Genomic DNA, 56,576 nt, shown 5'->3' with positions numbered 1-56,576 from the left:
CGCCGCGCGGCGTCGCTCGAGGCAGGCAGTCATGATGGCGCTCCGCATCCATACGTCAGGGCGTCCATCCTATCGACCGGCGGGGCGCGACGCGTCCCGATTCTTGCGCTGTATTTCCGCGCCGTCATGCACGGCGCCCGGCGTGCCGGATCAGAACAGCGAGTGGAACACCCAATACAGCAGGCCGGCCAGCGCGATCGAGGCCGGCAGCGTCAGCACCCAGGCCAGGATCAGGCTGCGCACGGTCGACCATTGCAGGCCCGAGCCGTTCGCCGCCATCGTGCCCGCCACGCCCGAGGACAGCACGTGGGTGGTCGACACCGGCAGCCCGTACATGTCGGCGGCGCCGATCGTGATCATCGCGACCGCCTCGGCCGAGGCGCCCTGGCCATAGGTCAGGTGCTGCTTGCCGATCTTCTCGCCGACCGTCACCACGATGCGCTTCCAGCCCACCATGGTGCCCAGGCCGAGCGCCAGCGCGACGGCCACCTTGACCCAGGTCGGGATGAACTTGGTGGCGTGATCGAGCTGCTGGCGATAGTTGTCGATCGCGGCGTGATCGTCGGCGGAGAAGGCCGGCTGCTTGGCCTTCTCCATCAGGCGGATTGCTTCCGAAACCAGGTACATGGTGTTGCGCAGGTTGTCGACATCGCCTTGCGGCACGCTCGCGATCGAGCCCGTCGAGCCGACCGCGGCCGCCAGCGAGTTCGACAGTTGCTGCACGGCCGGCAGCGTTTCCGGCTTCAGCTCGCGCGTCTGCACGTAGGTCTCGACTGCCTGGCGCGAGTTGGCCGGCGCCGCGATGCCGTTGCTGTACTTGCCGAAGGAGGCCGCGGCCTGGTGCGCGACGGCGATGAAGGTTTGCGACTCGGCCGGCGTGACGGCCTTGTTCAGCGCATAGGCGGTCGGCACGGTGCCGATCAGGATCAGCATGATCAGGCCCATGCCCTTCTGGCCGTCGTTCGAGCCGTGCGCGAAGGACACGCCGGTGCAGGTCAGGATCAGCAGGCAGCGGATCCAGAACGGCGGCGCCTGGTCCTTGGGGGGCTCCTGGTAGAGCGCCGGCACTTTCAGCACGGCCTTGAGGATCAGCAGCAGCAGGCCGGCGAACAGGAAGCCGACGATCGGCGAGAACAGCAGCGACTTGCCGACGCCGAGCGCCTGGCTCCAGTCCACGCCGCTGGTGCCCGAGGCGCCGTGCATCAGCTGGTTCATCAGGCCCACGCCGATGATCGAGCCGATCAGCGTGTGCGAGCTCGAGGAGGGCAGGCCGAAGTACCAGGTGGCGAGGTTCCAGACGATGGCCGCGATCAGCAGCGCGAACACCATCGCGAAGCCGGCGCCGCTGCCGACCTGCAGGATCAGCTCGACCGGCAGCAGTTGCAGGATGCCGAACGCGACCGCGCCGCTGGAGAGCAGCACCCCGGCGAAATTCCACAGCCCCGACCAGACCACGGCGACGTTCGGGGTCAGCGAATGCGTGTAGATCACGGTGGCGACCGCGTTGGCCGTGTCGTGGAAGCCGTTGACGAACTCGAAACCGAGCGCGATCAGCAGCGCCGTGCCGAGCAGCAGGTAGGGGAAGATCGAGTGTTCGCCGACCGGGGCGAGATCGGCGAGCAGGTGGCTGAGCACGTAGGCGCCACCGGCGACCAGCACGACGAAGAAGATCACCAGACCGAGATGCCGCGAGCGGCCGAGGTCGACTGAGGGCGACGCAGGTTGATTCATGGCGGGCAGGGGAGGTGGGTTGCGGGGATCGCCCGATCCTAGCGCCGCGACTTAGGCAGTTTGATGACATTGCAGGAAGCCGCCCGATGTCTTTCGTTTTGCTTTCGATTGCGGGCGGTGATCGCGCCGCGCACACCGCTTTCTGCCATGCCCCCTTGCCGCCTCGGGCGGCTTCGGCTTCAGCGCGCCGGCCGCGCCGCCGGTGCCCCCGCGAAGCGCCGCGCGCCGGCCACGCAGGCCACCACCACCGCCGTCACCCCCAGCATCGAGGCCGGCACCGCCTCGTGCAGCAGCCAGGCGGCCAGCAGGAAGCCGAAGAAGGGCTGCAGCAGCTGCAACTGGCCGACGCCGGCGATGCCGCCGAGCGCCAGCCCGCGATACCAGAACACGAAGCCGATCAGCATGCTGAACAGGGACACATAGGCCAGCCCCCACCAGGCCGGCGCCTCGATCGCGGCGAACGAGGCCGGCCGTATCGCGATCGCGATCGGCAGCATCAGCGGCAGCGACAGCACCAGTGCCCAGGAGATCACCTGCCAGCCGCCCAGCTTGCGCGACAGGCGCGCGCCTTCCGCGTAGCCGAGCCCGCAGACCAGGATCGCCGCCACCATCAGCAGGTCGCCCAGCGGCGAGGCGCCGATGCCGTCGCGCAGCGCGAACGCGACCACCGCCGCGCTGCCGATCGACGAAAACACCCAGAAGGCCGCGCGCGGACGCTCGCCGCCGCGCAGCACGCCGAAGATCGCGGTCGCCAGCGGCAGCAGCCCGACGAACACGATCGCGTGCGCCGAGGTGATGTGCTGCAGCGCCAGCGCGGTCAGCAGCGGAAAGCCGACCACCACGCCGAACGCGACGATCGCCAGCGGCAGCAGATCGACGCGCGCCGGCCGCGATTCACGGAAGGCGAGCAGCAGGGCGATCGCCAGCAGCCCGGCGATCGCCGCGCGCGCCACCGTCAGGAACAGCGGATCGAACCCGTGCACGGCGATCCGCGTGGCCGGCAGCGAGCCGCTGAAGATCAGGACACCGAGGAAACCGTTCAGCCAGCCTTGGGTGGAGTTCTGCATGGCGCATCCGTCGAATGAATGGAAGGAGGAGCGTTCCAGCATCCCATGCCGGTGCGCCCAGGTTAAGCTACGGATCAGCACAATCCAGGGAAACTGTACTGATCGGGGAGCCGGACAGATGGCGAGCGAAAAAGAGGTGAGTGCGGCGGAGCCCGCGGCCACGGGCAGCCGCGTCGCGCGGGTGATGGCCACGCTGCGGGCGCGGATCGCCAATCGCAGCCTGATGCCGGGCGCGCGCGTGCCTTCGGTGCGCTTGATGGCGGAGCTGCTCGGTGTATCGAAATCGACCGTGGTCGAGGCCTATGACCGGCTGGTGGCCGAGGGCGCGCTGTCGGCCCGGCGCGGCGCCGGTTTCTTCGTGGCCGGCCACGCGCCGCCGTTCGCGCTGGCCGACGTGGGCCCGAGCCTGGACCGCGAGCTCGACCCGCTGTGGCTGACGCGGCAATCGCTGGAAGCCGGCAGCGACGCGTTGAAGCCCGGCGCGGGCTGGCTGCCGGCTGCCTGGCTGCCCGACGAGGGCGTGCGCCGTGCGCTGCGGGCCGTGGCGCGCGACGCGCAGGTCGACCTGGCCGACTACGGCGCGCCGCGCGGGCTGCCGGCGCTGCGCCAGCAACTCGCGCTGCGGCTGGCGCAGCACGGCATCGAGGCGGCGGCCGACCAACTGCTGCTGACCGACGGCGGCACCCACGCGCTCGACCTGCTGTGCCGCTTCCTGCTCGAACCGGGCGACACCGTGGTGGTCGACGACCCCTGCTACTTCAATTTCCAGGCGCTGCTGCGTGCCCATCGCGTGCGGCTGGTCAGCGTGCCCTACACCGCCAACGGGCCCGATCCGGAAGCCTTCGCGCGGGTGCTGGCCGAGCATCGCCCGCGCCTCTACGTGACCAACTCGGCGATCCACAACCCGACCGGCGCGACGCTGGCGCCGGCCGTCGCGCATCGCGTGCTGATGCTGGCGGCCGAGCACGACCTGCTGATCGTCGAGGACGACATCTTCGCCGACTTCGAGATCGAGCCCGCGCCGCGGCTGGCGGCCTTCGACGGCCTGTCGCGCGTGATCGCGATCGGCAGCTTCTCGAAGACGCTGTCGGCGGCGGTGCGCTGCGGCTACATCGCCACGCGGCGCGACTGGATCGATCCGCTGATCGATCTCAAGCTCGCCACCACCTTCGGCAACGGCGGCCTCAGCTCGGCGGTGGTGCATCGCCTGCTGGTGGACGGCACCTACCGGCGCCATCTCGACGGCCTGCGCGCGCGGCTCGGCGACGCGCGCAGCGAGACCTTGCGGCAACTGACGGCGGCCGGCCTCGAGGTGCCGATCCGGCCGCGCGCGGGAATGTTCCTGTGGGCCGAGCTGCCCGAAGGGCTGGACGCGGCCGTGGTGGCGCGCCATGCGCTCGACGAGGGCGTGGTGCTGGCGCCGGGCAATGTCTTCAGCGTCTCGCGCAACGCGACGCGATACCTGCGTTTCAACGCCTCGCAGAGCAACCGGCCGGCCATCCATGCCGCGCTGCGTCGCGCGATGGCGCGCGCGGCGGGGTAGGGCGGATCATCGGATGAGAAGCGGCCGCGGCTGGCACGACCTCGATCGATACCGGCAGCTGTGGATGAGGCCGTGTTACCTGAGGCGGCCTTATCTCGCCGCCGCGGTCGTCGCGCGCAGCTCGCCCTTGCCGGCGTGCTCGTGCAGGCCACGATCGAGCCGCCCGGCATCGCCGCGCCGCACGATCTTCAGCACGCAGAAGCCCGACAACAGCGCCGCCGCCGTGTACTGCAGCGCGAGCGGCCACCATTGCGGGGCGCTGTTCTGCGCGATCACGGTGGCGACCAGCGGCGTCAGGCCGCCGGCCAGCGCGCCGCAGACCTGGTACGAGATCGAGATCGCCGTGTAGCGGATCCGCGCCGCGAACATGCCGCTGACGAAGCCCGCCACCACCGCGTAATAACCCGATTCGGCCAGCGTCGCGAGGCCGATGCCGAGCGTGATGCTCAGCGGCGTGCCGGCATGCACCAGCGGCAGCATGATGAAGGGCACCACGGCGGCCCAGGCGGCCGTGGCCAGCAGTACGCGATGGGTACCGAAGCGCTGCGCCACCCAGGCCGCGCCGAGCTGCACCACGAACTGCAGGCCCGCCACGATGGTCATGCAATGCAGCACCATCGAGCGATCCAGCGACAGGAACTGGGTCGCGTAGCTGATCATGAAGATGTTGCTGAAATAGACGCCGGCGATGCCGTAGACGTTCGCGCCGATCGCGAGCAACAGCAGCGGCCACTGGCGCAGCGCCTCGCGCACCGGGTTGGCCGCCATCTCGCCGCTCGCCTTGACCTCGACGAACTCGGGCGACTCCGACACGCTCGCGCGAATCGCGAAGCCCACCACCAGCAGCACCGCGCTGGCCAGGAAGGGCAGGCGCCAGCCCCAGCTCATCAGGTCTTCCTTCGGCAAGGTGCTGATCGCGCCGAAGGCCACCATCGACAGGATCAGGCCGCTGGCGCTGCCCAGTTGCGCGAACGAGGCGAAGAAGGTGCGCTTGCCTTTAGGCGCGTGCTCGCCGGCCAGCAGCACCGCGCCGCCCCATTCGCCGCCCACCGCGATGCCCTGCAGCACGCGCATCAGCACCAGCAGCACCGGCGCCAGCGCGCCGGCCTGCGCGTAGGTCGGCAGCAGGCCGATCGCCACCGTGGCGACGGCCATCAGCAGCAGGGTGGCCAGCAACGAGCGCTTGCGGCCGTAGCGATCGCCGAGATAGCCGAACAGCAGGCCGCCGAGCGGGCGCGCGAAGAAGCCCACCGCGAACGAGCCGAACGAGGCGAGCAGGCTGACGAGACGGCTTTCGCCGGGAAAGAACAGCGGGCCGAACACGATGGCGGCCGCCGTGGCGTAGCTGTAGAAGTCGTACCACTCGATGGTGGTGCCGACGAACGACGCGAGTGCCGCCCGCCGAGGTTGCCTGACCGGCGTTTGCGTGTGCATCTTGACATCTCCTCCTGGTTCTTCTGGTGCTCGCTGGTGCGGCGCTGGCCGGTCAGTCGCGATACTTGACGCCGGGGAACGCGCAGAGCAGTTCGTAGGCGATGTTCGCGCCGAGCAGCGCGGTGGTGCCGAACGGATCGTAGGGCGGGGCCACCTCCACCAGGTCGGCGCCGACGATGTTCAGGCCGTAGGTACCCCGAACGATCTCGAGCGCCTGCGGCACGGTCAGGCCGGCGATCTCGGGCGTGCCGGTGCCGGGCGCGTAGGCCGGGTCGATGCCGTCGATGTCGAAGCTGATGTAGACCGGCGTGTCGCCGATCTGCTCGCGCACCTCGCGCATCAGCGGCGCCAGCGACTGGTTCCAGCAGGCCTCGGCCTGCACCACCCGGAAGCCCTGCTGGCGGCACCAGTCGAAATCCTCGGCGGCGTAGCCGGTGCCGCGCAGGCCGATCTGCACCACCCGGTCGGTGGCCAGCAGGCCTTCCTCGACGGCGCGGCGGAACGGCGTGCCGTGCGCGATCTTCTCGCCCATCATGGTGTCGTTGACGTCGGCGTGCGCATCGACGTGGATCAATGCGACCTTGCCGTGCTTGCGGTGGATCGCGCGCAGGATCGGCAGCGCGATGGTGTGGTCGCCGCCGAGCGTGATCGGCTTGCAGTCGTGCGCGAGGATCGCGTCGTAGGCCGCCTCGATGCGGGCGATCGAGTCGTGCAGGTTGTAGGGGTTGATCGCCACGTCGCCGACGTCGGCGATGCGCAGCGAATCGAAGGGCGCCGCGCGCGTGGCCATGTTGTAGGGGCGCAGCAGCACCGATTCCGATCGGATCTGGCGCGGGCCGAAGCGCGCGCCGGTGCGGTTCGAGGTGCCCAGGTCGAAGGGCACGCCGACGAAGCAGACGTCGAGGCCGGCCGCGTCCTGCACGTGCGGCAGGCGCATCATGGTGGCGATGCCGCCGCTGCGCGGCATTTCGTTGCCGCCGAGCGGCTGGAAGTAGCGGGAATCGTTCATGGGGAGCTGTCTCGTTGATTCTGTTTCGTGTGGATCGATAGCCGCCGTATCATTCGACGCGGCGAGACGCACAGTTGTACGCGCTTTGCCGGGCTGGAAAAATGCCAAGGTTTCGACGTCAACATCGATCGGAATCGATGTAAACAAGGGGAGTCATTCGTGCTGGGGAATCTGTCGACGCTGGATCTGCGCCTGATCCGGGTGTTTCTCGCGGTGGCCGACGCGGGCGGCGTGACCGCCGCGCAGGCGGTGCTCAACGTCGGCCAGTCGACCATCAGCGCCCAGTTGTCGTCGCTCGAGACGCGCCTGGGCTACCGGCTCTGCGAGCGCGGCCGCAGCGGCTTCCGGCTCACGCCCAAGGGCGAGCGCTTCCAGGCCATGAGCCGCAAGCTGCTGGTGGCGCTCGACGAGTTCGGCGGCGCCGCGCGCCACATGGACAAGCAACTGGTGGGCACGCTCAACATCGGCCTGATCGGCCACACGCCGATCAGCCAGAACGCGCGGATCGCCGAGGCGATCGCCGCGTTCCGCACCCGCGACGAGGCCGTGAAGTTCTCGATCTCGGTGCGCCCGCCGGGCGACCTGGAGGAAAAGCTGCTCGGCGACGAGATCCAGATCGCGGTCGGCTATTTCTGGCACCGCGTGCCGGTGCTCGACTACACGCCGCTGTTCGTCGAGCGGCAGGTGGCCTATTGCGGGCGCGGGCACGCGCTGTTCGAGCAGGCGGGCGCCCTGGCCACCGCCGACGTGGCCGGTCACGAATGGGCCTGGCGGACCTACCCGCTGCCCGAGGCGCAGCTCTCGACCTCGCCGGACCGCGTGACCGGCACCGCCGACAACATGGAGGCGGTGGCGCTGCTGATCCTCTCGGGGCACCATCTCGGCTACCTGCCCGAGCATTTCGCGGCGCCCTATGTCGCCCAGGGGCTGCTGGCGCCGCTCAATCCCGAGTTGCTCAACTACGACGTGACCTTCCACATGGTGGTGGCACGCCGGGCAAAAAAGGACCCCATCGTGGCCGCCTTCCTCGAGGACCTGGCCAGCGCCCACCTGCGCGTGCCGGTTGCGCGCTGATTCTTCGCGGGCCGCGCGCCCAAGGGCGGCTCGTCTCCTTTCGCTGCCGCCGCGTCCGGCGCGGCCCGCTCAGCCGATCGGCAGGCCCTCGTCGGCCTTGACCTCGCGTAGCGACAGCACCGATTCCACCGAGGTGACGCCCGGCAGCACGCGCAGCGCGTCGCGCACGAAGCTGCCGTAATCGTCGAGGTCGCGCCCGATCACCTGCAGCAGGTAGTCGGCCGAGCCCGACACGTTGTGGCAGGAGAGGATGCGCGGCATCGCCATCACCTCGCGCTCGAAGCGGTCGGCGAGGCTGCGGTCGTGCACGGCGATGCGCAGCAGCACGAAGGCCACCACGCCGTAGCCGAGCCGCTTGCGCGATAGCTGGCCGCGATAGCGCTCCACGTAGCCTTCGGTTTCGAGCCGCTTCAGGCGGCGCGCGCAGGGCGTCTCGCTGAGGCCGACCGAATCGGCCAGGCGGGCGATCGGGATGCGGCCGTCGCGCTGCACCGCGGCGAGGATGGCGCGATCGGTTTTGTCGAGGTCGTTCATGGCTGGAGGGGATTCCTTCGTTCGATCTGGGGAATATAGAGGAATCACGCTCGGATATGGGTGGAGTCGTCCATAAATGGCTCAAAAACACTCCGGCGACACGGGCAAGATGGAAGCCGTTTCCCGCGTGGCCCGGCGCCGCGCGAGACCTGTCCAACCGTTTCCTGGCCGTCTTCCCGCACCATGATTTCGCTGCACCTGCTTGCCCTCTACGTCGCGGCGCTGGCCGCCATCTACGCCTTGCCCGGTCCCGACATGGCGCTGCTGCTGCAGACCGGCATCAATCGCGGGATGCGCCCCGGTTTCGCGGCCGCCGCCGGGCTCGGCATCGCGCGCGCCGTGCATGTGACGCTGTCGGCCTGCGGGGTGGCGGCCCTGCTGCGCACCGCGCCCTGGCTCTACGACCTGGTGCGTTACGGCGGCGCGGCCTACCTGGTCTATGTGGCCTGGCAGATCTTCCGCTCGCCGCCGTTCGCCATGAACGCGGCGGCGGCAGCCGGCACGGCGCGCAGCGGCGCGCTGCGACAGGCTTTCGTGAAAGGCTTGCTGACCAACCTGCTGAACCCCAAGGCCTTGCTGTTCTGCTCGGTGCTGCTGCCGCAGTTCGTGCGGCCCGAGGCGGGTTCGGTCGGCTTGCAGGTCAGCCTGCTCGGCGCGCTGCTGGTGGCTACCGGCATCGTCTTCGATTCGGCCTATGTGAGCGGCGCCTCGCGGATCGCGGCCTGGATGCGCGCGCATCCGCTGGCGCAGACGGTGCAGCGCTATACCTTCGCGCTCGCGCTGTTCGCGTTCGCGGCGCGGCTGTCGATGGATTGAGGACGGCCGGGCGCCGGCTTGTGCTTCGCCAGGCTCGCCGCCTCGAACTCACGTTCTGATTTCCCGGGTCGGCCAGCGGCTTGCCGCGCCGCCAGCCGCCCCGGCTATGCCCGCTCTCCCGCCTGTCGCTCCAGCACCCGGATCCGCGACAGCAACTCGTCCCGATCCACATAACACCCCTGCAAGTGCCGCGCGCCGCTGGCCGGATCGAAGGCATCGCGCGCGTGCAGCACGCGCCGGTTGTCGAAGCACCAGGCGCGGCCGGCCTCGAGCCGCGTTCGGAAGCAGAAACGCGGCTCGCGCGTCATCGCCAGGAAGCGCCGATAAGCACGGTAATAATCCTCCATCCGCTCGGCCTCGACATCGAAGGCACCGCGCAGGAAGTTCGCGCAGCGGACCTCGGCGATCTCGCCGAGCGCATCGAGCGCGATCACCGGCGCGATGCATCGATAGTCGCTGCGCCGATCCTTGTTGCGAAACTCGACCGGCACCTCGCAGAGCAGCCGATACGGATCCGGCGCTTCCTCGCGCATCGCCTCGGCGATCGCGAAGCCGTCGACGAAGCGGCTGTCGCCGCCGCGCGCCTCGTTGACCAGCGCATGCAGGAACTGCAGCCCCGGCTGCAGCTCGCGCGTCGGCAGATCGGTGTGCAGCGGCAGGTTGAACGCGGTATAGGCATTGCTATCGGCATCGACCTTGGAGCGCACGTCGAACAGCGTGCCGAAGTTGGTTTCGCGCACGAAGGCGAAGCGCGCGACCAGGCGCGCCAGCGTGCCCGGCTCGGTCGGCATGCCGCGCAACTGCGTGAGCCCGACATCGCGCGCCGCGCTCAGCCAGGCCAGCAGCGTCGCGTCGTCCTCCATCACCGCGTCATGCTCGAACACCGGCAGCGCCAGCCCGGCGCGCCAGCGTTGCGGCCGGGCGCGCGCCCGGCGGCGCTCGTCGCGCGAGGCCGCGTCGTAGGCATGCGCGCGCAGCCAGCCCGGGTCGAAGCGGCTCGCGTGGCCGTCGGTCCAGCGCACCGCGAGCGCGCCGCCTTCGTCCACCCAGGCTTCCGATGGGCGCAGGTCCTCGGGCGCGTCGACGATCTCGAATACCTGCTCACGCGTCACGGCATACACGCAGTCGGGGCAGGGGCAGTTGTCGCGCAGCCAGGGATGGTGGAACGGGCTGAGGCGCCCGTCGCCCCAGGTCACGGCCAGGTGGCCGGCTTCCATTCGAACGGCTTGCAGGGGGCTGACCAGGGGATAGATGCGGTAATCGGCGATCGTGTTCATCGTGAAAGGCTTCCGGAAGCGGGCGGGGATCGGCAGACCCGTGAGGCGCGGCGAAGGCGGGCTCACGCGTCGCCGATCTTCAGGCCGCCGCCGGCTGTGCTACAAACGATGTTTTCGTCGCCAGGTATTACCTGAAATCATGAATAAGCTCGGCAAGTCGCTGCCCCCGCTGGCCAGCCTGCTGCCCTTCGAGGCGGCCGCCCGCCTGGGCAGCTTCTCGCGCGCGGCCGACGAGCTGCATTTGACCCAGGCCGCGGTCAGCCGGCAGATCCTCGCGCTCGAGCAGGACCTCGGCGTGCGGCTGTTCGAGCGCCGCAACCGCGGGGTCTTCCTGAGCGCCGCCGGGCAGGAATTTCATATGACCCTGGGTAATGCATTGCGCAGCATCGCGGCCGATGCCGACCGCCTGCGCGGGGTGGCCGCCGACAACGAGGTGGTGCTGCTCTGCCAGCTCAGCGAGGCGTTCCACTGGCTGATGCCGCGGCTGTCGAGTTTTCACCAGCGCTGCCCCGAGGTCGCCCTGAAGCTGGCCACCACCACGCGCCCGCTGGTCGAATTCGAAGGCCATTTCGATCTCGCCCTGCAGAGCAGCAATCGCGACAGCGGCCTGCATCCGCTGCTGTTTACCGCCTCGGACGAGGTATTCCCGGTCTGCAGCCCCGCCTACCTGAAACGTCACGGCGGCCGTGTCGAGCCGGGCCGGCTCGGCGGCCACGTGCTGCTGCACCATCACGCGAGGCCCCCTTACCAGCTCGAATGGGATACCTGGCTGGCCGCCGCCGGCCATGCGTTGCCGGCCGACGCGCGCGGCCTGGTGTTCGACAGTTACGCGCTGATGCTGCAGGCCGCCGTCGAGGGACATGGCCTGGCGATCGGCTGGCGGCGCACCTCGGGACGCATGATCGAAAACGGCGCGCTGGTCGCGCCGTGCAACGAATCGATCCGGCTGCCCGAGGCCATCGCGGTGCATCGGCGCCACGGCCTGATCGAGCGCCCCGAGCTCGCGCGCTTCGTCGAATGGCTGCGCGAGGAACTGGCCGGACCCGATTGAGCGGGCGGCAACGGTTTGTTGCATTTGTTGCTTTCCACAAGGCTCCGGCGCTCCGAAACGCGCGCGCGAGTTTGCCGCCACTGCTTTACACTCGTCTGGCCGTTCCTATCCAGATCGATCGATTTCGGCGTCGCTGAGAGGACGCCGTCAACCTGCCGGAACCGAGTCGGGCAGGGCAGGTCGGATTTTCCGTAGTCCGTGCAACACGGTATCCAGGAGGGTCACAACATGGCAAGGCATCTTCACGCCGGCAGCGAACCTAAGGTCATCACGGAATCGAAGTGCATCGGCGCATGCGATCCCGCCGAGCGGATCCACGTGACGGTGATGCTGCGACGCGAGGGAGAACAGGCGCTCGACGCGCTGGTCGACAAGCTCGCCAGCGGCGACCCGGCCGCCAAGCCGGTATCGCGCGAGGATTTCGCCAAGCGTTTCGGCGCCAGGGCGGACGACATCCAGCACACCGAGGCGTTCGCCAAGCGCCACCAACTGACGGTGGAGCGCGTCGATCCGGTGCAGAGCGTGGTGGAGCTGGCCGGCACCATCGCCCAGTTCGAGAATGCGTTCGGCGTCAAGCTCGAGAAGTACGAACATCATGCGATCGGCTCGTTCCGCGCACGCACCGGCGCGATCGCGCTGCCCGACGAGTTGCACGACGCGGTCACCGCCGTGCTCGGCCTCGACACGCGCCCGCAGGCGCATCCCCACTTCCGCTTCCGTCCGCCGTTCCAGCCCGCGCGCAGCGGCGCCGGCACCTCGTATACGCCGCTGCAACTGGCCTCGATCTACAACTTCCCCGAAGGCGACGGCGCGGGCCAGTGCATCGCGCTGGTCGAGCTCGGCGGCGGTTATCGCGCGGCCGATATCCGGCAGTATTTCGAGCAGCTCGGCGTCAAGCCGCCGAAGCTGGTCGACGTCAGCGTCAACGGCGGGCGCAACGCGCCGACCGACGATCCGAACGGTCCCGACGGCGAGGTCGCGCTCGACATCGAGGTGGCCGGCGCGATCGCGCCGGGCGCGACCATCGCCGTCTATTTCGCGGGCAACAGCGACGCGGGCTTCATCCAGTCGGTCAACCAGGCGATCCACGACAGCACCAACCGCCCCTCGGTGGTGTCGATCAGCTGGGGCGGCCCGGAAGCCTCGTGGACGCAACAATCGATCACCGCGTTCAACAACGTGCTGAAGACGGCCGCCTCGCTCGGCGTGACGGTTTGCGCGGCCTCGGGCGACAGCGGCTCGAGCGACGGGCTGCAGGACGGCTCGAACCATGTCGACTTCCCGGCCTCGAGCCCCTACGTGCTGGCCTGCGGCGGCACCACGCTGGACGCGCAGGCCGGGCAGGGGATCCGTCGCGAGGTGGTATGGAACGACGAGGCGGCCAGCGGCGGCGCGGGCGGCGGCGGCGTCAGCGCGGTGTTCCCGGCGCCCTCGTACCAGAAGGGGCTGTCGGCCAAGGCGACCGGCGGCGGCAGCACGCCGTTGAGCCAGCGCGGCGTGCCCGACGTGGCGGGCGACGCCTCGCCGACCACCGGCTACATCATCTCGATCGCGGGCACCACCGCCGTGCTGGGCGGCACCAGCGCGGTGGCGCCGCTGTGGGCGGCGCTGATCGCGCGCATCAATGCGAACGGCAAGAGCCCGGTGGGCTGGGCCAATCCCAGGCTCTACGCGCAGCCGGGCGCGTTCCACGACATCACGCAGGGCAATAACGGCGCGTTCGCGGCGTCCGAGGGCTGGGACGCCTGCACCGGGCTCGGCAGCCCCGACGGCGCGAAGGTGGCGGCCGCGCTGCAAGGCGCCTCGGGCGGCTCGCAGCAGGGCCGCGCGACAGGCGGATAGGCAGGACAGGCAGGAGCGAGCCGCGGGCGAGCCGGCGCATGGGTGCCGGCCTGCTCGCGGCGAGTGGTTTCGCCGCGCAGGCGGCAGGAAGAAGGCAACACGAGGGCAGGACCGTCGAGATCGGCGGCATGGCAAGGATCACCAGCACCACAGGACCAGCACAGGACCAGCACCCCAAGATCAAGCGCGGTTCATTCAAGCACGTTCGATAAAACCAGAAGGAGCGGCACGATGAGCAACCAATCGGGATCTTCGTCAAGCGGCGGCACCTACCCGCTGCATCATGGCGCGCACAATTCGCACGGCGTGCCGCCGACCGTCAATCCGGTCGCGCTCGCGCACGGCCGCGACCAACCCTTCTTCGATCCGGTCGCCTACGGCAACGGTCCCGATGATTCGGTCACCGACACCACCGAGGGCGAGGCCGTCACGCATCACACCATGACGCTCGACGGCAAGCGGATCGCCTACACGGCCACCGCCGGGCACCTGGTGACGGTCGACCCGAGCAGCTCGCAGCCCAACGCGAAGCTGTTCTACGTGGCTTTCACGCAGGATGGGCAGAAGGAGGAGGCGCGCCCGGTCACCTTCTTCTACAACGGCGGACCGGGTTCGTCGTCGGTGTTCGTGCTGCTCGGCTCGTTCGCGCCGCGCCGCATCCGCACCTCGATGCCGAGCTTCACGCCGCCGGCGCCGTACCAGATGGAGGACAACCCGGACAGCCTGCTCGACAAGAGCGACCTGGTGTTCGTGAACCCGGTCGGCACCGGTTATTCGGCGGCCGTGGCGCCGTTCAAGAATCGCAACTTCTGGGGCGTCGACGAGGATGCCGATTCGCTCAAGCAGTTCATCAAGCGCTACCTGACGAAGAACAATCGCTGGAATTCGCCGAAGTACCTGTACGGCGAGTCCTACGGCACCGCGCGCAGCTGCGTGCTGGCCTACAAGCTGCACGAGGACGGCGTCGACCTGAACGGCATCACGCTGCAATCCTCGATCCTCGACTATCGCCAGGCCGGCAACCCGGTGGGCGCGCTGCCGACCGCCGCCGCCGATGCCTGGTACCACAAGCGGCTCGGCGTGACGCCCACGCCCACCGATCTCGGCGCCTTCGTCGAGGAGGTCGCGCAGTTCGCGCGCACCGACTACCTGGAGGCGCTGCGCAAGTTCCCGCAGACCGAGGCGGCGGTGGTGCAGAAGCTGTCCGAATACACCGGCATCGACACCGCCACGCTGCTGTCCTGGAGCCTCGACGTGGCCGGCTACGACGCGCGCGGCAACTCGGTGTTCCTGACCACGCTGTTGCGCGCGCAAGGGCTTTCGCTGGGTTCCTACGACGGGCGCGTGACGGCGATCTCCTCGGGCATCGCCGGCAATATCGATCCGAACTCGGGCGGCAACGACCCGACCATGACGGCCGTGACCGGCGTCTACACGGCGATGTGGAATTCGTATCTGAACGAGCAGTTGAAGTACACCTCGAACTCCGCGTTCACCGACCTCAACGACCAGGCCTTCGCGAACTGGGACTTCAAGCACACCGATCCGACCGGCGCGCAGGTGGGCCTGGACGACAAGGGCAACGTGGTGCTCTACACGGCCGGCGACCTGGCCGCGGTGATGGCGCTCAACGTCGACCTGAAGGTGCTGTCGGCGAACGGGCTCTACGACTTCGTCACGCCCTTCTACCAGACCGTGCTCGACCTGCAGCAGATGCCGCTCGAGGATGCCGGCGTGCGCAAGAACCTGTCGGCGCGTTTTTATCCCTCCGGGCACATGGTCTACCTGGACGGCGGCTCGCGCACCGCGCTCAAGCGCGACGTCGCGGCGATGTACGAGCACACCGTGGCGGATACCGGCGCGGTGATGCGGATTCGCGCCCTGCAGGCGAAGAAACGCGGCGGCTGAGCATCGCGTCCGCGTGGATGACGGGACGTGGATGAAGGCCGGGCCTCGCATCGCGCGAGGCCCGGTTTTTTTGTTATTGATCGGGGCCGATGGCGTGCGCGAGGCCGGCGCCGCCGGCCGCGCTCAGATCGATTCGCCGAGCGGCGGCTCGCTCGAATGCGCGCGGAACGAAGGATCGCGGCGCCATTGCGTGGCCTGCTCGAAGGCGTAGCCGTAGGCGAGCAGCCTTGCCTCGCTCCAGGCCGGCCCGACGAAGGACAGCCCCACCGGCAGGCCGCGCACGAAGCCGGCCGGCACCGTCAGGTGCGGATAACCGGCCACCGCGGCGGGCTGCGAGAAGCCGTCGCCGGCGCTGTCGCCGTTGACGAAGTCGGTCAGCCAGGCGGTGCCGCCGGTGGGCGCGATGATCGCGTCGAGTCGATGCTGGCGGAACGCGTGGTCGAGGCCGTCCTCGCGCGCCTGTTTCGCGCAGCTCGCGAGCGCCTTGCGATAGACCTCGCTGTCGAGCCCGTCCAGCGCCTGCGCCTGGACGAACAACTCCTGGCCGAACCAGGGCATCTCCCGCGCGCGATGCGCCTCGTTCCAGGCGATCAGCCCGGCGAGGTCCTTCACCGGCGCCGCGGGCGCGAACTGCGCCAGCCACAGCGGCAGCGCGTGCTTGAACTCGTGCAGCAGCACGCTCATTTCCTCGTCGCCGACATGCAGCTTGGGCAGCTCGATCGGATCGACGAGGGTGGCGCCCAGCTCGATCAGTTGCGCGATCGCGCGTTCGATCTCGCCGTCGATCTCGTCGTGCGAGGTGAAGTACTCGCGCGCCACGCCGATCCGCGCGCCGCGCAGCGCCCGGCTATCGAGCGCGGCGAGGTAATCGTCGGGCGGCGGCGCGTCGTGGGTGGCCGCGTCGCGCGGGTCGGTGCCGGCGATCGCGGCCAGCAGCCGGGCCGCGTCGGCCACCGTGCGCGTCATCGGGCCGGGCGTGTCCTGCGTGAAGGAGATTGGGACGATGCCGTCGCGGCTCACGCGGCCGACCGTCGGCTTCAGGCCGACGATGCCGTTGATCGAGGCCGGCGAGGTGATCGAGCCGTCGGTCTCGGTGCCGATCGCCATCGCGGCGAGGCCGGCCGCCACCGCCGCGGCCGAGCCGGAGCTCGAGCCGCTGGTATTGCGGTCCAGCGCGTGCGGGTTGCGCGTGAGGCCGCCGCGTCCGCTCCAGCCGCTGGTCGAGCGTGTCGAGCGGATGTTGGCCCATTCGCTGAGATTGGTCTTGCCGAGGATCACGGCGCCGGCCTCGCGCAGGCGCGCGACCAGGAAGGCGTCGCGCGTGGCGCGCACGCCGTCGAGCGCGAGCGAGCCCGCCGTGGTGCTCATCCGGTCGCCGGTCGCGAGGTTGTCCTTGATGACCAGCGCCGTGCCGTGCAGCGGACCGCGCAAGCGCCCGGCGCGGCGCTCGGCGTCGAGCGTGGCCGCGATCGCTCGCGCGTCCGGGTTCAGTTCGATCAGGCTGTTGAGCCGCGGGCCGCGCCGGTCGATTGCGTCGATCCGGTGCAGGTAGTGCGCCAGCGCCGCGCTCGCGTCGAGCCGTGCCGGCGCATCGGCGTCGGCGCCGACGGGCAGGGCCGCGGCGGTCGCGCCCGGTTTCGCGGCGAGGCCGGCGCCGAGGGAGGCCAGGGAAGCGAGGAAGCGGCGTCGTTGCATGATGGGGATCGGTCAACGCGGAAAGCGCAAGCCTACCCGAAGCGCGGCGACGATCAAAAATCCTCGCTTCATGAACAGGAACGCCCGGCCGATCGGCCGGGCGGCTGGAAGGCGCGGGCCCGGCGGATGACCGGGCCGCGCACGCGAGGCGGGGAGCGCCGCGCTGCCGGCTTAGAAGCGATGCAGCATGCCGACGCGCACCACCGTCTGGTTCACGCCCGAGGAGGCCCCGGCCGAGGCGTCGATGATCTGCGCATCGTCGAAGCTGGTGCCGGTATGCGCGCTCACCGCGTGCTGGTAAGCGCCCTGCACGTAGAGCGAGGTGCGCTTGCTGAGGTCGTAGTCGAGCATCAGCGCGAGCTGGTGGTACTTCGGCGTGAAGTCGCCGTCCTGCGCGTGCAGGTGGGCGATCGTGAAGGTGTACGACGCGCCGAGCCAGAACGCCGAATTGAAGTAGTACTGCGAATTGACTTCGATGTTGTCGAACTTCCAGGCGTTCCAGGCCGCGCCGTTCGGCAGCGCGCTGTTGCTGAGCCAGACGTTGCTGGTCGGGTTGTAGACGTCGACGTGCGAATACGAGGCCGCCACCAGCACCTTGGTGAAGCGATAGGACACGGCCGCGCCGATGTTCTGTTCCGAGGAGCCGTTGAACAGGTCGCCCGAGCTGACCGCGCCGGTGCTCGTCGAGCCTTGGTTGTTCATGCGCAGGTAGGAGGCCGCCGCTGTCAGGCCGCCGTTCTGGTAGTTGAGCGTCGCGCCCCACAGCCGGTTGTTCGAGAAGCCGGTGGTGTTGCTGAAGCCGTACATGGCCTCGAAGGTCAGCCCGTTCCAGGTCGGGCTCACGTACTTGACCGAGTTGTTGACGCGGAAATCCCAGTCTTCGTTGTTGTTGTCGAAGGGTACCGTGGCCACGTCGCCGGCCCAGTTGCCGGCGGCCGTCAGCGAGGTATAGCCGAGCGGGTCGATGGTGATGTCGTACTGGCGGCCCAGCGTGAGCGTGCCGTAGTGGTCCGACGACAGGCCCACGTAAGCCTGGCGACCGAATTCGCTGCTGTCCTGGCCGAGCTTGCCGGTGTTCACGTTGAAGCCGTTCTCGAGCAGGAACACCGCGTGGTTGCCGCCGCCCAGGTCCTCGTTGCCCTTCAGGCCCCAGCGGCTGCCGCCGGTGTCGCCGCTGGCGAGCTGGTAGGCCGAGTGGCCGCCGGCATTGCTGGTGAAGTTGAGGCCTTCGTCGATCAGGCCGTACAGCGTCACGCTCGATTGGGCGTGGGCCGTCACGGCGAACAGCGTGGTGACGGCGGCCGCGATGCCGAGGGCGGTGTGCCGGAGCGTAGTGGTTGTCATGAGCTTCCCCTTCCTGATTGGTGGTCGTATCCGGGCTGTCTTGCGACGGATGACGGAGTGTAGGTAGAGGGAAAAACGGGTCGGGCGGGAACCCTGAAACTCAGACTTGCGTTGCCCGCAAGAGCGCGCCGGAGGCCTGACGGTGAAGGGATTTCATGAAATCGATGCGGGCGCGGCCGGGATGTTTCGTTGTATTTACGTTTTCGAACCCTTGACGGCCAATTGTTTCCTGTTCGTCGACGCCCGGAGATGCGATGTGATGCGCAAATGATGCCGCCCGCCGGCGCCGCGACGGGCGCCGGCGGGCGGGCCCGGCGGATCAGCGGATCAACTGGCGCAGGCCGAGCGCGACGATCACGCCGCCGCAGATGCGATCGGCCCAGGCCTTGCCGCGCCGGTAGGCGCTGGCCACTTCCGGGTGCGAGAGCACCACGGCGACGAAGCCGTACCACGAGGAGGCGACCACCAGCACCATCGACAGCATCGCGCCAAAGGTCGGCCAGGTGACGTGGGCGGGCGTGGCCGAGGCGAACACGGCGGCGAAGAAGGCGATCGACTTGGGGTTCGCGATATTGGTGGCGACGCCCTGCACGAAGGCGCGGCGATGATCGACCGGGCCGGCCGCCTCGGCGGCGGCGGAGGCCGGCGAGGGCGCCGCCTTCGCGTTCAGCACCAGCCGCGAGCCGAACCAGATCAGGTAGCCGGCACCGAGCAGCTTGACGGCGATCGCGATCCACGGGAAGGCGGTGAACACGATGCCGACGCCGAGGATCGCGCAGCTCGCCCAGAACAGATTGACCGAGACGATGCCGCCCACCATCGCGAGCGCGGCCGCGCGCGTCGAGGAGGCCGCCTTGTGGGCGACCGCGACGAAGTTCGGGCCGGGGATCACCACCCCGACCACGTAGACGGACAGCACCGTCAGCACCGCATGCCAGTCGATCAGCATCTTTCCAGGCTCCCAGCCATCGAGTCGAAGCAACGGCGCGGCGCTCAGGCGGCGGCGCCGGGCCAGTCGTGCAGCGTGTACGGCAGCGCGCGCTTGTGGCGCGTCGCATCGTAGAAGCGCAGCACGGTCTCGTAGACGTGGTCGTCCACCGGCTTGCCTTCCAGGAAATCGTCGATCTGGTCGTAGGTCACGCCGTAGGCGGTCTCGTCCGGCAGCAGCGGGCGCAGCGCCTCGAGGTCGGCGGTCGGCACCTTCATCACCAGCGCGTCGGCGCCGCCCAGGTGGCGCGCCACCGCGCGCACGCGGCGCTTGGTCAGGCCGGCCAGCGGCAGGATGTCCGCGCCGCCGTCGCCGAACTTGGTGAAGAAGCCCATTACCGATTCGGCCGCGTGATCGGTGCCGATCACGATGCCGCGCCGCGCGCCGGCCACCGCGTACTGCGCGATCATGCGCTCGCGCGCCTTGATGTTGCCGTGCACGAAGTCCTGTTGCGCCTCGTCACGGAACACCAGGCCGCTGGCGGCGGTGGCGGCCAGCATGCCGTCGGCGGCCGGCCGGACGTCGACCGTCAGGTTCTCGTCGGCGGCCACGAAGGCCAGCGCGCGCTGGGCGTCTTCCTCGTCGCGCTGCACGCCGTAGGGCAGGCGCATCGCGATGAAGCGCGCGTCGTAGCCGCTCGCGCGCAGGCGCTCGACGGCCAGTTGGGCGAGACGGCCGGCCGTCGACGAGTCGACGCCGCCGCTGATCCCGAGCACGTAGGTGGACAGGCCGGTCGAGCGCAGGTAGTCGGCCAGGAAGCCGATGCGGCGCTCGGCCTCCTCGGCGGCGTCGAAGCTCGGCGCCACCAGCAGTTCGGCGGCAATCGCGCGCTGCCGCGCGGCGTAATCGGGACGGGTCATCACGGTGTAGCTCTCCGGAACGGGGATCGGTCAGACGCGCATCATAAGCGCAATTGCGCGAGGCCGGCGCGATCCCGGGGCTGGCGTCGGGGGCAAGCGGGCCACGGGGTGGCCCCGTTCAGCGCGACCAGCGCGCCAGCGCCACGCCCGCCAGCGCTACCGCGAAGCCGGCCAGCTGCAGCGCGCCGAGCGTCTCGCCGAACAGCCAGTAGCCCTGCAGGGCGGCCAGCGGCGGCGCCAGGAACATCAGCGAGGTGGCGCGCGCGGCGCCGCCGTGGCGCAGCAGCCAGACGAACAGCACGATCGCGCCGCCCGAGAGCATCGCGATGCCCCAGGCCAGGCCGAGCCAGAGCGTCGGCGCGGGCTGCCAGTGCGTTTCGCCGAACGCCAGCGCGAAGGCGGCCGCCACCAGCGCCGCGCCGGCGTTCTGGATCGCCACCGCGGTGCGCAGGTCGGTCTGTGCCACGGCGCTCTTCTGGTACAGCGAGCCGGCCGTGATCGAGGCGATCGACAGCACGGCCACCAGCACCGTGAAGGCCGAGGCGCCGGCGGCGCCATGTGCGGTGGCCGTCGAGCCTGCCGCGGCCAGCTTCGGCGCCAGCACCAGCGCGACGCCCGCCACGCCGAGCGCCATCCCGGCCCAGCCGCGCGCGGGCAGGCGCTCGCCGAACAGCGGCACGGCCAGCACCGCGGTGGCGAGCGGCTGCAGCGCGCCCAGCAGGGCCATCACGCCGGCCGGCAGCCCTTGCGCCACGGCCCAGTAGCTGGCGCCGAGGTAGACACCCTGCAGCAGCGCGCCGGCCAGCAACTGGCGGCCCCATTCGCGCCGCGCCGGCCAGCGCGCCCGGCTGGTCAGCGCGATCAAGGCGAACAGCAGCGCGGTGCCGCCGAAGCGGGCCAGCAGGTAGAGATTCGGGTCGGCGTAAGGGTGGATCGCGCGGGCGACGATGAAACCGGTGGACCAGAGCGCGACGAACGCGGCGGCGGCGAGCAAGGCGGACATGCGGGGAAAGCCGGGTGGGGCGCAGCGGAGGAAAGCGCGCAGTATCGGCGCGATGGCGCCGGGCGTCTTGTCAAAAACTGCAGCGAGGCAGAGGGATGCGAGGCGGGAATGAAGCGGGAATGAAGCGGGAATGAAGCGGGAATGAAGCGGGAATGAAGCGGGAATGAAGCGGGGCCAAACCGGGGAGGGATCGAGGCGGCGCCGCGGCGAACGCGGAGCGCTCGCGCGCGCGGCAGTGGTTTGCGCCTTACCCGCGCCATGACGGCGCGGTTCGCCTCCCGGCTCGCTCAGCCGAGCGCGAAGACCTGGTCGCCCTCGGCCGGCGCCAGGCCCAGGCGGCCGGCCAGTTGCGCGTGCAGGCGTCGCGCTTCCTCCAGCGTCAGGTCGATCCAGTAGGGATCGCCGGCGCCGTCGTTGAGGCGTTCTACGGGGAAGCGGATTTCGAGGGCGGCGGGCGATTCGGACATCGGGAACTCCATGGACAAGCCTGATCAACAAGCCCGGAGTGTAGCAACGCCATCGCGCCCGATTCACGCGGCGTCGGCAATACACCGTTTCAGATGGCGCAGGGGCCGGGGGACGGCTTGCGGAATGCTCACAGTCCTGTCAAGTTCACGTACTACAATAGGCCGCCCCTGGTTTTCGGTGCGTTCCCGGACCGTTTCATGCTTGCAGAACAACGTCATCAATACATCCTGTCGGAACTCTCCCGTTCGGGCGCCCTGTCGGTCGCCGAACTGGTGCGCACGCTCGGCGTCTCGCGCGAGACCATCCGTCGCGACCTGAACGCGCTCGCCACGCGCGGGCTGGTGGTCACCACGCACGGCGGCGCGCTGGCGGCGGACCGCCGCGAGCCCAGCCTGTCGGAGCGCGAGGCCGCCAATGCCAACGCCAAGCAGGCGATCGGCCGCCGCGCCGCCGACTTCGTGCCCGACGGTGCCTCGCTGCTGCTCGACTCGGGCAGCACCACGCACGCGGTGGCGCTGGCGCTGACCGACCGGCATCGCCTGACGGTCTATACCAACGACTGGCGCATCGCCTTCGCGCTGGCGCGCCGCAACGAGAACCGCGTGACCCTGCTGGGCGGCGAGCTGTCCGACGACGAGGACGCCACCTTCGGCCTCGACACGATCCAGCAACTGGCCCAGTACCACGTCGATTTCGCCTTCGTCGGCGCCGGCGGCGTGACACCCGACGGCGACCTGACCGACTATTCGCGGATCGCCGCCGAGGTGCGCAGCCGGATGCTCGCCTCGGCGGCCACGGCGGTGGTGGTGGCCGACCATTCGAAGTTCGGCCGCGTCACGCCGGTGCGCATCAACGGCATCGAGAACACGCGCTACCTCGTCACCGATCGCGCGCCCGAGAAGACGCTGCGCCGCGCCTTCGCCGCGCGCGGTATCGAGTTGATCGTGTGTGATGCGTGAGGTGCGGTGGGCGGGCGCCTGAAGGCGTGCCGGGTGCAGCACCGCGTGGATTACCCACCACCCACCGCCCGATCGAGCGCTTCCTCCCGCGACCCCGCCTTCACGCGATCGACACGAAAACGTCATCGCATCGTCATTGCGCTGGCAAGCTGCCCCGCGACACTGGCCTCTCCACCGAGCCGAGGAGCGAGCCGATGTCCGTCACCGTGCGCAGTTACCTGTCCCCGACCCTGGTCCTGCTGGCCTTCGACTGGCCGCAAGCCGCGAGCCGCGACGATTTCCTGGGTTTCGCGATCCGTCGCACGCCGGGCTTTCGCAGCACCGACGGCCAGACGCGCGCGGCCAGCAGCTGGTTGCCCAACCGGCTGACCTTCGACGGCCCGGTGGCCGACACGCAGCGCGACGCGCCCACCGACCAGGCGCCGATCCAGAAGTTCATGTGGTGGGACGCGCGCATCGATCCGCCCGATCGCGGCCAGTCGTTCCGTTACGACGTCTACCCCGTGGTCGGCCATCCCGACCAGTTGCAGGTGCTCGACGCCGAGGCCGGCCATTGCGCGATCACGCTGCCCGAGCACGTGGTGGACGGCATCGGCACCTGGTTCAACCGTGCCGTGGTCAGCTCGCAGGCCTTCTCGCGGCAGGTGGCGGCGCTCGGCCTGGGCCAGCACGACAAGCCCAGCGACGCCCAGGCGCTGGCGCTGCGCACCTGGCTGGCGAACGACCTTCAGCAGGTGTTCGAGCTGATGCTCGAGCCGGCCACGCGCGCGGCTTCGGCCGTCTATCACCTGACCGACACGCTGTGGGCGATCCCGGCCTTCGAGGCCTTCGGCAAGCAGCATGGCAAGCAGGCGCTGGCGATCGTCTACGACGCCCACCTCACCCGGCGCCCGGGCGGCAAGCCGCCGCTGCCCTCGCCGAACCAGCCGGCGGTCGACCTGCTGAAGGACCTCGCGAGCCTCGCGCCGCGCGATCGCACGCGCATCATGCACGACAAGTTCATCGTGACCGATGCCGCGAACGGCGATCCGCAGCCGGCTCGCCTGCTGACCGGCTCGGCCAACTTCACCACCGAGGGCATCACCGAGCAGGCCAACGTGCTGCACAGCTTCGACTCGGCGATCCTGGCCGGGCTCTACAGCGATCGCGCGCGCTCGCTGGCCGCCAATCCCTCGATCGCTGACACGGCGAAGCTGAGCCACGGCTGGTCCGAGCCGGCCCGGGTCGGCAGCGCGAGCGTGCGCGTGGCCTTCTCGCCCGAGCCCGGCAAGCAGCGCACCGAGATCGACACGATCGTGGCGGCGATCCAGGCCGCCCGGCATTCGGTGGTGTTCTGCCTGTTCATGCCGACCGACGCGCCGCTGCGCGATGCCTGCTTCGCGGCCGGCGACGCGGGGCGGATGATGTTCGGCCTGGTCAACAGCATCAGCGTGAAGGGCGCGCAGGCCGCCGAGGCGAACCAGCAGGACGGCAAGACGCTGAACGGCTCGCAGCTCGCGAACCTCTCGCTCTACCATCGCAGCCGCGAGCAGCGCGACGTGATCGACGCCGAGTATTTCTCGCCGGCCACCGTGCCCAAGGGCTTCGAGCCCGAGATGCGCGTATTCCCGGGCGAGGCCGCGCCGCCTTATCCGCCGGTGGTGATCCACCACAAGTTCATCGTGATCGATGCCGAGGGCGAGAATCCGATCGTCTACACGGGCTCGGCCAACATGAGCTCGAACTCGGAGCACTACAACGACGAGAACCTGCTCGAGATCCGTGATCGCCGCATCGCCGGCACCTATCTGGCCGAATTCCTGCGGCTCTACGAGCACTACCGCGCACGGGCGCTGGCGATCGAGGCCAAGCGCAGCGGCGGCGCCACGCACGCCGACGCGCACCCGAGGCTGAACCTGCAGCCCGATTCACGCTGGGCGAGGAAGTATTTCGTCGAGGGCAGCCCGGAGGCGAAGGCGCGGATCGCGCTGGCGACGCCGGTGCGGGACGTCTGAGGCGGGGAGCGGGATGGGGCGACGGCGCCGCGCCGCGAGGCGCGCGCCGTCCAGGCACGGCTCAGCGCGCGATATGGCCGAGCACGCAGTCGGCGATCATGGTGCGATGCCGCACGCGCAGGCGCGGTGCCGACGGATCGCGGCCGAACGCGGCGCCGAAAGTGTAGCGGTTCGCGACGCGATGGAAGCAGAACGAGCTGATCATCAGATGCAGGTCGAAAGCGTCGACGTCGGCGCGGAAATCGCCGGACTCGACGCCGCGCGCCAGCAGTTCCTCGATGGTCTTGATGATGCTGACATTGCGGTTCTTGAAGGACTTGAGCTGCTCGATATACTTCGCGCCGTGGATGTTCTCGATCGACACTAGGCGGACGAAATCGCGATGCCGGTCGTGGTAGTCGAAGGTGAACTCGATGAGCCGGCGCATGCCCTCGACGGGGGGCAGTTCGCCCACGTTCAGCTCGAGCTCGAGCGCGCGGATGTCGCCGTAGACCTTCTCCAGCACCGCCTCGTACAGCCCTTCCTTGCTGTCGAAGTAGTAGTAGAGCATCCGCTTGGTGGTGTTGGTGCGTTCCGCGATCGCGTCGACACGCGCACCCGTGAGGCCCATCGCCGAGAACTCCTGGGTCGCGACCTCGAGGATGTTGCGCTTGGTCTGCTCCGGGTCGTACTTGCGACGGGATTCGTCGCGGCGCGTACCGCGGGCCGGCTGCGCGCCCTGGTCGGGCGCGTCGGTGTTGCTACCTTGTTTCATGTGATTGTGTCGGCGGCTGGATCCGGCGCATTCTAGCACGCGGGTTCCGGCGCTCCGGCACGGTTCCGGGGTGCGTTTCGCGTGCGTCGCAGCCCGCATCGAGAGCGGTTTCTCCGCTCAGGAAGGGCTCGAATCGTGCTGCGGCACCACGCGTGCGAGCTTCGCCTGCCGCCGCGATTTCTCGTTGATGACCTGATGACGGCGGTGGTCCGTCATCTTGTTCCAGCCCCGGATTTCCTCGCGCGTGCGCAGGCAGCCGATGCAGAGCCCGGTCTTGCCGTCGAACCTGCAGATCTCGACGCAAGGCGATTTGACCGCCATCGCTCAGGCTCCGGCGGGTGCCGCGTTGACCTCGATCGTCAGGTGCGACAGATCCTGGAAGCGCGCGAGCGCCGAGCGATAGAAGCCCGGGTCGCGCCGCGCCTCGCGGGTGGCCACCGAGACGATCGCGCTCATGTGCCCGGGACCGACGCGCCAGACATGCAGGTCGAGCACGGTATCGCCCTGGTCCTCGATCACGTGGCGCACGTTCTCGGCCATGCGCTGGCCGGGATCCATGTCGAGCAGGATGCCGCCCGTGTCGCGTATCAGGCCCCACGACCAGTTGGCGATCACCAGCGCGCCGATCACGCCGGCAAGCGGGTCCATCCACAGCCAGCCGAAGGCGCGCGCCAGCAGCAGGCCGACGATGGCCAGCACCGACACCGCCGCGTCGGCGATCACGTGGAAGTAGGCGGCGCGCAGGTTGTGATCGCGATGCGTGGCGGCCGGAGCCTGGTGGTGATCGTGCCGGTCGTGAACGTGGTGATCGTGATGTCCGCCGTGAGGCTCGTGAGCATGACCGTGAGCGTGGCCATGGTCGTGGCCGTGATGCCCGCCGCTCAGCAGCCAGACGCTGGCGAGGTTGACCAGCAGCCCCAGCACGGCGATCGGGATCGCCTCGCCGAAGTGGATCGGTACCGGCGCGAAGAAGCGTGCGACGGCCTCGTAGCCGATCAGCAGCGCGATCATGGCGAGCACGATCGCGCTGGTGAAGCCCGCCAGGTCGCCCAGCTTGCCGGTGCCGAACACGAAGCGCCGGTCGGTGGCGTGGCGGCGCGCGTAGGTGTAGGCCAGCGCCGCGATCAGCATGGCGCCGGCATGGGTGGACATGTGCAGGCCGTCGGCGACCAGCGCCAGCGAGCCGAACAGGCTGCCGCCGACGATCTCCGCCACCATCATCGCGCCGCACAGCGCGATCACCATCCATGTCCTGCGTTCGTTGTCCCGGTGGGACTCGCCGAGGAATACATGCTCGTGCCGCGCGCCGGCGGCCGCCTGATTGGTCCTGCCCATGCTCGCCCCTTACTTGAAATAGCTGTGGATGATCTCGACCAACTGCTCGGTGCCGCCGCCGTGCCCGTGGTCGGGCTGCGCGTCGACCAGGTGCGTGCGGATGTGATCCTCGAGCACCACGGCCAGCAGGCCGTTCATCGCGCCGCGGGTGCTGGTGACGAGCTGGAGCACGTCCATGCAGCCGCGCTCCTCCACGAGCGCGCGCTCGATCGCCTCGACCTGCCCCTTGATGCGGCGGATCCGGTTCAGCAGCTTCTGTTTTTCGCGAATCGTGTGGCTCACGGCCGATACTCCCTGAATACGTCAGGGCGCCATCTTACTCCAGATAGGGTAGGGGGGTATACCTCTCAGGGCAAAGCCAGTCGACGCGTTGTCATCGGTATCGCGTCCGGGATGAGGCTTGCCGCGCTTGTTCGCGTCGCCGGCCGGCAATCGCGGCCGGCGCCTCGTCCCTCTCCAGACGCCGCCGACCTGGATCGCGCGGCACCGGCGGCGCCTGCCGCTCAGCGCCGCCGTGCCGCCAGCGCGTCGCGCGCCTGCCACGCGCTGTAGGTCAGTTGCGCGGCCGCCAGCCCGGCCAGCCCATGGGCCGGCACCAGCCCGAAATGCGCGAACGCGGCGGGTACCGGCGCGGCCCCCGCGATCGCATCGGCCAGCACCTCGCCGGCCACCGTGGTCGGCGCCATGCCGTGGCCGCCGAAGCCGACCGCGTGCCAGATGCCGTCGGCGTCGCGCCCGATCTGGGGCATCTTGTGCCGCGCGTAGCTCATCAGGCCGCCCCAGGCGAACTGCACCTCGACGTCGCGCAACTGCGGATAGACCAGCATCAGGTCGCGCTTGAGCAGCCGCGCGATCGCCTCGGGGCCGCGCTCGAGTATCGAGATGCGGCCGCCCCACACAATGCGCGTGTCGGCCATCGGGCGGTAGTAGTCGAAGGCGAAGCGCGTGTCGTAGACGGCCGAGCGGCAGGCGATCGCATCGGCGAGCCGCGCGCCCAGCGGTTCGGTGGCGATCACGTAGGTGGCGATCGGCAGCACCGCGCGCTCGACACGGCGATGCACGCCGCGCGCGTAACCGCCGCCGGCGAACACCACGTCCTGCGCATGCACCTCGCCATAGGCGGTGGACACCACCATTCCGGCGCCGCGCCGCCGGATCGACAGCGCCGGCGTGCGTTCGGCGATGCGCGCGCCGCCTTGCCGGAGCGCCTGCGCGATGCCGAGCACGTACTTGAGCGGATGGAAGTGGAAGGCGTTGCGCTCGAACAGGCCGCCGTGATAGCGCGAGGTCTTCAGGCGCTGCTGCAGCTCGGCGGCGGCGAGCGGCTCCCAGTCGACCCCGAAGGCCTGCTTCATCAGCCGGCGCGGCGCGTCGAGCCGCGCCGGATCGGCGAACCAGTTGGCGAGGATCACGCCCTCGTCGACCAGCTCGCAATCGATGCCATGGCGCGCCACGCGCGCACGGATCCGTTCGACCGCATCGAGGGTGAGGCCATAGAGGCGGCGCGCCTCGACCGGGCCGAGGCGGGCCAGCAGCTCGGCGTTGTCGAGGCTGTAGCCGCCGAACACGAAACCGCCGTTGCGGCCCGAGGCGCCATGGCCGACTTGCTGCGCATCGAGCACGAGGACGTCCGTGATGCCGCGCTCGACCAGCCCGAGCGCCGTGGAAAGGCCGGCCAGGCCACCGCCGACCACGCAAACGCGCGCCTCGGCGCGGCCCGACAGCGGCGCGTCGGCGGCGGGGCGGGTGACGCTGGCTTCGTAGTAGTTCTGCATCGTGACGCGACTCCGCGGGAACGGGACGTGCCGGCATCCTAACCCGCGAGCGGCGGCCCGGCGAGATCGGGCAAACACGCGCGGGTCGGGATGTCGGCGCGAGCCGATCCTCGCGCGCGGGCTCTGGTATCTTCTGCCGATCGGCATCGTCACCGGGCGGCGCCGCGCGTCGCCTATCCGGAGCGCGCCGCCGCCCGGTCCGCCCCGTGCCCGGCGCCGGCATGCACCGCGCCGCCGCACGGATCCACGCGAACCCTCATACATGGCCAACCCATCATGACCGCCACGACGACTCCCTCCCTGTCCATCCAGCCCCTGCTCGCCGAACTCGGCGTCGAGCTTGCCGCCTGGCGCGGCGACGCGCTGACGGCGCGCTCGCCGCTCGACGGCAGCGTGCTGGCCACCCTCGCCACCGACAGCGCCGCCGACGTGACGCGCAAGATCGACGCCGCGCATGCCGCCTTCACGCGCTGGCGCACGGTGCCCGCGCCCTTGCGCGGCGAGCTGGTGCGCCGCTTCGGCAACGTGCTGCGCGAGCACAAGGCCGCGCTCGGCCGCCTGGTCACGCTCGAGGCCGGCAAGATCGCCTCGGAAGGGCTGGGCGAGGTGCAGGAGATGATCGATATCTGCGATTTCGCGGTCGGCCTGTCGCGCCAGCTCTATGGCCTGACCATCGCCTCGGAGCGCCCCGGCCATCGCATGATGGAAACCTGGCATCCGCTCGGCGTGTGCGGCGTGATCTCGGCCTTCAATTTCCCGGTCGCGGTGTGGTCCTGGAACACGGCGCTGGCGCTGGTGTGCGGCGATCCGGTGGTCTGGAAGCCCTCGGAGAAGACGCCGCTGACGGCGATCGCCTGCGATGCGCTGTTCGCGCGCGCGGTGCGCGAGTTCGAGGCCGAGCATCCCGGCGTGGCGCCCGAGGGCCTGAGCCAGCTGGTGATCGGCGGGCGGGAGGTGGGCGAAGTGCTGACCGCCTCGCCGAAGGTGCCGGTGGTCAGCGCGACCGGCAGCGTGCGGATGGGGATCGAGGTCGCCAAGGTGCTCGGCGCGCGGCTCGCGCGCAGCATCCTCGAGCTGGGCGGCAACAACGGCATGATCGTCGCGCCGAGCGCCGATCTCGACCTGGTGGTGCGCGCCGTGACCTTCGCGGCGGTCGGCACGGCCGGGCAGCGCTGTACCACGCTGCGCCGGCTGATCGTGCATCGCGAGGTGGCCGCCGCGTTGCTGCCGCGCCTGGAGAAGGCCTTCGCCTCGGTGAAGGTGGGCGATCCGCTCGACGCGGGCACCCTGGTGGGCCCGCTGATCGACCGCGCGGCCTTCGACGCGATGCAGGCGGCGCTGGCCGATGCGCGCGAGCAGGGCGGGGTGGTGACGGGCGGCGAGCGGGTCGAGGTGGCCGGCGCCGAGGCGTTCTACGTGCGTCCCGCGATCGTGCGGATGCCGAAGCAATCGGCGGTGGTCGAGCGCGAGACCTTCGCGCCGATCCTCTACGTGCTCGAATACGATGCGCTCGACGAGGCGGTGGCGCTGCACAACGGCGTGCCGCAGGGACTGTCCTCGTCGATCTTCACCAACGACATCCGCGAGGCCGAGCAGTTCATGTCGGCCGCCGGCAGCGATTGCGGCATCGTCAACGTCAATATCGGCACCAGCGGCGCCGAGATCGGCGGCGCCTTCGGCGGCGAGAAGGAAACCGGCGGCGGCCGCGAATCGGGCTCGGATGCGTGGAAGGCCTATATGCGCCGCGCCACCAACACCATCAACTACAGCCGCGAGCTGCCGCTCGCGCAGGGCGTGAAGTTCGACGTCTGAGCGCGGCCGGGGCTCCCGTCGGCGCGCGTCGCGAGCGGCGCGCGCCTTCCATCCATCTTGCGCATCCCGCGCGGTGGAACGGCGCCGGCGGCATCAGGCGCCGCCGCGCGCCGCCGTCGAGCCCCGCACGATCAATTCCCCCGGCAGCACCAGGGTGCGCGCCGACATCGCCGGCTCCGCCAGCCGTTGCGTGAGCAACTGCATGGCGTTCTTGCCGATCTCGTAGACGGGCTGCGCGATCACGGTCACGCCGGGCGTGACCAGGTCGGTCCAGGCGTCGTTGTCGAAGCCGGCCAGCGCGAGGTCCTCGGGCACGCGCGCGCCGGCCTCGCGCAGCGCGCGGTAGGCGCCGAGCAGCAGCAGGCCGTTGCTGGCCACGATCGCCTCGGGCCGTCCCGCCGCGGCGGCCTCGCCCAGCCAGGCGCCCACGCGCTGGCGCGCGGTTTCCGCGTTCGGCTCGACGAATTCGGCGCGCCCTTCCAGGCCGTGGCGGGCCAGCGCGTCGAGGAAGGCCGCGTGCCGTTCGCGGCCGGTGGTGCTGGCATTGCCGAACAGCCCCGCCACTCGGCGATGGCCGCGCGCGATCAGGTGCTCGACCAGCCTGCCGGCCGCGTCGCGGTTGTCGAGCGTGACCGCGTCGGCGGTGCCGGGCGGCCCGGCGCGATCGATCATCACCACCGGGAAGGCGTAGGCGCTCGCGTCGAACCGCTGCGCGGCCGCGTGGGTCGGCGAATAGATCACGCCCGTGACGCGCTCGCCGGCCATCAGGCGCAGGTACATCGCCTCCTTCTCGGGGTTCTCGTCGGTGTTGCAGAGGATCACGCGCATGCCCTGCGCGTAGGCGGCATCCTCCACGGCGCGGCTGACCTCGGTGAAGAAGGGGTTGCGCACGTCGGAGACGATCAGGCCGATGGTGGCCGTGTCGCCCGAGCGCAGCCGGCGCGCGGCCGCGTTGGGCCGGTAGTCGAGCCGCTCGATCACCTCGAGCACGCGCCGGCGCACGCTATCGCGCACCGGGCCGTTGTTGGACAGCACGCGCGAGACGGTGGTGACCGACACGCCGGCCGCCTCGGCGACATCCTTGATGCGTAGTGCCATATCGACTGGTATCGATTTCAGTGTCTGGATCGGGAGATACCCTGATTCAGCGGAATCTCGGTGGCGGTCCTGAACCGTCGCCGAGGCCCGGAAACAGGCGTGCCCGCGCATTCTAGCGGGGCTTGCCGCGAATTTCAGCCGATTTTCAATTCTCCGGCCCGGCTTGACGGCAAAAGTGGTATCGATTCCAATACGCCCATTCCAACGAATCGTCAGGAGACGCGATGTCGTCCTTGCTTACCGCGGGGCAGGTCCGGCTCGCCGCCCGGGCCGCCTCCCGCCACGATGCGATCGACCAGGCCGGCGCGCTGCTGGTCGAGGCCGGCGTGATCGAGCCGGCCTACGTGGCCAGCCTGCACGGCCGCGAGCAGGTGTCGAACACCTATCTCGGCCATGGCGTGGCGATCCCGCATGGCCTGCAGGAGGACCGTCACCTGATCCGCCGCACCGGCGTGGCCGTGCTGCAACTGCCCGATGGCGTCGAGTGGCGCGACGGCGAGCGCGCCCGCCTGGTGGTCGCGATCGCCGCGCAATCGGACCAGCACATCGTGCTGCTGCAGCGGTTGACGCGCCTGATCGGCGATCCGGCACGCCTGGCGCAACTGCTCGCGACGCGCGATCCGCTGGCGATCGTGAACGTGCTCGACGGCGATGCCGGCGCGGCGCCCGCCGCCGGCTCGGCCGCGATCGTCCATGCCACGCCGGCCGACTACGCCGAGCGCGTCGAGCTGGTGCTCGACTATCCGCATGGCCTGCATGCTCGCCCCGCCAGCGCCTGGGTGGCCAGCGCGAAACGCTTCCAGGCCGCGTTGCGCGTGCGTCATGGCAATAGCGCCGCCGATCCGAAGAACCTCGTCAGCCTGCTGCAACTGGGCGCCACCGCGAATGCGGAGTTGGTGCTGTCGGCGCAGGGCGTCGACGCGGCCGAGGCGCTGGCCGCGCTGAAGCGAACCATCGAGGCCCTGTCGGCCGAGGAGCACGCGCGCGCCGACGCGGCGACGCTGCGCCGCCAGCAGGCGCAGCCGGCACTGTGGACGCCGCGCGATCCGGCCACGGTGATCGAGGGCGTCGGCGCCGGGCCCGGTTTCGTGGCCGGGCCGGTGCGCCTGATGCGCTCGCGCACGCTCCAGATCGAGGACCGCGCCGACGACCCGCTCGACGCCGCCACTCGCCTCGAGGCGGCGCTGGCGAGCACCGCCCGCGAACTCGAGGCCCTGGCGCGCGAGACCGGTGCGCGGCTCGGCGAGGCCGAGGGCGCGATCTTCGCGGCGCAGCGCGAATTGCTCGACGACGCGGCGCTGCTCGACGAGACGGCGCGGCTGGTGGTCGACGGGCACGGGCTGGCCTGGTCCTGGCATCGCGCCACCGAGCAGCAGGCGGCGAAGCTGGCGGCGCTGCCCGATCCGCTGCTGGCGGCGCGCGCCGCCGACCTGCGCGATGTCGCGCGCCGCGTGCTCGGCCATCTCGGCGATGCCGACGTCGCGGGTTCGGCCGATGTGTCGGGCGACGGCGCCGGGCAGGGCGCGCCGGCGATCCTGATCGCCGAGGACCTCACGCCTTCCGACACGGCCCAGCTCGACCCGGCCGTCACGCTCGGCTTCTGCACCGTGGCCGGCGGCCCGACCTCGCACACGGCGATCCTGGCGCGCACGATGGGCGTGCCGGCGGCCGTGGCCTGCGGTGGCGCGCTGCTGGCGCTGCGCGACGGCGAGCACGTGGTGCTCGACGGCAACGCGGGGCGGCTCTATGCCGGCGTGTCGGTGGCCGATCGCGAGCGCGCGGCCGAGGCGCAGCGCCGCTTCGTCGAGGCGCAGCACCGCGCGGCCGCCAATCGCGCGCTGCCGGCCGCCACGCTCGACGGCCATGTGCTGGAGATCGGCGCGAACATCACGCGTCCGGCGCAGGTGAAGGCGGCGATCGAGAACGGCGCCGACGGCGTCGGCCTGATGCGCACGGAGTTCCTGTTCCTGGAGCGCCACGACGCGCCCGACGAGGAGGAGCAATACGCCTGCTACCGGCAGATGGTGGAAGCCAGCGGCGGGCGGCACCTGATCATCCGCACGCTCGACATCGGCGGCGACAAGCAGGTGCCCTACCTGAATCTGCCGCACGAATCGAACCCCTTCCTCGGCGTGCGCGGGCTGCGGCTGTGCCTGCGCCGGCCCGACCTGTTCGTGCCGCAGTTGCGCGCGCTCTATCGCGCCGCCATGCACGGGCCGCTGTGGATCATGTTCCCGATGGTGTCCACGCTCGACGAGGCGCGCCAGGCGATCGCGCTGGCCGAGACGGTGCGCGCCGGGCTCGACGCGCCCAGGGTGCCGCTCGGCATCATGGTGGAGACGCCCTCGGCGGCGGCGCTGGCCGACCATTTCGCCGAGCTCGTCGACTTCTTCTCGATCGGCACCAACGACCTCACGCAATACGTGCTGGCCATCGATCGCGAGCATCCCGAGCTGGCGCGGATGGCCCAGAGCCTGCATCCGGCCGTGCTGCGCATGATCGCGCAGACGGTGGACGGCGCGCGCCGGCATCGCAAGTGGGTCGGCGTGTGCGGCGGGCTGGCCGGCGAGCCGCTGGGCGCGGCGATCCTGGCGGGGCTGGGCGTCGACGAGCTGTCGATGAGCGTGCGCGATATCCCGGCCGTCAAGACGCGGCTGCGCGCCTCGCGGCTCGATGCGCTGCGCGCGCTGGCGCGCCGCGCGCTCGATGCCGCCGATGTCGACGCCGTGCGCGCGCTCGACGGCGGCGAAGTCAGCGAAGGCGGCCCGGCCGGCGAGACCCGGGACGAGGCTGCCGCATGAGCATCACGATCCGATCGGCGACAAACGCCGCGCGCGTGGTGGTGACCGTCACGCCGAATCCCGCGCTGGACCAGACCGTGCGCGTGGCCGGCCTCGCGCTGGGCGCCGTCAACCAGGCCGAATCGCTCGAGATCAACGCGGGTGGCAAGGGCGTCAACGTCGCCGGCTGCCTGGCCGACTACGGCATCGCCACGATCGTCACGGGCCTGCTCGGCCGCGAGGGCAGCGAGGCCTTCGAGACCATGTTCGCCGACAAGCGCATCGACGATCGTTTCGTGCGCATCGCCGGGCGCACGCGCACCAACGTCAAGCTGGTCGATCCAGCGCGCGGCCAGACCACCGATATCAATCTCGCCACCGCGCGCGCCACGGCGCAGGATCTGGCGGCGCTGGAGGCGCGGCTCGCCTCGCTGGCGGCGCCGGGGCGCTGGTTCGTGCTGGCCGGCAGCCTGCCGCCCGGCGTCGACACGGACTTCTATCGCCGCGCCACGCGCTCGCTGCACGCGGCGGGCGCGCGCGTCGCGCTCGATACCAGCGGCGCGCCGCTGGCCGCGGTGCTGGGCTCGGGCGATCCGCTCGAGCTGCCCGACCTGGTCAAGCCCAATCGCGAGGAATTGGCGGCGGCGCTGGGCCGGCCGCTCGACAGCCGCGAGGCGCTGCTCGACGCGGCGCGCGAGCTGGTGGCGCGCGGCGTGCGCCATGTCGCCGTCTCGCTCGGCGAGCAGGGCGCATTCGGCCTCTGCACGACCGGCTCGGCCGAACTCGACGGTTTTCACGCGGCGCCCTTGCAGGTGCCGGTGGCCAGCACGGTGGGGGCGGGCGACGCCTTCGTCGCCGGGCTGGTGGCGAGCCTGGCCGAGGGCCGAGCCTGGGCCGAGGCCGGGCGCCGCGCGAGCGCCTTCGCGGCGGCCAAGCTGGCGCGCGTCGGCCCGCATCTGCCGGATCACGCAACGCTCGACGCGCATGCGGCGCGCGTCGAACTCGACACCTTCACGATCGCGGCCGACGGCGCCGCGCGACCCCGCGCGAGCGGCGCGGCAGCGGAGACATCATGGAAAGACTGATTGGACTGGTGGCGGCGCCGGAGCGCAGCGCCGCGCCGGCAATGGCGGCGCAGGCCCTGCTGCGCGCGGCGCGGCGCCTGGGCGGCACGCTCGAGATCGAGACGCGCAGCGCGCTGGGCATCGGCTCGCCGCTGACGGCCGAGCAGATCGGCGCGGCGCATGCGGTGCTGATCGCCGCCGACGACACGGCCGGCATCGACGAGGCGCGATTCGCCGGCAAGGCGATCCATCGCGTCTCGATCGAGCGCGCGATCCGCGAGGCCGACGAGCTGGTGGCGCGGATCGCGCGCGCGGCGGCCGATGCGGACGGCGCGGTGCCGTCGACGCCGGCGCCGGCAACCGGCGCCTCGACGCAGCCTGCCGCGAACACGGCCGCGCCGGCGCGTGCGCTGAAGATCGTCGCGATCACCTCCTGCCCGACCGGCATCGCCCACACCTTCATGGCGGCCGAGGGACTCGCGCAGGGCGCGCGCCAGCTCGGCCACGCGATCCACGTCGAGACGCAGGGCTCGGTGGGCGCGCAGAACCGGCTCAGCGAGGCGCAGATCGCCGAGGCCGACCTGGTGGTGATCGCCGCCGACACGCAGGTCGACAAATCGCGCTTCGCCGGCAAGCGGCTCTACGAGACCGGCACGAAGGGCGCGATTGGCGGCGGCGCCGCGCTGCTCGAACGCGCCATCGCCGAGGCGAGCCGTGACGCTGCCGCGCCGGGCGCCGCGTCCGCGGCCGGCGCCTCGCTGGCCGACCAGGCAGCGGCGGCCAAGCAGGCCCGCAACGCGAAGGCGCCCGGCGCCTATCGTCACCTGATGACGGGTGTGTCCTTCATGCTGCCCTTCGTGGTGGCGGGCGGTTTGCTGATCGCGCTGTCCTTCGCGCTGGGCGGCATCTACGCCTTCGACGACGCGCACAAGGGCACGCTGGCCTGGTCGCTGTTCCAGATCGGCGCGAAATCGGCCTTCGCGCTGATCGTGCCGGCGCTGTCGGGCTATATCGCCTACTCGATCGCGGACCGGCCCGGCATCGCGCCCGGCATGGTCGGCGGGATGCTGGCCGCGAGCCTCGGCGCCGGTTTCCTCGGCGGCATCGTGTCGGGCTTCCTGGCCGGTTACGCGGCACTGCTGATCAATCGCCACCTGCGGCTGCACCGCAACCTGGAAGGGCTGAAGCCGGTGCTGATCATCCCGCTGCTGTCGACGCTGATCGTCGGCCTGCTGATGCTCTACGTGGTGGGCACGCCGGTGGCGGCCGCCCTGCATGCGCTGGAAGGCTGGCTGCGCTCGATGCAGTCGGGCAGCGCGGTGGTGCTCGGCGCGATCCTCGGCGGGATGATGGCGGTGGACATGGGCGGCCCCGTCAACAAGGCCGCCTATGCCTTCAGCGCCGGGCTGATCGCGAGCCAGGTCTATACGCCGATGGCGGCCACCATGGCGGCCGGCATGACGCCGCCGCTGGGCATCGCGCTGGCCACCTGGCTGTTCCGCTCGCGCTTCGGCGTCGAGGAGCGCGAGGCCGGCAACGCGGCTGCCGTGCTCGGCATCGCCTTCATCACCGAGGGCGCGATTCCGTTCGCGGCGCGCGACCCGATGCGGGTGATCCCGTCGTGCATCGTCGGCTCGGCGATCACCGGCGCGATCTCGATGGCGGCCGGCGTCGAGTTGAAGGTGCCGCACGGCGGCATCTTCGTGCTGCCGATCCCGAACGCGGTCACGCACCTGGGCACCTACACGCTGGCGATCGTGGCCGGCACCGTGGTGACGGCGCTGCTGATCGGCCTGCTGAAGCGGCCCGCGCCGGCGAAGGCCGCTTGAGCGATCCGGCGCGGCAGGGCGCGACGCGCCTGCCGCGTTCAGCGCGTTCGGCGCGTTCGGCGCACGGGTCACGCTCGGGCCGCTCGGCCAGCCGGTACAATGCGCGACGGACCGGCCGCCGCCGCATCGAGGCGAGCCGGTCACGACGACAAGACCGCACCGGAGACACGCGCCATGGCTTCCACCGATCGACCCTCATCCACCGTCTTCACCGCCGCGGCGCCCATCGACGCCGGCGCGATCGCGGCGCGCCTCGACCGCCTGCCGCCCACGCGCACCGTCTGGAAGCTGGTCGCGCTGCTGAGCCTCGGTTTCTTCTTCGAGCTCTACGACCTGCTCTACAGCGGCTACGTCGCGCCGGGCCTGGTGAAGAGCGGCATCCTGTCTGCCTCCACGCATGGCCTGTTCGGTACCACCGGGGTGGCGAGCTTCATTGCCGCGCTGTTCGCGGGCCTGTTCATCGGCACCATCTCCTGCGGCTTCCTGGCCGACCGCTTCGGGCGGCGCGCCGTGTTCACCTGGTCGCTGCTCTGGTACACCGCCGCCAACATCGTGATGGCCTTCCAGGACAGCGCCGCGGGCCTGAACTTCTGGCGCTTCGTGGTCGGCCTCGGGCTCGGCGTGGAGATGGTGACGATCGGCACCTACATCTCCGAGCTGGTGCCCAAGGAGATCCGCGGCCGCGCCTTCGCCTGCGAGCAGGCGGTCGGCTTCTGCGCGGTGCCGGTGGTGGCCTTCCTCGCCTACCTGCTGGTGCCGCATGCGCCGCTCGGCCTGGACGGCTGGCGCTGGGTGGTGCTGATCGGCGCGCATGCCGCGATCTTCGTCTGGTGGATCCGCCGCGCGCTGCCGGAAAGCCCGCGCTGGCTCGCCCAGCAGGGCCGCCTCGAGGAGGCCGACCAGGTGATGCGCGAGCTGGAGCGCAAGGTCGAGGCCGAATACGGCCGGCCGCTGCCGCCGCCGGGCCCGAGCGAGCCGGTGATCGCGCGCGGCAGCTTCCGCGACATGTGGGTGGCGCCGTATCGCAAGCGCACCGTGATGATGACGATCTTCAACGTGTTCCAGACCGTCGGCTTCTACGGTTTCGCGAACTGGGTGCCGACGTTGTTGATCAAGCAGGGCATCACGATCACCACCAGCCTGATGTATTCGAGCGTGATCGCGCTGGCCGCGCCGATCGGCCCGTTGATCGGCCTGGCGATCGGCGACCGCTTCGAGCGCAAGAGCGTGATCGTGGCGATGGCGGGCGCGGCGATCGTCTGCGGGTTGCTGTTCAGCCAGAGCGGCACGGCCGGCGTGCTGGTGCTGCTCGGCATCGGCCTCACGCTCGCCAACAACATCATGTCCTACAGCTTCCACGCCTACCAGGCCGAGCTGTTCCCCACCGCGATCCGCGCGCGCGCGGTGGGCTTCGTCTATTCGTGGAGCCGCTTCTCGGCGATCTTCACCTCGTTCGTGATCGCCTCGGTGCTCAATGGCTTCGGCACGGCCGGCGTGTTCGCCTTCATCTCCGCCGCGATGCTGATCGTGATGGCCTCGATTGGCCTGATGGGCCCCCGCACCAAGGGCATCGCGCTCGAAAAGATCTCGCACTGAACGCGGGACTTCCTGCTCCCGGTAATCAATCCGGGGGCGGTGCACGAGCATTGGCCCGGAGCCGAAACATAATGCCGTTGCCCGCCGCCCGGCGTGCCGAATCCTGCGGCGCGCCGGGGCGGCGCCGACCTTCCTCGCTTGCCGGCCGCGCCGTTGATTTTTCATTGCCAATGAAAAACGAAGCGTGTACGTTACGCTGGTATCAAACTGGTACGACCCATTCGCGGGCCAGGATTCGCGGGCCGTGGCTGTCGTATCCAGCCTGTTTCTCCGTCGAAGCAAACCTCGCATGATGCCGATGGAAAGCGATTTCCGCTGGTTGTGAATGCACTCGAATTGCTTCGCATTGCGAAGTAGTGCGCGCGAACGAAGCCACCTCGAAGCGTGGCCGTCGCCTCCATGAACCTGAGAGAGAGGGAAGGTCCGATGCGTATTCCGCGTTCGATGACATCCTGGCTGTCGATGCTGCTGGCCGGCGGTCTGGTCGCGCTTGGCGGCCAAGGCGCGGCGCTTGCCGCATCCGGCGCGAGCCGGCCGGCAGCGGCGGCCCCGCTGGCCTGCAGCGAGGCCGAGCTGGGGCAGGCGCCGGCCGGCGCCAATGCCAAGCCGATGGTGATTCCCACCATGCGCGACTGGACCGGCGGCAACGGCACGCTGAGCTTCGATGCCGGCAGCCGGATCCTGGTCGACCCGGCCGACGCGGCCGCGCTCGCGGATACCGCCACGCAGTTCCAGGCGCAACTGAAGACCGTGTCCGGTCTCGTTCTTCCGATCGTGGGCCGGGCCGCCACGCCGGCCGCCGGGGACATCGTGCTGAGCCTCGCGCCTTGCGGCGCGGGCGCCGCCCAGCTCGGCGAGGAAGGCTACAGCCTCGATCTGGAGGACCACGCGGTGCTGCGTGGCCAGGGCGCGGCGGGCGTGTTCTACGCGACGCAGACGCTGCTGCAGATGCTCTCGCTGGATGGTGCCGCCGCGGGCGCGCATCTGCGGGTGGCGCGTGGCTTCGCGGTGGACGTGCCGCGCTACGCGGAGCGCAGCATCATGTTCGACGTCGGCCGCAAGTACGCGAGCGTCGATTTCCTCGCGGCCTACCTGCGCTTCATGGGCTGGTACAAGCTCAACACGCTGCACCTGCACCTGAACGACCAGGCCAAGGCGAAGGACGGCAGTTGGGGTTTGCGCGCCTTCCGCCTGAAGAGCGACAAACCGGAATTCGCCGGCCTGGTACCCGCCGATGGCCTGGTCTATACGCGCGACGACTGGGACAAGCTGGAGACGATCGCCGCCGCCCATCACGTGCGGATCGTGCCGGAATTCGACACGCCGGGGCATGCCGGCGCCTTCGCCGCGGCCAATCCCGCGATCGCCTATGTTGGCGATACGCCGCCCGGCGGCACCATCGATCCGACCAAGCCGGCAACGCTGCAGTACGTGGAGTCGGTGTTCGGCGAATTCCTGCCCTGGTTCCGGTCCTCGACCGTGCATATCGGCGGCGACGAGGTCAATGTCAACTCGGGCAGCATCACCACGGCGAGCCAGGTCGACTACCTGAACCAGCTCGGCAGGTTCCTGCAGTCGAGGCACAGGCGCGTCGAGATGTGGGGCGACGCGAGCTACCTGCCGCGGCTCGACAAGTCCTTCATCATCCAGCGCTGGATCAACTGGGGCAGCGAAGCCTCGATCAACTGGGCCGACAAGGGCTACCAGTGGACCGAATCCTACGGCGACTGGTACATCGTGCCGTTCGGCCCGAGCTACTTCAATCCGGACGGCATCAAGGGCGACACGCTGTACGCCAAATGGAGCCAGGCCACGGGCGCCAACGCGCCGAGCGGCGGCCAGATCGCCGTGTGGAACGACAACGCGCTGCTGGACAGCTATACCTGGGAGCGCAAGGTGAACGACCTGCTCAAGGATGCGGTGCCCGCCGCCGGCCAGGTGTTCTGGCGCGGGCAGGAGCATGACGCGCAGGGCCAAACCGTCGACTACGGCGTGCTGCGCCGCGCGGTGGCCACGCTGCAATACGGGCCCGACGTCACGCGCTTTTCCGACTCGCCGATTCCGGCCAGGTAGCGCAACGGCGCGCCGCATGGCGCCAGACCGAAACCGGAGCGCCTGGCGGCAAGGCGCTCCGGCGGATCGAATCCCCTTCGTCCTCACCGAGCCCGAACCCATGACCGCCAATACATCCGCGCCGCTCGACGCACTCGCCGCGACCCGCGTCAGCGGCCGCGACCTCCTCGTGATGCTCGACGGCGAGCACGGTTACGAGGCCCATCAACTGGCCAGCCGCCTGGGCGTGCCCACGCCGCGCGTGAAGATCCTGCTGGGCCGCCTGATCGCCGAGAGCCTGGTGGTCGTGCGGCGCGACAAGCTCGATTCCGCGCGTCACGCGCGGATCCGCTACTACGCCAGCGACAAGGCGCGTTCGCGTCGCGCCGAGCTGATGCCGCCGCCGCCCGCCGAGCACGACGCGAAGCAGGCGAGCGCCCATGCCGAGCAGGTACGGCAACGGCGGCGCGCGCGTGCCGACGAAACCTATCGACGCGACCTCGTCGCGCTGCTGGCCTGCATGACGCCGGGCGTGCCGCACAGCGCGGCGGCGCTGGCCAGGACGCGCAAGTCGAGCGGGCCGCGCGTGGTGGCGCTGATGCAGCAGCTCATCGCCGATCGCAAGGTGGAAGCGGTCACGCGGATCTGCAAGGGCGGTGCCTCGCGCTACGTCTACTACGTGGCCGGCAGCCGGCCCGAGGAAAGCGCGGCGAAGCCGCAACGACAGGCGGACGGCACGCCGCCGCGATCCATTTTCGAGCGCCCCGAGTTCGATGCGGAATATGGCCGCGCGCTGGGCACGCTGCGCGAGCTGAGCCAGGCGCAGCGTTGCCGCCGCAGCTGAGCGCGAGGGCGGGCGGTTCGCCGCTGGCGCGCGGTGCACATATATTCCGGTTTTCTGCCGAGGAGATTCTCATGCGACGTATCTTGCGCTTCCTGTCCGCTGCCCTGATCGGCTGCGGCCTGCTGGTTTCGACCGCTGCCGTGGCGGCGCAACCGGCGGCGCCCCGCGACCTGGCCGAGGAGGAGGGCAACCGCCGGCTCGTGATCGACTTCTACGAGCGCTTCTTCAACCAGCACGACGTGCAGCATGCCGCCGCCGTGGTGGCGCCCGACTATCGGCAGCACAATCCCGGGGTGCCGGACGGCAAGGCGCCGTTCGTCGAGTTCTTCACGGGCTATTTCAAGGAGCACCCTCGATCGAGGGCGAGGATCGTGCGCAGCGGCAGCGCCGGCGACCTGGTGTTCCTGCATGTGCATTCGACCGACGGACCGGCCGATCGCGGCCAGGCCGTGGTGGACATCTTCCGCGTGCAGGGCGGCAGGATCGTCGAGCACTGGGACGTGATCCAGGACGTGCCGGCCGAATCGGCCAACGGCAACACGATGTTCTGACCTGCGGCCGCGTGCTCCCGGCCAGGCGCCGGGGCAACGCGGTCATCGCGATCGATCGAATCGATTCATGCCTCGATCGATGCGCCGACGCGGCCAGCCTGGCCGCGTCGCATTCCTCCTTCCCTTCCTCGGCTCGAGCGAGCCGTGGCGCCGCGCGTGACGCTGCCCTATCCCGGCTTGCCGCCGAGCCCCTTCAGCCCCTGGATCACCACCATCAGCGCGCGGCCGTGCTCGTCCGAGCCGTCCCAGGCCTCGACGATCGCCTCACGCAGGCGCTCGTCGTAACTGCCGGTGCGCATGCCCGAGGCAGGGGCCTCCATTCCATAGAAAGTGCATAGCTTGATGAATGGTTCGCTGCGACGAAGACGCTGCCCATCGGACAGGCGAAGCCGCGACACGGTAGGCTGGCTGACGCCGCAAAGCCGCGCTATCTCGCTGGATGAGCGCGGATCTCCACGAAGCTTGTCGAGCAGCTCCTGAACGGAAAAATTGGTGTCTGGGGCTTCCATGTCATGCATTATAACTATACAGTAGCGCTTATTGAAATGCCCCATCGCAAGATCGGGCCGCGGTACCCGAGAGAGTTGATGACACTGAAACACCTGCCCCCGACGTTTTGCTGGACCCGGATCGGCGCCGAGTTCGGCGAGGATCTCTCGACCACCGTGCTCCGCAAGGAGTGGGAGCGTCGGCTCGGCGGCGGGCGGTTTCTGTGGGGCATCGGACAGTCGCTGGGCAGCAGCGTGCAGGTCGCCGCGCATCGCGCCGGTTCGCTGGTCGCGCTGTTCACGCCGGTGGTGAGCCGCGCGCCGGTGGTCAACCCGGGGCGCATGCTGCTCTGGAACGCCTGGGTCGATGCCGGCGGCCAGGTGCGCCAATTGCCGCCCTACAGCTTCATCACCAGCCGCGCGACGCTGCCTTCGGGGCGCCGTCGCGAGCAGCACTACGCGCTGGTCTGCGCCTCGGCGGCGCCGCTCGGCGTCGGCACGCGCCTGCGCGTGACGCCCGAGAACCTGCGCAGTGCCGTCACCGGCAAGCCGCTCGGCGCGGCGCAGTCGGCGGTAGTGGTCGATTGCGTGGCGCGCACGGCCGAGCCCGGCGCGCGCAGCTATCCGGTCGCGCTGTCGGTCGAGCTCGACGCGCCCTACACGGTGCGCCTGGCCGAGCCCTCGGTGATCAAGGCACGCGATCTCGCGCGCGTGAACAAGGCCGCGCGCGACGGCGATTTCGAAACCTATGTCGAGTTGGTCGGGCGCCTGCGCGGGCGTTCGGCCGAGGCACAGTCGCGCGGCTTCACGCGCGACCTGTTCGACTTGCCGGCGGTGGAGCCGGCGGCCGTCTACACGGATTTCGTGAAGCGGCTGCGAGCCCGCCCGCCGGCCGAACATGCGCGCGGTATCACGCGCGACCTGTTCGAGCTTCCCGCGCCCGATCCGGAGCCCGCATTCGGCACGCCTGGCCACGGCCAGGGCAAGCTGCTGCTCTAGCGTCGAGCGGCCTGGCCGCGCGATCGAATGACGGACCGGTCCGGAAGTCGCTTCCGCTGCCGCAGCCTTCGGGCGCGGCGCGGCGAGCGGGATTGATGCCCGCGGGCGTTCCTCCCTGAACGCCCGCCGCTGGCTTGCCGACGGGCGAGCCCGAGGAGGACGGTTGATGGCTCATGGTGCTCATTCGCGCGAGGCGCTTGCCGCCCAGCGTTACGTCGAGGCGACGCGCAACGTCGATCTCGCTTTCCGCGCGGTGCGCGGCGATCAGGAGGAGGGCGCGCGAAGCGCCGAATACGCGGCCGCGCAATCGCGGCTCGACCACGCGCTGGACGAGCTGGCCCGCGCGCAGGAGTTGTTCGATACGGCCGTCAACGTGCGCGGCACCCGGCATTACTGATCGGCAGGGCGCAGCGTGGGCGAAGGCCCGCGCCTTGCCGTGCCATCGCGCAACCGGGCGTCTGGGCCCGGTTTTTGCGCTGCTCGTGCCGTGGCGGCCGGCGGCGTATCCCGTGACCATTTATGACAGTCCAGGCGCGGCGGCTCGGTTAGACTGCGGCCCTGAACCCAGGCCAGTGCGCGGCCGGCCATGCAGCGCCGGCATGGCGTGCGCGCCGCACCGCGACATCTTTTTCGCCCGCCCATCATGACTGCTCCTGTCGATTTGAACGGCCTGCGTATCGGTATCACGATCGGCCTGCGCGAGCCGAACGAAAGCCTCTGGATCAACGGCATCAAGCAGAACGCGCTCTATCTCGCGAAGCTGCTGATGAAATCCTCGCGCGGCTATCGCGTGACCCTGGTCAACACCACCGACGTCGTGCTCAGCGACGCGCTGCCCTGGGATCGCAGGATCTTCGAGACGCGCAGCTTCACCGAGATGAAGGATTCGCTCGACGTGCTGATCGAGCTGGGCGGGCAGATCGACGGCGAGCAGACCGCCTACCTGAAGGCGCGCGGCGTGAAGATCGTCAGCTACTGCTGCGGCTTCGAATACATCCACGCCACGCAATCGATCCTGTTCGGCCGCAAGCTGTGGGACACGCTGTTCATCAATCGCGGCTACGACGAAATCTGGGCGATTCCGCAGATCGCGCCGTCCTCGCTGCCCTTCCTGCAATCGCTGCGGCGCTGCCCGGGGCGCGTGGTGCCCTTCGTCTGGGATCCGATGTTCCTCACCGAGCGCGCGCGGCCGCTGCGCGAGAACGGCGAGTACCGGCCCAGCGGCCAGGCGGCGAAACGCCTGACGGTGATGGAGCCGAACCACGACGTGGTGAAGTTCTGCCTCTACCCGATGCTGATCATCGACGAGGTGTTCCGGCGCGACCCCGATGCGATCTCGTTTACGCACGTCACCAATGCCGAGCACATCGCGCATCACAGCCAGGAGTTCGTGATGCTGATGAATTACCTCGAGATCGTGCGGGCCAGCAAGGCCAGCTTCGTCGGTCGCTACGACACGCCGATGTTCCTGGCCGAGTTCACCGACGTGGTGGTCTCGCACCAATGGGAAAACCCGCTCAACTACTTCTATTTCGACGTGGCCTGGCAGGGTTATCCGCTGGTCCACAACGCGCACCTGGTGCAGGACCTCGGCTACTACTACCCCGAGAACGACGTGCAGGCCGGCGCCGGGCTGCTCGCGCGCGTGCTGCGCGAGCACGACGCCGACTGGGAGCACTATGCGCGGCGCCAGCGCGAACTGCTGCGCCGCTACACCTCGAAGAACCCGGCCCTGGTGGCCGACTACGACCTGCTGCTCGCCAACCTGGTGAACGGCTCGGCTGCCTGAGACGAAGCAGGGCGGCCCTCGCCGGCCGCCCTCGTCATCCCCGTTGCTCCTTCCCCCCGCTATCGCCCGTTGTTATCGTCCATTGGCGAGCCGCGCCGTGTCGCTTGCGGGCGGCGCGCCGAACAGGCGCTTGTAGTCGCGGCTGAACTGCGACTGGCTCTCGTAGCCCACCTTCAGGCCGATCGCCCCGGCGCCTTCCCCTTCCGAAATCAGCATGCGCCGCGCCTCGCGCAGGCGGATCTGCATCCGGTACTGGATCGGCGTCATCGAGGTGAGGTTCTTGAAGTGGCGGTGGAAGGACGTGACGCTCATGCCGGCCAGCTCGGCGAGCGCCTCGATGCTCATCGGCTCGGCATAGTGATGCTTGATCCAGTCCGTGACGCGGCCGATCTTCGCCACGTGCGAGCTGTTCAGCGCGAACTGCGTGAGCGTCTCGCCGAGCGCGCCCGTCAGCAGGCGGTAGTAGATCTCGCGCACGATCAGCGGCGCCATGAAGTCGATCTCGTCGGGATGGTCGAGCAGCCGCAGCAGGCGCGAGAAGGGCTCAAGCAGCGCGTCGGTCAGCGGCGCGGCCGCCAGCGCGGCCGGCGAGGCGGTGGCCACCGGTTCGGCCGCCACGCGCTGCAGCACCTCGGCGAGCAGGGCGCGATCCAGGCTCAGCGTCAGCGCGAGATGCGGGCGGCCGTCGGGCGTTACCTCGATCTGGGTGGTGACGGGGATGTTGACGGTCACCAGCAGGAAGTTCGCCGGCGTGGCGCGGAACGACAGCTCGCCGAGCGCCACCGACTTCGCGCCCTGCACGATCAGCAGCAGGCGCGGGTTGTAGAGCGCGCGATCGGGCGGCGTGGTGCTGGTCATGCGGAAGATCGTCAGGCCCGGGATGGGCGTGGCCTGGTGCGGCGAGGCGCAGTGGCGTTCGATCGCATCGCGTATCGGGTCGAGCAAGGGGTCCATGGTCGTCTCCACTGGGGCCTGACGAGCCGGCGCTCGTTTCGGCGGATCGCGTCACCCTAAGACATTCGGCAGGATCGTGCAACGGCACGGCCGATGCTTCGCGATCCTGCCGATGCGATTGGCAGTATCGCGCAAAAGATTGGTGCGATCTCGCTGGCGCCGCCGACGCGCCGCGGCGCAACATACGTCTCATGCAGCCGGGCTGCCGGCTGTCGATCCGATCTTTCCCAAGGAGTGGTGATGAAGAAAGAAGACGTCTGGTTCATTACGGGATGTTCGACGGGTTTCGGCCATGAACTGGCCCGCCAGGTGCTCGAGCAGGGCGGCCGCGCGGTGCTGACGGCGCGCGATCCGGGCAAGCTGGCGGCGCTCGCCGCGCCGTATGGCGAGCGCGCGCTGGTGCTGCCGCTCGACGTCACCGACGAGGCCACCATCGGCCGGGCCGTGGCGGATGCCGAGGCGAAGTTCGGCCGCATCGACGTGCTGGTCAACAATGCCGGCTACGGCTATTTCTCGGCGATCGAGGAGGGCGAGGACGCCGAGATCCGCCGCCAGTTCGAGACCAACGTGTTCGGCCTGTTCTCGCTGACGCGCCACGTGCTGCCCGGCATGCGCGCGCGCCGGCATGGACACGTGGTCAACGTGTCGTCGATCGGCGGGCTGATGGCCTTCGCGGCGACCGGTTACTACCATGCCTCGAAGCATGCCGTGGAAGGCTTCTCGGAGTCGCTGGCGGCCGAGGTCGGGCCGCTCGGCATCCATGTGACGATCGTCGAGCCGGGGCGCTTCCGCACCGACTGGGCGGGCCGCTCGGTGATCGAGTCGAAGATCGTGATCGACGATTACGCGGAGACGGCCGGCAAGCGCCGTGCCCAGGCACGTGCCTATTCGGGCACGCAGCCGGGAGACCCGGTGCGCGGCGCGGCGGCGATCATCCGCGCCGTGGAAGCCGAGCATCCGCCGCTGCGCCTGCTGCTTGGTTCGGATGCCTATCAACTTGCGCAGACCAAGCTCGAATCGCTGCGCAGCGGGTTCGAGCAGTGGAAGGATCTGACGCAGAGCACCGACTTCCCGGCTGCCTGACGAGGGCTGGCTGACCCCGGCCTCGCGCCGGAGGCAAGCGACACGGGCTGGTGCAGCATCATCGCGGCGCCGGCCCGTTTTCACGAGAGCCGACCGAGGTCGGCCCCGCTTTCGTTCAGGCCTTCGGCTCGAACGGCTGCGGCACGCGATGGACCGCCTGGCGCGACAGCATCCAGCCCGGATACTCGGGCGCCAGCGCGCTGGCCTCGTCGAGCTTGGCGAGGTCCTCGGCGTCGAGCTTCAGCTTGACCGCGCCGAGGTTCTGCTCGATCTGTTCGAGCCGCTTGCCGCCGACGATCACCGTCGTCACGAAGGGCTTGGCGAGCACATAGGCCAGCGCCACCGCGGCCACGCTTGCGCCGTGCTTCTCGGCGATCGGGCGCATCGCGGCCACGCAGGCCCAGGCGCGATCCTTGTCGACCGGCGGGAAATCGAAAGTGGCGCGGCGGCCTTCGTTGTCGTTCGAGCCCGGGCCGTACTTGCCCGACAGCAGCCCGCCCGCCAGCGGCGACCAGACCATCAGGCCGACCTTCTCCTCGTTCATCATCGGCACCATCTCGCGTTCGAGGTCGCGGCCGGCGATCGAGTAGTAGGCCTGCACCGATTCGAAACGCGCGTAGCCGCGCCGCTCGGCCACGCCGAGCGCCTTGGCGATGCGCCAGGCCTGCCAGTTCGACACGCCGATGTAGCGGACCAGGCCGCGCGAGATCAGGTCGTCGAAGGTGCGCAGCATTTCATCGATCGGCGTGACCGTGTCGTTGGCGTGAATCTGGTACAGGTCGATGTAATCCGTCTGCAGGCGCTCGAGGCTGGCCTCGAGCGAGTTGATGATGTGCACGCGCGAGGTGCCGCGATCGTTGGGGCCGCTGCTCATCGGGTTGTACAGCTTGGTGGCCAGCACCACGTTCTTGCGCGGTACCGACAGGTTCTTCAGCGATTGGCCCAGCATCTCCTCCGATTCGCCGAACGAATAGATGTCGGCGGTATCGATGAAGTTGACGCCGGCGGCGAGGCTGCGCTCGACGATCGCGTCGGCCGTGGCCTGGTCCATGCCGGCGATGTTGCCCCACATGCCGTCCTGGCCCGAGCGGCCGAAGGTCATCGTGCCGAGACAGATCTCGGACACGAACAGTCCGGTATTGCCAAGCTGGTTGTAACGCATCGTGTTCTCCGTCGTTCAGCCGGCGGCGCCGGCCGTGAGTCGCTCACTATGCGCCCCCGGCTCGATGCGATAAAGTGCGCTAATCTGAACGCACTGTTATTTTCAAACATCACAATGCAGAACCTGGACGCGCTGCGGATCTTCGTAAGGGTGGCCGAGATGGCGAGCTTCACGCGTGCCGCGGAAAGCCTCGGCATCCAGAAGGGGCGCGCCTCGAACACGGTGCGCGCGCTGGAGGCTGAGATCGGCGCGCGGCTGCTGCACCGCTCCACGCGCACCGTGCAACTGACCGAGGACGGCCACGCCTTCTACCAGCGCGCCCAGGACCTGCTGGCCGATGCCGAGGCGCTGCAGTCGATGTTCACCAGCGAGCACGACGTGCCGCTGCGCGGGCGCCTGCGCGTGGACCTGCCCAGCGAGATCGCGCGCAGCGTGCTGGTGCCGGCGCTGCCCGGCTTCATCGCGATGCATCCGGAGCTGGCGCTGGAGGTGTCGAGCACCGACCGGCGCGTCGACCTGATCCAGGAGGGCATCGATTGCGTGCTGCGGATCGGCGGGATCGTCGACGAATCGCTGGTGGCGCGGCGGCTCGGCAGCCTGCGCATGGTGAACGCGGCAAGCCCTGAATACCTCGCCCGCCATGGCGTGCCGCGCAACCTGCGCGAACTGGCCACCCAGGGCCATCGGCTGGTCAACTACACCATGAGCTTCGCCAACCGGCCGACCGTGTGGGACTACGTCGAGCGCGGGCGGCCCGCCACGCTGGCGCTGCCTTGCGCACTCAGCGTCAACAGCGTGCAGACCTATCACGCGGCGGGGCTTGCCGGCATCGGGCTGATCCAGGCGAGCCGCTGGCGGCTGTTGTCCTACCTGGAAAGCGGCGAACTGGTGGAGGTGCTGCCCGAGTATCGTCCGGCCTCGCTGCCGGTCTGGTTCGTGGTGGCGCACCGGCGCAACCTGTCGCGCCGGGTGCGGGCCTTCATGGACTGGATCGAGGCGCTGCTGAAGCCGCACTTCGACGGCGAGGAGGAGGCCTGAGCAGGCCCCCGGCCATGAGGCGCCGCGGGCTTACTGGCTGCCCGGAATCGGCCCTTGCGCGACGCGCGGCACGTAGCCCGTCAGGTGCCAGCGGCCGTCGTTCTCGAGGCGGAAGCTGACCTTCTCGTAGACCACCTTGCCCGAGGTCTGCGTGGTGGCGTAGTCGACGTTGGCATAAAGGCCGTCCGGCACGTCCTTGGCGCCCGTGTAGATGATGCGCGTGACGGCGGCCCAGCCGCGGCTCTTGATGGCGCCGACCAGTTGACGCGACTGGCGCGTGTCGTCGGAGAAATGCTGCTCGTCGTAGCGCTGCTTCACGAACGGCGCCACGTCGGTGTAGAGGTCGTGGAAGCGGCCCGTATCGATCATCTGGAGTGCGAAGTCGGCGTTGCGCAGCAGCTCGTCGGCCGAGGTGCCCGCGTTGACGGGCGCGAGCGAGAGCGTCGGCGCATTGCCGGCTGCCGCGGCGGCCGGCGCCGGCGTCTGGGCCTGCGCGAGCTGGGCGAGGGCGGCGAGGGCGCCGAGCGTGGCGTAGCGGACGAGGATCGATTTCAAGTGGCCTCCGGGTTCGAAGTCGATGTGGCGAGTTGGCTAGGGCGCTGCCTCAGCGATAGAGCGCGGCCAGCGCTTCCGTGTAGGCGGCGACGTTGTCCGGGTTGTGGATGTCGACCGAGTGCAGCAGATGGGCCGCGTGCTCGCGGTAAGCCTCGAGATTCGCGTCGTGCTCGCGGAACGCGCGCAGCAACTGGCGGCCGCCTTCCTCGCAGTCGAAATCCGGGTAGTAGTAGCCGCAGGGGCCCAGGAAGGGCGAGTTGTGGACCAGCGGATAGCCGCCGTACAGCAGCTCGTAATAGAGGTAGTTCTGGGCGTTTTCCCAGGTATGGGAGATCACCACGTCGCCGTGATGCGACATGAACTCGTAGATCGCGAAACGCCCCTCGAAGGTCGCCAGGCTGTGGTTGACGATGTCGAGGCTGCGCGCGAAATGCACGAAGGTCGTGTGGTCCTTCATGTGCAGCGTGTTGCACACGCGCACGAACTCGACGAAGGCGGGCTGCTCGCGATAGGCCGCCTCGGCGATCAGCATCGGGATGATGCTGGTCTTCACCATGCAGATGTTCGGCTCGAACATCGTCACGCGCCAGCGCGAACGGCCCGGCTGGTAGCCGTAGGAACGGCCTTCCTCGAGCTGGTTGCGCGCCTTGTCGAACAGCATCGGATGCCAGATGTGCGGCACGATCGTGACCTCGCGGCGCAGGCCCGATTCGAGGTAGTGGCGGCACGAGTGTTCGAACTCGGGAATGGTCCAGACGCCGTCGTAGCGCGCGCCGGAAAACAGGAAGCCCGAGGGCTTGTCGAACATCGCGCGCTCGATGTCGATCACGTAGTCGTTGCCCACGCGCATCGTCACCACCTTGCCGCCGCGCTCGCGGAAGGCCGCGATCCAGTTCGCGTTGAACTGCGCGCTCATCTCGATCAGCACGTCGCAGCGCGTCATGGCCTCGTCCATCGAGACCAGCGGCACCTGCCACTCGTCGAGCATCATCTGCGGGTCGGCGGATTCGTTGTTGCCGCCGTTCACCATCAGCACCTCGCCGACCAGCGGCGACTGGCGCAGCAGCAGCACCAGCAGCAGGCAATTCTGGAAAATCCCGTTTTCCCACAGCGACTGGCCTGCGCCGCGCACATAGAGCGAGACGCCCACGACGAGACGCTTGCCGCCGTTCGGAAGATCACGGACGGGAATATCGGACATGCAGGTTCTCCCGCGGAAATCGGTCAGGCCAGGAGGCGCTCGACGTAGGCGTCGAGGTTCGCCGGATTATCGATCGACACGCGCTGCAGCAGGGCGTTTGCCTTCGCGCGGTAGCTGTCGAGGTTGGCGTCGTGCTCGCGCCAGGCCTGGTGCAGCACGCGCCCGCCCGTGGCTGAATCGAACTCCGGATAGTAGTAGCCGGCGTCGCCCAGCATCGGCGAATTGTGGATCAGCGGATAAGCGCCGTACAGCACGTCGTAATAGAGGTAGTTCTGCGGGTTCTCCCACTGGTGGGAGATCACCGCGTCGGTGTGCTGGGCCAGGAACGAGGGCAGCTCGACGCGCGGCTCGAAGGTGGCCTTGTGGTGGCGCACCAGGTCGAGGCTGTTCGCGAAATGCACGAAGGTGCTGTGCTCCTTCATGTGCATCGAGTTGATCACGAACATGTGCTTCACCGCATCGGGCTGCGCGCGGTAGAACTCGTCGGCGACCAGCATCGGGTAGTGGCAGCTCTTCACCACCGAGATGTTCGGTTCGAGGATCGCGAGCCGCCAGTCGGTGCGGCGGCCCGCCTGGTAGCCGAACTGGATGCCTTCCTGCGCGAGCGCGGCGATGCGGCGATCGACGAAATGCGGCGACCAGATATGCGGCATCGAATAGACCGGCGCGCGCATCAGCGTGCGCAGCAGCGGCTTGGCCGTCTTGTCGTCCTTGGGCAGGATCCAGACTTCGTCGTAGGGGCCGCCGTTGAAGATGTGGCCCGAAGGCTGGTTGAAGATCGGCGTTTCGCAGAGGCCGGCGTAGACGTTGCCGACGAAGCACATGATCAGCTTCTTGCCCAGCGTCTTCATGTACTTGAGCCAGTCCACCTGCAACTGGGCGCCCATCTCGATCACCACGTCGAGCTGGTGCGAGACGTCGCGCGGATTGACCAGTTCGACGTCGAGGCCGCCGAAATCGAGGCCGGTGGGGATCTGCTTGGCATCCCCGCCGTTGAGGAAATAAATCCGGCCGATGCGGCCGGATTTGCGAAGCATCATCGCCAGGAAGGCGATGTTCTGATGAATACCGTTTTCCCAGATCGCCTGGCCGTCTCTCGCGAACAGCGAGATGCCGACGGTCAGGCGCCTGTCAGGTCCCCCCGCGGGGGACGATGGCAAGGATTCGATCACCAGCTGTATCCATATCCAACACCGTACGTCTTGTTCTGGCCCGAGACGCCGATGCCCAGTTTCAGAATGCCGTTGGTCGTCACGTGCGCGCTTGCGCCGAACGCCATGCCGGACTCGCCGGCGAAGCGCGCGACACCGATCGCCATGTTGACGGTCTTGCCGGGCTCCACCTGCGGCAGCATCGTCAGCGCCGTGGCGGCGGCGATCCCCTGCCGTGCCATCTGGTTGGTCTGCTGGACCGCCTGCTGGGTTTGCGCGAGCTGCGAACCGAGCAGGTTGAGCTGGCTTTGCTGGCCGGAGAAGGATTGTGACATAGAAGTCGACAGCGCATTCAACTGGTTGAGGTTGACTGCGTCCGTGCCTTCCGTGCCCGCCGCGACGTTGGTGATCTGGCGTTGCTGGGTCGAACTGCCGACCGACACCACGTTGGATCGGCCGCCATCGGTCGAGCCCTGGCCGAGCGCCACCGAGTTGGAGCCGGCGCTGACCGATGGCGCCTGCGCGCCCGGCGCCGACATGTCGGCCGCGTAACCGCCGGCGCTCAGCGAGCGCGTGGTGTTGTTGGCCGCCGTGGTGGACAGCGAGGCCACCTGGGCGCTGACCGTGCCGAGGCTCGAGGACAGCGAGGTGACCGAGTTGTTGGTCGACGACAGGCTGGTGGACAGCGAGCCGATGCTGGTCGAGGTGGCGGTCGACAGCGACGTCACGCTGCTGCTCGTGTTCGACAGGCCGGTGGACAGCGAGCCGGTGGTGGTCGAGGTCGAGGTGGACAGCGAGGAGACCGAACTGTTGGTCGAGGACACTCCCGTCGAGAGCGAGCTCAGCGAGGTGGAGGTGGACGAGGACAGCGCATTCAGCGAAGTCGAGGTCGAGGTGGACAGCGAGGCCACCGAGCTCGAGAACGCGCCGGCCGCGCTGCTCAGGCTGCTCGACAGCGAGGCCACCGCCGCGTTGGTCTGGAACAGCTGGCTGCCGTTCACCGCGTCGGTGCTGGTGGCCGAGATCCGGCCGGCGGCGAGGCCCGTCAACTGCCGTTCGAAACCGGGCGCGCCGATGTTCACCGTGCCGGCCGGGTTGCTGCCGGCGAAGTTGCCAAAGGTGATGCCACCGACCGTCGTCGAACTCACCGGCACCGCCGTGGTGGTGATCGAACCGCTGCCGATGGCCACCGAGTTGTCGATGTTCGCGACGGCGTTCGGGCCGATCGCGACGCTGTCCACGCCGGTGGCGATCGAATCCGCGCCCGTCGAGTTGGTGTGGAAGTACTTGATGCCGTTCGAGTTGATGCTGTCGAGCGCATCGCCGACGTTGTCGACGTTCGCGGTGGTGCCGTTGGCCTTGTAGGTCGTGTAGGTCGGCGCCGTCAGCGTGCCGGTGGCCGGGTCGTAGGTCGAGCCGCCGCCCAGTGCCGAAGCCACGCTGTTGCCGATCTTGCCCGACGAGTTGGCGATCGAGCTGACCGAGGTCGACAGCGAGCTGACGCTCGACGAGGTGGACGTCGACAGCGAGGCGACGCTGCTGTTGGTCTGCACCAGGCCGGTGGACAGCGAACCGGTTGCCGACGACAGGGAGCCGATGCTGCTGGTGGTCGAGGACAGGCCGGTGGACAGCGAACCGATGCTGGTCGAGGTCGAGGACGACAGCGAGCTGATGTTGCTGTTGGTGGAGCTGAGGCCGGACGACAGCGAAGTGACGTTGCTGTTGGTGGTCGAGAGGCCGGTGGAGAGCGAGCCAACGCTGGTCGAGGTCGAAGACGACAGCGAAGTGATGTTGCTGTTGGTGGAGCTGATGCCGGACGACAGCGAAGTGACATTGCTGTTGGTGGAACTCAAGCCGGACGACAGCGAAGTGACGTTGCTGTTGGTGGAGCTCAGGCCGCTCGACAGCGACGAGACGTTGCTGTTTGTCGTCGACAGACCGCTGGAGACCGACGAAGACAGCGACGAGACATTGCTGTTGGTGGAGCTGAGGCCGGACGACAACGAAGTGACATTGCTGTTGGTCGAGCTCAGGCCGGACGACAGCGAGGTGACATTGCTGTTGGTGGAACTGAGGCCGGACGACAACGAAGTGACATTGCTGTTGGTGGAGCTCAGGCCTGACGACAGCGAAGTGACATTGCTGTTGGTGGAGCTCAGGCCAGACGACAGCGAGGTGACGTTGCTGTTGGTGGAGCTCAGTCCGGACGACAGCGAAGTGACGTTGCTGTTAGTCGTCGACAGACCGCTGGAAACGGACGAGGACAGCGATGAGACACTGCTGTTGGTTGTCGACAGACCGCTGGAGACAGACGAGGACAGCGACGAGACATTGCTGTTTGTGGAGCTCAATCCACTCGACAGTGAGGTGACGTTGCTGTTGGTGGTGCTCAGTCCAGACGACAGCGAAGTGACGTTACTGTTGGTCGTCGACAGACCGCTGGAGACAGACGAGGACAGAGACGAGACATTGCTGTTTGTGGAGCTCAATCCACTCGACAGTGAGGTGACGTTGCTGTTGGTGGAGCTCAGGCCTGACGACAGCGAGGTGACGTTGCTGTTGGTCGAGCTCAGTCCGGACGACAGCGAAGTGACGTTGCTGTTGGTCGTGGACAGGCCACTGGAGACAGACGAAGACAGCGATGAGACGTTGCTGTTGGTAGAGCTCAGGCCGCTCGACAGCGACGAGACGTTGCTGTTGGTCGTCGACAGACCGCTGGAGACGGACGAAGACAGCGACGAAACATTGCTGTTGGTGGAGCTCAAGCCGGACGACAGCGAAGTGACATTGCTATTGATGGAGCTCAGTCCGGACGACAGCGATGAGACGTTGCTGTTGGTAGAGCTGAGGCCGGACGACAGTGACGTGACATTGCTGTTGGTAGAGCTCAGGCCAGACGACAGCGAGGTGACGTTGCTGTTGGCCGTGGACAGGCCACTGGAGACGGATGAGGACAGCGACGAGACATTGCTGTTAGTCGTCGACAGACCGCTGGAGACGGACGAGGATAGCGACGAAACATTGCTGTTTGTGGAGCTCAAGCCGGACGACAGCGACGAAACATTACTGTTGGTGGAGCTCAGGCCGCTCGACAACGAAGTGACATTGCTGTTGGTCGTTGACAGACCGCTGGAAACGGACGAAGACAGTGACGAGACATTGCTGTTGGTGGAGCTCAGACCGCTCGACAGCGAGGTGATGTTGCTGTTAGTCGTCGACAGACCGCTGGAGACTGACGAAGACAGCGATGACACATTGCTGTTAGTGGAGCTCAGGCCGGACGACAGCGAAGTGACGTTGCTATTGGTCGTTGACAGGCCAGTGGAGACTGACGATGACAGCGACGAGACATTGCTGTTGGTGGAGCTCAGGCCGCTCGACAGCGAGGTGACGTTGCTATTGGTCGTCGACAAGCCGCTGGAGACAGACGAGGACAGGGACGACACATTGCTGTTGGTGGAGCTCAGTCCGGACGACAGCGAGGTGACGTTGCTGTTGGTCGTTGACAGGCCACTGGAGACTGACGAAGACAGCGACGACACATTACTGTTGGTGGAGCTGAGTCCGGACGACAACGAAGTGACATTGCTGTTGGTTGTCGACAGGCCGCTAGAGACGGACGAAGACAGCGACGACACATTGCTGTTGGTGGAACTCAGACCGCTCGACAGCGAGGTGACGTTGCTATTGGTGGAGCTGAGGCCGCTCGACAGCGAAGTGACGTTGCTATTGGTCGTCGACAGGCCGCTGGAGACGGACGAGGATAGCGACGAAACATTGCTGTTGGTGGAGCTCAGGCCACTCGACAGCGAGGTGACATTGCTCGTTGTCGTTGACAGTCCTGTCGACAGTGATCCAACGCTTGTCGAAGTCGAAGACGACAAGGACGAAACAGTGCTGTTCGTGTTGCTTAACCCAGTGGATAGCGAGCCGATCCCCGTCGACAGCGAGCCGACACCGGTAGACAGCGAGCCAATCGTCGTGGAGAGCGAGCTGACGCCGGTCGACAGTGAACTGATACCTGTCGACGCTGATGTTGAAAGGGAGCTGATGCCTGTCGAAACCGATG

48 protein-coding genes (1 of these 48 cut by a window edge) are annotated in these 56,576 nt (G+C 69.0%); 22 read left to right on the top strand and 26 right to left on the bottom strand.

Going from position 1 to position 56,576, the window contains the following annotated elements:
- The 3 genes from FB600_RS28880 to FB600_RS28870 form a co-directional block, all read right to left on the bottom strand.
- Positions 1-33, bottom strand: partial view of a 2OG-Fe(II) oxygenase gene (locus FB600_RS28880; protein ID WP_244112542.1) — the start only. 744 nt of this gene lie to the left of the window's left edge; 33 of the gene's 777 nt are visible here — the first part of the coding sequence; the start codon lies at positions 31-33; its stop codon lies beyond the left edge, outside the window.
- A 117-nt stretch (positions 34-150) separates the two neighbouring features.
- The gene (locus FB600_RS28875; RefSeq protein ID WP_123038513.1) at positions 151-1,731 is read right to left on the bottom strand and encodes an inorganic phosphate transporter; all 1,581 of its coding nucleotides are present in this window, start codon (positions 1,729-1,731) and stop codon (positions 151-153) included.
- Between the two features lie 179 nt (positions 1,732-1,910).
- On the bottom strand, positions 1,911-2,798 hold the full coding sequence (locus FB600_RS28870; RefSeq protein WP_145757718.1) for a DMT family transporter: 888 nt from the start codon (positions 2,796-2,798) through the stop codon (positions 1,911-1,913).
- Positions 2,799-2,982: 184 nt separating this feature from the next.
- On the opposite strand from FB600_RS28870, the gene FB600_RS28865 reads away from it, so the two are divergent.
- Positions 2,983-4,341: a PLP-dependent aminotransferase family protein gene (locus FB600_RS28865; RefSeq protein ID WP_145757754.1), complete on the top strand. Its 1,359-nt coding sequence runs from the start codon at positions 2,983-2,985 to the stop codon at positions 4,339-4,341.
- A gap of 90 nt (positions 4,342-4,431) precedes the next feature.
- Here FB600_RS28865 and FB600_RS28860 read toward each other — a convergent pair whose 3' ends face one another.
- Both FB600_RS28860 and speB read right to left on the bottom strand, forming a co-directional pair.
- On the bottom strand, positions 4,432-5,775 hold the full coding sequence (locus FB600_RS28860) for an MFS transporter (protein WP_145757719.1): 1,344 nt from the start codon (positions 5,773-5,775) through the stop codon (positions 4,432-4,434).
- Positions 5,776-5,827: 52 nt separating this feature from the next.
- Positions 5,828-6,784 (bottom strand): agmatinase, encoded by a 957-nt coding sequence (gene speB / locus FB600_RS28855; protein WP_036029109.1) that lies wholly within the window; start codon positions 6,782-6,784, stop codon positions 5,828-5,830.
- A gap of 159 nt (positions 6,785-6,943) precedes the next feature.
- Between speB and FB600_RS28845 the strand changes: the two genes are divergently transcribed.
- Entirely contained in the window at positions 6,944-7,858 is a 915-nt protein-coding gene (locus FB600_RS28845) for a LysR family transcriptional regulator (protein ID WP_096752525.1), read from the top strand.
- Between the two features lie 69 nt (positions 7,859-7,927).
- Here FB600_RS28845 and FB600_RS28840 read toward each other — a convergent pair whose 3' ends face one another.
- Entirely contained in the window at positions 7,928-8,392 is a 465-nt protein-coding gene (locus tag FB600_RS28840) for an Lrp/AsnC family transcriptional regulator (protein WP_013689384.1), read from the bottom strand.
- A 183-nt stretch (positions 8,393-8,575) separates the two neighbouring features.
- On the opposite strand from FB600_RS28840, the gene FB600_RS28835 reads away from it, so the two are divergent.
- The gene (locus FB600_RS28835; protein ID WP_013689385.1) at positions 8,576-9,208 is read left to right on the top strand and encodes a LysE family translocator; all 633 of its coding nucleotides are present in this window, start codon (positions 8,576-8,578) and stop codon (positions 9,206-9,208) included.
- Between the two features lie 104 nt (positions 9,209-9,312).
- Here the strand turns inward: FB600_RS28835 and FB600_RS28830 are convergent, their stop codons facing one another.
- A complete protein-coding gene (locus FB600_RS28830; RefSeq protein WP_145757720.1) occupies positions 9,313-10,485 on the bottom strand; it encodes a gamma-butyrobetaine dioxygenase in 1,173 nt (390 codons plus the stop codon).
- 139 nt (positions 10,486-10,624) lie between these two features.
- On the opposite strand from FB600_RS28830, the gene FB600_RS28825 reads away from it, so the two are divergent.
- The 4 genes from FB600_RS28825 (at position 10,625) to FB600_RS28815 (ending at position 15,286) form a co-directional block, all read left to right on the top strand.
- The gene (locus FB600_RS28825; protein WP_098182544.1) at positions 10,625-11,536 is read left to right on the top strand and encodes a LysR substrate-binding domain-containing protein; all 912 of its coding nucleotides are present in this window, start codon (positions 10,625-10,627) and stop codon (positions 11,534-11,536) included.
- A 228-nt stretch (positions 11,537-11,764) separates the two neighbouring features.
- The gene (locus tag FB600_RS28820) at positions 11,765-13,378 is read left to right on the top strand and encodes a protease pro-enzyme activation domain-containing protein (RefSeq protein WP_098151681.1); all 1,614 of its coding nucleotides are present in this window, start codon (positions 11,765-11,767) and stop codon (positions 13,376-13,378) included.
- Between the two features lie 38 nt (positions 13,379-13,416).
- Positions 13,417-13,590 carry a hypothetical protein gene (locus FB600_RS37340; RefSeq protein ID WP_186057674.1) on the top strand — a complete coding sequence of 58 codons (174 nt, stop codon included), beginning with the start codon at positions 13,417-13,419 and terminating at the stop codon, positions 13,588-13,590.
- A gap of 19 nt (positions 13,591-13,609) precedes the next feature.
- Positions 13,610-15,286, top strand: coding sequence for a S10 family peptidase (locus tag FB600_RS28815; RefSeq protein WP_036054432.1), 1,677 nt, complete (start codon positions 13,610-13,612; stop codon positions 15,284-15,286).
- A 123-nt stretch (positions 15,287-15,409) separates the two neighbouring features.
- Here FB600_RS28815 and FB600_RS28810 read toward each other — a convergent pair whose 3' ends face one another.
- The 6 genes from FB600_RS28810 to FB600_RS28785 all read right to left on the bottom strand — a co-directional run bounded on the left by FB600_RS28810 (position 15,410) and on the right by FB600_RS28785 (position 21,643).
- A complete protein-coding gene (locus FB600_RS28810; RefSeq protein ID WP_145757721.1) occupies positions 15,410-16,981 on the bottom strand; it encodes an amidase in 1,572 nt (523 codons plus the stop codon).
- Between the two features lie 171 nt (positions 16,982-17,152).
- Positions 17,153-18,325: a porin gene (locus tag FB600_RS28805; RefSeq protein WP_103691664.1), complete on the bottom strand. Its 1,173-nt coding sequence runs from the start codon at positions 18,323-18,325 to the stop codon at positions 17,153-17,155.
- A 319-nt stretch (positions 18,326-18,644) separates the two neighbouring features.
- The gene (locus FB600_RS28800) at positions 18,645-19,274 is read right to left on the bottom strand and encodes a LysE family translocator (RefSeq protein WP_098151683.1); all 630 of its coding nucleotides are present in this window, start codon (positions 19,272-19,274) and stop codon (positions 18,645-18,647) included.
- A 44-nt stretch (positions 19,275-19,318) separates the two neighbouring features.
- Positions 19,319-20,173 (bottom strand): ammonia-dependent NAD(+) synthetase, encoded by an 855-nt coding sequence (nadE, locus tag FB600_RS28795; RefSeq protein WP_025100713.1) that lies wholly within the window; start codon positions 20,171-20,173, stop codon positions 19,319-19,321.
- A gap of 118 nt (positions 20,174-20,291) precedes the next feature.
- Positions 20,292-21,176: a DMT family transporter gene (locus tag FB600_RS28790; protein WP_096752532.1), complete on the bottom strand. Its 885-nt coding sequence runs from the start codon at positions 21,174-21,176 to the stop codon at positions 20,292-20,294.
- Between the two features lie 287 nt (positions 21,177-21,463).
- Positions 21,464-21,643: a hypothetical protein gene (locus tag FB600_RS28785; RefSeq protein WP_025100711.1), complete on the bottom strand. Its 180-nt coding sequence runs from the start codon at positions 21,641-21,643 to the stop codon at positions 21,464-21,466.
- A 198-nt stretch (positions 21,644-21,841) separates the two neighbouring features.
- Here FB600_RS28785 and FB600_RS28780 point away from each other — a divergent pair, with 198 nt between their 5' ends.
- Positions 21,842-22,603 (top strand): DeoR/GlpR family DNA-binding transcription regulator, encoded by a 762-nt coding sequence (locus FB600_RS28780; RefSeq protein WP_013689396.1) that lies wholly within the window; start codon positions 21,842-21,844, stop codon positions 22,601-22,603.
- Between the two features lie 194 nt (positions 22,604-22,797).
- Positions 22,798-24,597: a phospholipase D-like domain-containing protein gene (locus FB600_RS28775; RefSeq protein WP_096752533.1), complete on the top strand. Its 1,800-nt coding sequence runs from the start codon at positions 22,798-22,800 to the stop codon at positions 24,595-24,597.
- Positions 24,598-24,658: 61 nt separating this feature from the next.
- On the opposite strand, the gene FB600_RS28770 is transcribed toward FB600_RS28775, so the two are convergent.
- From FB600_RS28770 to FB600_RS28750, 5 genes are all read right to left on the bottom strand, one after another.
- Positions 24,659-25,351, bottom strand: coding sequence for a TetR family transcriptional regulator (locus FB600_RS28770; protein ID WP_096752534.1), 693 nt, complete (start codon positions 25,349-25,351; stop codon positions 24,659-24,661).
- A 117-nt stretch (positions 25,352-25,468) separates the two neighbouring features.
- Entirely contained in the window at positions 25,469-25,672 is a 204-nt protein-coding gene (locus tag FB600_RS28765) for a DUF1289 domain-containing protein (RefSeq protein WP_096752535.1), read from the bottom strand.
- Between the two features lie 3 nt (positions 25,673-25,675).
- Positions 25,676-26,686 carry a CDF family Co(II)/Ni(II) efflux transporter DmeF gene (dmeF, locus tag FB600_RS28760; protein ID WP_098151686.1) on the bottom strand — a complete coding sequence of 337 codons (1,011 nt, stop codon included), beginning with the start codon at positions 26,684-26,686 and terminating at the stop codon, positions 25,676-25,678.
- A gap of 9 nt (positions 26,687-26,695) precedes the next feature.
- Positions 26,696-26,968, bottom strand: a complete 273-nt coding sequence (locus tag FB600_RS28755) for a metal/formaldehyde-sensitive transcriptional repressor (RefSeq protein ID WP_096752537.1) — start codon at positions 26,966-26,968, stop codon at positions 26,696-26,698.
- Between the two features lie 221 nt (positions 26,969-27,189).
- A complete protein-coding gene (locus FB600_RS28750) occupies positions 27,190-28,461 on the bottom strand; it encodes an NAD(P)/FAD-dependent oxidoreductase (RefSeq protein ID WP_098151687.1) in 1,272 nt (423 codons plus the stop codon).
- Positions 28,462-28,737: 276 nt separating this feature from the next.
- Here FB600_RS28750 and FB600_RS28745 point away from each other — a divergent pair, with 276 nt between their 5' ends.
- On the top strand, positions 28,738-30,273 hold the full coding sequence (locus tag FB600_RS28745) for an aldehyde dehydrogenase family protein (protein ID WP_042283984.1): 1,536 nt from the start codon (positions 28,738-28,740) through the stop codon (positions 30,271-30,273).
- 93 nt (positions 30,274-30,366) lie between these two features.
- On the opposite strand, the gene FB600_RS28740 is transcribed toward FB600_RS28745, so the two are convergent.
- Complete coding sequence (locus FB600_RS28740; RefSeq protein WP_013689404.1) at positions 30,367-31,371, bottom strand: LacI family DNA-binding transcriptional regulator; 1,005 nt, start codon at positions 31,369-31,371, stop codon at positions 30,367-30,369.
- Between the two features lie 224 nt (positions 31,372-31,595).
- On the opposite strand from FB600_RS28740, the gene ptsP reads away from it, so the two are divergent.
- From ptsP to FB600_RS28705, 7 genes are all read left to right on the top strand, one after another.
- Positions 31,596-34,172: a phosphoenolpyruvate--protein phosphotransferase gene (ptsP, locus tag FB600_RS28735; RefSeq protein ID WP_145757722.1), complete on the top strand. Its 2,577-nt coding sequence runs from the start codon at positions 31,596-31,598 to the stop codon at positions 34,170-34,172.
- Positions 34,169-35,236: a 1-phosphofructokinase gene (gene pfkB / locus FB600_RS28730; protein ID WP_096752541.1), complete on the top strand. Its 1,068-nt coding sequence runs from the start codon at positions 34,169-34,171 to the stop codon at positions 35,234-35,236. Before ptsP ends, pfkB begins: the two co-directional genes overlap by 4 nt.
- A complete protein-coding gene (locus FB600_RS28725) occupies positions 35,224-37,044 on the top strand; it encodes a PTS fructose-like transporter subunit IIB (RefSeq protein ID WP_145757723.1) in 1,821 nt (606 codons plus the stop codon). Before pfkB ends, FB600_RS28725 begins: the two co-directional genes overlap by 13 nt.
- Positions 37,045-37,218: 174 nt before the next feature.
- Positions 37,219-38,640, top strand: a complete 1,422-nt coding sequence (locus tag FB600_RS28720; RefSeq protein ID WP_145757724.1) for an MFS transporter — start codon at positions 37,219-37,221, stop codon at positions 38,638-38,640.
- 426 nt (positions 38,641-39,066) lie between these two features.
- Positions 39,067-40,713 carry a family 20 glycosylhydrolase gene (locus FB600_RS28715; RefSeq protein ID WP_145757725.1) on the top strand — a complete coding sequence of 549 codons (1,647 nt, stop codon included), beginning with the start codon at positions 39,067-39,069 and terminating at the stop codon, positions 40,711-40,713.
- 100 nt (positions 40,714-40,813) lie between these two features.
- Positions 40,814-41,536 (top strand): hypothetical protein, encoded by a 723-nt coding sequence (locus FB600_RS28710; RefSeq protein ID WP_145757726.1) that lies wholly within the window; start codon positions 40,814-40,816, stop codon positions 41,534-41,536.
- A gap of 71 nt (positions 41,537-41,607) precedes the next feature.
- Positions 41,608-42,087 carry a nuclear transport factor 2 family protein gene (locus FB600_RS28705; RefSeq protein ID WP_145757727.1) on the top strand — a complete coding sequence of 160 codons (480 nt, stop codon included), beginning with the start codon at positions 41,608-41,610 and terminating at the stop codon, positions 42,085-42,087.
- 167 nt (positions 42,088-42,254) lie between these two features.
- On the opposite strand, the gene FB600_RS28700 is transcribed toward FB600_RS28705, so the two are convergent.
- The gene (locus tag FB600_RS28700; RefSeq protein ID WP_025101097.1) at positions 42,255-42,596 is read right to left on the bottom strand and encodes an ArsR family transcriptional regulator; all 342 of its coding nucleotides are present in this window, start codon (positions 42,594-42,596) and stop codon (positions 42,255-42,257) included.
- Between the two features lie 78 nt (positions 42,597-42,674).
- Here FB600_RS28700 and FB600_RS28695 point away from each other — a divergent pair, with 78 nt between their 5' ends.
- The 3 genes from FB600_RS28695 to FB600_RS28685 all read left to right on the top strand — a co-directional run bounded on the left by FB600_RS28695 (position 42,675) and on the right by FB600_RS28685 (position 45,363).
- Complete coding sequence (locus FB600_RS28695; protein ID WP_025101098.1) at positions 42,675-43,574, top strand: hypothetical protein; 900 nt, start codon at positions 42,675-42,677, stop codon at positions 43,572-43,574.
- A gap of 166 nt (positions 43,575-43,740) precedes the next feature.
- Positions 43,741-43,971 carry a hypothetical protein gene (locus FB600_RS28690; RefSeq protein WP_013689413.1) on the top strand — a complete coding sequence of 77 codons (231 nt, stop codon included), beginning with the start codon at positions 43,741-43,743 and terminating at the stop codon, positions 43,969-43,971.
- Between the two features lie 246 nt (positions 43,972-44,217).
- Positions 44,218-45,363: a DUF2827 domain-containing protein gene (locus FB600_RS28685; protein ID WP_105852230.1), complete on the top strand. Its 1,146-nt coding sequence runs from the start codon at positions 44,218-44,220 to the stop codon at positions 45,361-45,363.
- A 72-nt stretch (positions 45,364-45,435) separates the two neighbouring features.
- Here FB600_RS28685 and FB600_RS28680 read toward each other — a convergent pair whose 3' ends face one another.
- A complete protein-coding gene (locus FB600_RS28680; protein ID WP_046580090.1) occupies positions 45,436-46,317 on the bottom strand; it encodes an AraC family transcriptional regulator in 882 nt (293 codons plus the stop codon).
- Between the two features lie 234 nt (positions 46,318-46,551).
- On the opposite strand from FB600_RS28680, the gene FB600_RS28675 reads away from it, so the two are divergent.
- The gene (locus FB600_RS28675; protein WP_186141766.1) at positions 46,552-47,400 is read left to right on the top strand and encodes an oxidoreductase; all 849 of its coding nucleotides are present in this window, start codon (positions 46,552-46,554) and stop codon (positions 47,398-47,400) included.
- A gap of 115 nt (positions 47,401-47,515) precedes the next feature.
- Here the strand turns inward: FB600_RS28675 and FB600_RS28670 are convergent, their stop codons facing one another.
- Positions 47,516-48,562, bottom strand: coding sequence for an aldo/keto reductase (locus FB600_RS28670; RefSeq protein ID WP_013689417.1), 1,047 nt, complete (start codon positions 48,560-48,562; stop codon positions 47,516-47,518).
- Between the two features lie 114 nt (positions 48,563-48,676).
- Between FB600_RS28670 and FB600_RS28665 the strand changes: the two genes are divergently transcribed.
- Positions 48,677-49,600, top strand: a complete 924-nt coding sequence (locus FB600_RS28665) for a LysR family transcriptional regulator (RefSeq protein WP_025101102.1) — start codon at positions 48,677-48,679, stop codon at positions 49,598-49,600.
- 30 nt (positions 49,601-49,630) lie between these two features.
- Here the strand turns inward: FB600_RS28665 and FB600_RS28660 are convergent, their stop codons facing one another.
- From FB600_RS28660 to FB600_RS38215, 4 genes are all read right to left on the bottom strand, one after another.
- Positions 49,631-50,155 (bottom strand): DUF4019 domain-containing protein, encoded by a 525-nt coding sequence (locus FB600_RS28660; protein ID WP_103691677.1) that lies wholly within the window; start codon positions 50,153-50,155, stop codon positions 49,631-49,633.
- A gap of 49 nt (positions 50,156-50,204) precedes the next feature.
- The gene (locus FB600_RS28655) at positions 50,205-51,356 is read right to left on the bottom strand and encodes a DUF2827 domain-containing protein (protein ID WP_025101104.1); all 1,152 of its coding nucleotides are present in this window, start codon (positions 51,354-51,356) and stop codon (positions 50,205-50,207) included.
- 23 nt (positions 51,357-51,379) lie between these two features.
- Complete coding sequence (locus FB600_RS28650) at positions 51,380-52,528, bottom strand: DUF2827 domain-containing protein (RefSeq protein ID WP_186467886.1); 1,149 nt, start codon at positions 52,526-52,528, stop codon at positions 51,380-51,382.
- Positions 52,525-56,576: YadA family autotransporter adhesin (locus FB600_RS38215; RefSeq protein ID WP_409995283.1), on the bottom strand; the 4,052-nt coding region annotated here is incomplete at its 5' end. The genes FB600_RS38215 and FB600_RS28650, both read right to left, overlap by 4 nt.

The sequence above is a fragment of the Burkholderia sp. SJZ089 genome, from assembly GCF_007828315.1.
GTDB lineage: Bacteria > Pseudomonadota > Gammaproteobacteria > Burkholderiales > Burkholderiaceae > Burkholderia > Burkholderia gladioli.
Note: the sequence above shows the minus strand (reverse complement) of the source record. Positions and strands in the feature narration are given on the sequence as shown.

What these genes read in the sequence shown, in the direction of transcription:
- FB600_RS28875 (WP_123038513.1), bottom strand. Translation starts at nt 1,731, where the DNA reads ATGAATCAACCTGCGTCGCCCTCAGTCGACCTCGGCCGCTCGCGGCAT.
- FB600_RS28870 (WP_145757718.1), bottom strand. Translation starts at nt 2,798, where the DNA reads ATGCAGAACTCCACCCAAGGCTGGCTGAACGGTTTCCTCGGTGTCCTG.
- FB600_RS28865 (WP_145757754.1), top strand. Translation starts at nt 2,983, where the DNA reads ATGGCCACGCTGCGGGCGCGGATCGCCAATCGCAGCCTGATGCCGGGC.
- FB600_RS28860 (WP_145757719.1), bottom strand. Translation starts at nt 5,775, where the DNA reads ATGCACACGCAAACGCCGGTCAGGCAACCTCGGCGGGCGGCACTCGCG.
- speB (WP_036029109.1), bottom strand. Translation starts at nt 6,784, where the DNA reads ATGAACGATTCCCGCTACTTCCAGCCGCTCGGCGGCAACGAAATGCCG.
- FB600_RS28840 (WP_013689384.1), bottom strand. Translation starts at nt 8,392, where the DNA reads ATGAACGACCTCGACAAAACCGATCGCGCCATCCTCGCCGCGGTGCAG.
- FB600_RS28835 (WP_013689385.1), top strand. Translation starts at nt 8,576, where the DNA reads ATGATTTCGCTGCACCTGCTTGCCCTCTACGTCGCGGCGCTGGCCGCC.
- FB600_RS28830 (WP_145757720.1), bottom strand. Translation starts at nt 10,485, where the DNA reads ATGAACACGATCGCCGATTACCGCATCTATCCCCTGGTCAGCCCCCTG.
- FB600_RS28825 (WP_098182544.1), top strand. Translation starts at nt 10,625, where the DNA reads ATGAATAAGCTCGGCAAGTCGCTGCCCCCGCTGGCCAGCCTGCTGCCC.
- FB600_RS28820 (WP_098151681.1), top strand. Translation starts at nt 11,765, where the DNA reads ATGGCAAGGCATCTTCACGCCGGCAGCGAACCTAAGGTCATCACGGAA.
- FB600_RS37340 (WP_186057674.1), top strand. Translation starts at nt 13,417, where the DNA reads ATGGGTGCCGGCCTGCTCGCGGCGAGTGGTTTCGCCGCGCAGGCGGCA.
- FB600_RS28815 (WP_036054432.1), top strand. Translation starts at nt 13,610, where the DNA reads ATGAGCAACCAATCGGGATCTTCGTCAAGCGGCGGCACCTACCCGCTG.
- FB600_RS28810 (WP_145757721.1), bottom strand. Translation starts at nt 16,981, where the DNA reads ATGCAACGACGCCGCTTCCTCGCTTCCCTGGCCTCCCTCGGCGCCGGC.
- FB600_RS28805 (WP_103691664.1), bottom strand. Translation starts at nt 18,325, where the DNA reads ATGACAACCACTACGCTCCGGCACACCGCCCTCGGCATCGCGGCCGCC.
- FB600_RS28800 (WP_098151683.1), bottom strand. Translation starts at nt 19,274, where the DNA reads ATGCTGATCGACTGGCATGCGGTGCTGACGGTGCTGTCCGTCTACGTG.
- nadE (WP_025100713.1), bottom strand. Translation starts at nt 20,173, where the DNA reads ATGACCCGTCCCGATTACGCCGCGCGGCAGCGCGCGATTGCCGCCGAA.
- FB600_RS28790 (WP_096752532.1), bottom strand. Translation starts at nt 21,176, where the DNA reads ATGTCCGCCTTGCTCGCCGCCGCCGCGTTCGTCGCGCTCTGGTCCACC.
- FB600_RS28785 (WP_025100711.1), bottom strand. Translation starts at nt 21,643, where the DNA reads ATGTCCGAATCGCCCGCCGCCCTCGAAATCCGCTTCCCCGTAGAACGC.
- FB600_RS28780 (WP_013689396.1), top strand. Translation starts at nt 21,842, where the DNA reads ATGCTTGCAGAACAACGTCATCAATACATCCTGTCGGAACTCTCCCGT.
- FB600_RS28775 (WP_096752533.1), top strand. Translation starts at nt 22,798, where the DNA reads ATGTCCGTCACCGTGCGCAGTTACCTGTCCCCGACCCTGGTCCTGCTG.
- FB600_RS28770 (WP_096752534.1), bottom strand. Translation starts at nt 25,351, where the DNA reads ATGAAACAAGGTAGCAACACCGACGCGCCCGACCAGGGCGCGCAGCCG.
- FB600_RS28765 (WP_096752535.1), bottom strand. Translation starts at nt 25,672, where the DNA reads ATGGCGGTCAAATCGCCTTGCGTCGAGATCTGCAGGTTCGACGGCAAG.
- dmeF (WP_098151686.1), bottom strand. Translation starts at nt 26,686, where the DNA reads ATGGGCAGGACCAATCAGGCGGCCGCCGGCGCGCGGCACGAGCATGTA.
- FB600_RS28750 (WP_098151687.1), bottom strand. Translation starts at nt 28,461, where the DNA reads ATGCAGAACTACTACGAAGCCAGCGTCACCCGCCCCGCCGCCGACGCG.
- FB600_RS28745 (WP_042283984.1), top strand. Translation starts at nt 28,738, where the DNA reads ATGACCGCCACGACGACTCCCTCCCTGTCCATCCAGCCCCTGCTCGCC.
- FB600_RS28740 (WP_013689404.1), bottom strand. Translation starts at nt 31,371, where the DNA reads ATGGCACTACGCATCAAGGATGTCGCCGAGGCGGCCGGCGTGTCGGTC.
- ptsP (WP_145757722.1), top strand. Translation starts at nt 31,596, where the DNA reads ATGTCGTCCTTGCTTACCGCGGGGCAGGTCCGGCTCGCCGCCCGGGCC.
- pfkB (WP_096752541.1), top strand. Translation starts at nt 34,169, where the DNA reads ATGAGCATCACGATCCGATCGGCGACAAACGCCGCGCGCGTGGTGGTG.
- FB600_RS28725 (WP_145757723.1), top strand. Translation starts at nt 35,224, where the DNA reads ATGGAAAGACTGATTGGACTGGTGGCGGCGCCGGAGCGCAGCGCCGCG.
- FB600_RS28720 (WP_145757724.1), top strand. Translation starts at nt 37,219, where the DNA reads ATGGCTTCCACCGATCGACCCTCATCCACCGTCTTCACCGCCGCGGCG.
- FB600_RS28715 (WP_145757725.1), top strand. Translation starts at nt 39,067, where the DNA reads ATGCGTATTCCGCGTTCGATGACATCCTGGCTGTCGATGCTGCTGGCC.
- FB600_RS28710 (WP_145757726.1), top strand. Translation starts at nt 40,814, where the DNA reads ATGACCGCCAATACATCCGCGCCGCTCGACGCACTCGCCGCGACCCGC.
- FB600_RS28705 (WP_145757727.1), top strand. Translation starts at nt 41,608, where the DNA reads ATGCGACGTATCTTGCGCTTCCTGTCCGCTGCCCTGATCGGCTGCGGC.
- FB600_RS28700 (WP_025101097.1), bottom strand. Translation starts at nt 42,596, where the DNA reads ATGGAAGCCCCAGACACCAATTTTTCCGTTCAGGAGCTGCTCGACAAG.
- FB600_RS28695 (WP_025101098.1), top strand. Translation starts at nt 42,675, where the DNA reads ATGACACTGAAACACCTGCCCCCGACGTTTTGCTGGACCCGGATCGGC.
- FB600_RS28690 (WP_013689413.1), top strand. Translation starts at nt 43,741, where the DNA reads ATGGCTCATGGTGCTCATTCGCGCGAGGCGCTTGCCGCCCAGCGTTAC.
- FB600_RS28685 (WP_105852230.1), top strand. Translation starts at nt 44,218, where the DNA reads ATGACTGCTCCTGTCGATTTGAACGGCCTGCGTATCGGTATCACGATC.
- FB600_RS28680 (WP_046580090.1), bottom strand. Translation starts at nt 46,317, where the DNA reads ATGGACCCCTTGCTCGACCCGATACGCGATGCGATCGAACGCCACTGC.
- FB600_RS28670 (WP_013689417.1), bottom strand. Translation starts at nt 48,562, where the DNA reads ATGCGTTACAACCAGCTTGGCAATACCGGACTGTTCGTGTCCGAGATC.
- FB600_RS28665 (WP_025101102.1), top strand. Translation starts at nt 48,677, where the DNA reads ATGCAGAACCTGGACGCGCTGCGGATCTTCGTAAGGGTGGCCGAGATG.
- FB600_RS28655 (WP_025101104.1), bottom strand. Translation starts at nt 51,356, where the DNA reads ATGTCCGATATTCCCGTCCGTGATCTTCCGAACGGCGGCAAGCGTCTC.